The 56,023-nt window shown below is 62.9% G+C and carries 54 protein-coding genes and 2 pseudogenes (1 of these 56 cut by a window edge); 26 read left to right on the forward strand and 30 right to left on the reverse strand.

Annotation, left to right across the window (positions count from 1 at the left end; translation table 11 throughout):
• Positions 1-119 (forward strand): integrase core domain-containing protein (locus AC1DIP_RS19590; protein WP_477734928.1); only part of this gene is annotated, 119 nt, incomplete at its 5' end.
• Between the two features lie 213 nt (positions 120-332).
• Here the strand turns inward: AC1DIP_RS19590 and AC1DIP_RS19595 are convergent.
• Both AC1DIP_RS19595 and AC1DIP_RS19600 read right to left on the reverse strand, forming a co-directional pair.
• Positions 333-1,046 (reverse strand): 8-oxoguanine DNA glycosylase OGG fold protein, encoded by a 714-nt coding sequence (locus tag AC1DIP_RS19595; RefSeq protein ID WP_477734776.1) that lies wholly within the window; start codon positions 1,044-1,046, stop codon positions 333-335.
• 53 nt (positions 1,047-1,099) lie between these two features.
• A complete protein-coding gene (locus tag AC1DIP_RS19600) occupies positions 1,100-1,432 on the reverse strand; it encodes a hypothetical protein (RefSeq protein ID WP_477734777.1) in 333 nt (110 codons plus the stop codon).
• A gap of 454 nt (positions 1,433-1,886) precedes the next feature.
• On the opposite strand from AC1DIP_RS19600, the gene AC1DIP_RS19605 reads away from it, so the two are divergent.
• On the forward strand, positions 1,887-2,381 hold the full coding sequence (locus tag AC1DIP_RS19605) for an HNH endonuclease (protein ID WP_477734929.1): 495 nt from the start codon (positions 1,887-1,889) through the stop codon (positions 2,379-2,381).
• A 60-nt stretch (positions 2,382-2,441) separates the two neighbouring features.
• On the opposite strand, the gene AC1DIP_RS19610 is transcribed toward AC1DIP_RS19605, so the two are convergent.
• The 11 genes from AC1DIP_RS19610 to AC1DIP_RS19660 all read right to left on the reverse strand — a co-directional run bounded on the left by AC1DIP_RS19610 (position 2,442) and on the right by AC1DIP_RS19660 (position 14,422).
• A complete protein-coding gene (locus AC1DIP_RS19610; RefSeq protein WP_477734778.1) occupies positions 2,442-3,749 on the reverse strand; it encodes an SAVED domain-containing protein in 1,308 nt (435 codons plus the stop codon).
• 8 nt (positions 3,750-3,757) lie between these two features.
• Complete coding sequence (locus tag AC1DIP_RS19615; protein ID WP_477734779.1) at positions 3,758-4,270, reverse strand: Mov34/MPN/PAD-1 family protein; 513 nt, start codon at positions 4,268-4,270, stop codon at positions 3,758-3,760.
• The gene (locus tag AC1DIP_RS19620) at positions 4,267-5,565 is read right to left on the reverse strand and encodes a HesA/MoeB/ThiF family protein (protein ID WP_477734780.1); all 1,299 of its coding nucleotides are present in this window, start codon (positions 5,563-5,565) and stop codon (positions 4,267-4,269) included. The genes AC1DIP_RS19615 and AC1DIP_RS19620 overlap by 4 nt, the downstream gene beginning before the upstream one ends.
• Entirely contained in the window at positions 5,552-6,148 is a 597-nt protein-coding gene (locus AC1DIP_RS19625; protein ID WP_477734781.1) for a hypothetical protein, read from the reverse strand. Before AC1DIP_RS19625 ends, AC1DIP_RS19620 begins: the two co-directional genes overlap by 14 nt.
• On the reverse strand, positions 6,145-7,107 hold the full coding sequence (locus tag AC1DIP_RS19630; protein ID WP_477734782.1) for a hypothetical protein: 963 nt from the start codon (positions 7,105-7,107) through the stop codon (positions 6,145-6,147). Before AC1DIP_RS19630 ends, AC1DIP_RS19625 begins: the two co-directional genes overlap by 4 nt.
• A gap of 677 nt (positions 7,108-7,784) precedes the next feature.
• A complete protein-coding gene (locus AC1DIP_RS19635) occupies positions 7,785-8,351 on the reverse strand; it encodes a recombinase family protein (RefSeq protein ID WP_477734783.1) in 567 nt (188 codons plus the stop codon).
• A 180-nt stretch (positions 8,352-8,531) separates the two neighbouring features.
• Positions 8,532-9,731 (reverse strand): HIRAN domain-containing protein, encoded by a 1,200-nt coding sequence (locus AC1DIP_RS19640; protein WP_477734784.1) that lies wholly within the window; start codon positions 9,729-9,731, stop codon positions 8,532-8,534.
• Positions 9,732-10,143: 412 nt separating this feature from the next.
• Positions 10,144-10,785, reverse strand: a complete 642-nt coding sequence (locus AC1DIP_RS19645) for a plasmid pRiA4b ORF-3 family protein (protein WP_364399832.1) — start codon at positions 10,783-10,785, stop codon at positions 10,144-10,146.
• A 285-nt stretch (positions 10,786-11,070) separates the two neighbouring features.
• Complete coding sequence (locus tag AC1DIP_RS19650) at positions 11,071-12,207, reverse strand: MFS transporter (protein WP_364399835.1); 1,137 nt, start codon at positions 12,205-12,207, stop codon at positions 11,071-11,073.
• A gap of 664 nt (positions 12,208-12,871) precedes the next feature.
• Positions 12,872-13,936 carry a S1C family serine protease gene (locus tag AC1DIP_RS19655; protein ID WP_377204662.1) on the reverse strand — a complete coding sequence of 355 codons (1,065 nt, stop codon included), beginning with the start codon at positions 13,934-13,936 and terminating at the stop codon, positions 12,872-12,874.
• A 21-nt stretch (positions 13,937-13,957) separates the two neighbouring features.
• Positions 13,958-14,422 carry a hypothetical protein gene (locus AC1DIP_RS19660; RefSeq protein WP_377204661.1) on the reverse strand — a complete coding sequence of 155 codons (465 nt, stop codon included), beginning with the start codon at positions 14,420-14,422 and terminating at the stop codon, positions 13,958-13,960.
• Positions 14,423-14,739: 317 nt separating this feature from the next.
• On the opposite strand from AC1DIP_RS19660, the gene AC1DIP_RS19665 reads away from it, so the two are divergent.
• From AC1DIP_RS19665 to AC1DIP_RS19685, 5 genes and pseudogenes are all read left to right on the forward strand, one after another.
• Positions 14,740-16,845, forward strand: coding sequence for a transglycosylase domain-containing protein (locus tag AC1DIP_RS19665; protein ID WP_377204660.1), 2,106 nt, complete (start codon positions 14,740-14,742; stop codon positions 16,843-16,845).
• Between the two features lie 130 nt (positions 16,846-16,975).
• Positions 16,976-17,263: pseudogene (locus tag AC1DIP_RS19670) on the forward strand (DUF4193 domain-containing protein); the annotation flags it as partial.
• Positions 17,264-17,514: 251 nt separating this feature from the next.
• Positions 17,515-18,135, forward strand: a complete 621-nt coding sequence (locus AC1DIP_RS19675) for a phosphatase PAP2 family protein (protein WP_477734930.1) — start codon at positions 17,515-17,517, stop codon at positions 18,133-18,135.
• A gap of 90 nt (positions 18,136-18,225) precedes the next feature.
• Positions 18,226-19,299, forward strand: a complete 1,074-nt coding sequence (locus AC1DIP_RS19680; RefSeq protein ID WP_477734785.1) for a glucose 1-dehydrogenase — start codon at positions 18,226-18,228, stop codon at positions 19,297-19,299.
• A complete protein-coding gene (locus AC1DIP_RS19685; RefSeq protein ID WP_477734786.1) occupies positions 19,296-20,300 on the forward strand; it encodes an aldose 1-epimerase family protein in 1,005 nt (334 codons plus the stop codon). The genes AC1DIP_RS19680 and AC1DIP_RS19685 overlap by 4 nt, the downstream gene beginning before the upstream one ends.
• 121 nt (positions 20,301-20,421) lie before the next feature.
• Here AC1DIP_RS19685 and AC1DIP_RS19690 read toward each other — a convergent pair whose 3' ends face one another.
• A complete protein-coding gene (locus AC1DIP_RS19690; protein ID WP_285243598.1) occupies positions 20,422-20,859 on the reverse strand; it encodes a MarR family transcriptional regulator in 438 nt (145 codons plus the stop codon).
• A gap of 148 nt (positions 20,860-21,007) precedes the next feature.
• Between AC1DIP_RS19690 and AC1DIP_RS19695 the strand changes: the two genes are divergently transcribed.
• From AC1DIP_RS19695 to AC1DIP_RS19730, 8 genes are all read left to right on the forward strand, one after another.
• Positions 21,008-21,475 (forward strand): hypothetical protein, encoded by a 468-nt coding sequence (locus tag AC1DIP_RS19695; protein ID WP_285243599.1) that lies wholly within the window; start codon positions 21,008-21,010, stop codon positions 21,473-21,475.
• Positions 21,472-22,113, forward strand: coding sequence for a gluconate 2-dehydrogenase subunit 3 family protein (locus AC1DIP_RS19700; RefSeq protein ID WP_477734787.1), 642 nt, complete (start codon positions 21,472-21,474; stop codon positions 22,111-22,113). The genes AC1DIP_RS19695 and AC1DIP_RS19700 overlap by 4 nt, the downstream gene beginning before the upstream one ends.
• Complete coding sequence (locus tag AC1DIP_RS19705; RefSeq protein ID WP_477734788.1) at positions 22,110-23,765, forward strand: GMC family oxidoreductase; 1,656 nt, start codon at positions 22,110-22,112, stop codon at positions 23,763-23,765. The genes AC1DIP_RS19700 and AC1DIP_RS19705 overlap by 4 nt, the downstream gene beginning before the upstream one ends.
• A 2-nt stretch (positions 23,766-23,767) precedes the next feature.
• Complete coding sequence (locus AC1DIP_RS19710; protein WP_477734789.1) at positions 23,768-25,558, forward strand: thiamine pyrophosphate-requiring protein; 1,791 nt, start codon at positions 23,768-23,770, stop codon at positions 25,556-25,558.
• Positions 25,559-25,561: 3 nt separating this feature from the next.
• Positions 25,562-26,665 (forward strand): enolase C-terminal domain-like protein, encoded by a 1,104-nt coding sequence (locus AC1DIP_RS19715; protein ID WP_377204653.1) that lies wholly within the window; start codon positions 25,562-25,564, stop codon positions 26,663-26,665.
• A gap of 31 nt (positions 26,666-26,696) precedes the next feature.
• Positions 26,697-27,314 carry a hypothetical protein gene (locus tag AC1DIP_RS19720; protein ID WP_477734790.1) on the forward strand — a complete coding sequence of 206 codons (618 nt, stop codon included), beginning with the start codon at positions 26,697-26,699 and terminating at the stop codon, positions 27,312-27,314.
• Positions 27,314-28,069: a ZIP family metal transporter gene (locus tag AC1DIP_RS19725; RefSeq protein WP_377204651.1), complete on the forward strand. Its 756-nt coding sequence runs from the start codon at positions 27,314-27,316 to the stop codon at positions 28,067-28,069. The genes AC1DIP_RS19720 and AC1DIP_RS19725 overlap by 1 nt, the downstream gene beginning before the upstream one ends.
• 75 nt (positions 28,070-28,144) lie before the next feature.
• Positions 28,145-29,995, forward strand: coding sequence for a glycoside hydrolase family 15 protein (locus tag AC1DIP_RS19730; RefSeq protein ID WP_477734791.1), 1,851 nt, complete (start codon positions 28,145-28,147; stop codon positions 29,993-29,995).
• Positions 29,996-30,309: 314 nt separating this feature from the next.
• Here AC1DIP_RS19730 and AC1DIP_RS19735 read toward each other — a convergent pair whose 3' ends face one another.
• Entirely contained in the window at positions 30,310-31,656 is a 1,347-nt protein-coding gene (locus AC1DIP_RS19735) for an MFS transporter (protein WP_477734792.1), read from the reverse strand.
• Positions 31,657-32,105: 449 nt separating this feature from the next.
• Entirely contained in the window at positions 32,106-33,260 is a 1,155-nt protein-coding gene (locus AC1DIP_RS19740) for a sensor histidine kinase (RefSeq protein ID WP_477734793.1), read from the reverse strand.
• Positions 33,261-33,356: 96 nt separating this feature from the next.
• On the opposite strand from AC1DIP_RS19740, the gene AC1DIP_RS19745 reads away from it, so the two are divergent.
• The 4 genes from AC1DIP_RS19745 (at position 33,357) to AC1DIP_RS19760 (ending at position 35,923) form a co-directional block, all read left to right on the forward strand.
• Positions 33,357-34,037 carry a response regulator gene (locus tag AC1DIP_RS19745; RefSeq protein WP_477734794.1) on the forward strand — a complete coding sequence of 227 codons (681 nt, stop codon included), beginning with the start codon at positions 33,357-33,359 and terminating at the stop codon, positions 34,035-34,037.
• Positions 34,038-34,177: 140 nt separating this feature from the next.
• Positions 34,178-34,711, forward strand: coding sequence for a CcdC protein domain-containing protein (locus AC1DIP_RS19750; protein WP_477734795.1), 534 nt, complete (start codon positions 34,178-34,180; stop codon positions 34,709-34,711).
• A 15-nt stretch (positions 34,712-34,726) separates the two neighbouring features.
• Positions 34,727-35,461 (forward strand): CPBP family intramembrane glutamic endopeptidase, encoded by a 735-nt coding sequence (locus AC1DIP_RS19755; RefSeq protein WP_477734796.1) that lies wholly within the window; start codon positions 34,727-34,729, stop codon positions 35,459-35,461.
• Between the two features lie 297 nt (positions 35,462-35,758).
• Positions 35,759-35,923: a hypothetical protein gene (locus AC1DIP_RS19760; protein ID WP_477734797.1), complete on the forward strand. Its 165-nt coding sequence runs from the start codon at positions 35,759-35,761 to the stop codon at positions 35,921-35,923.
• A 56-nt stretch (positions 35,924-35,979) separates the two neighbouring features.
• On the opposite strand, the pseudogene AC1DIP_RS19765 reads toward AC1DIP_RS19760, so the two are convergent.
• Positions 35,980-37,081: pseudogene (locus AC1DIP_RS19765) on the reverse strand (IS256 family transposase).
• Between the two features lie 288 nt (positions 37,082-37,369).
• Between AC1DIP_RS19765 and AC1DIP_RS19770 the strand changes: the two are divergent.
• A complete protein-coding gene (locus tag AC1DIP_RS19770; protein WP_477734931.1) occupies positions 37,370-38,008 on the forward strand; it encodes a sensor histidine kinase in 639 nt (212 codons plus the stop codon).
• Here AC1DIP_RS19770 and AC1DIP_RS19775 read toward each other — a convergent pair.
• The 5 genes from AC1DIP_RS19775 to AC1DIP_RS19795 all read right to left on the reverse strand — a co-directional run bounded on the left by AC1DIP_RS19775 (position 37,974) and on the right by AC1DIP_RS19795 (position 42,451).
• Positions 37,974-38,312: a YciI family protein gene (locus AC1DIP_RS19775; RefSeq protein ID WP_477734798.1), complete on the reverse strand. Its 339-nt coding sequence runs from the start codon at positions 38,310-38,312 to the stop codon at positions 37,974-37,976. The genes AC1DIP_RS19770 and AC1DIP_RS19775 overlap by 35 nt on opposite strands.
• Positions 38,313-38,474: 162 nt before the next feature.
• Positions 38,475-39,104, reverse strand: a complete 630-nt coding sequence (locus AC1DIP_RS19780) for a DUF4865 family protein (protein ID WP_477734799.1) — start codon at positions 39,102-39,104, stop codon at positions 38,475-38,477.
• A gap of 246 nt (positions 39,105-39,350) precedes the next feature.
• On the reverse strand, positions 39,351-40,076 hold the full coding sequence (locus AC1DIP_RS19785; RefSeq protein WP_477734800.1) for a lysostaphin resistance A-like protein: 726 nt from the start codon (positions 40,074-40,076) through the stop codon (positions 39,351-39,353).
• Positions 40,076-40,639 carry a hypothetical protein gene (locus AC1DIP_RS19790; protein ID WP_477734801.1) on the reverse strand — a complete coding sequence of 188 codons (564 nt, stop codon included), beginning with the start codon at positions 40,637-40,639 and terminating at the stop codon, positions 40,076-40,078. Before AC1DIP_RS19790 ends, AC1DIP_RS19785 begins: the two co-directional genes overlap by 1 nt.
• A gap of 648 nt (positions 40,640-41,287) precedes the next feature.
• Positions 41,288-42,451, reverse strand: coding sequence for an acyl-CoA dehydrogenase family protein (locus tag AC1DIP_RS19795; protein ID WP_477734802.1), 1,164 nt, complete (start codon positions 42,449-42,451; stop codon positions 41,288-41,290).
• A gap of 152 nt (positions 42,452-42,603) precedes the next feature.
• On the opposite strand from AC1DIP_RS19795, the gene AC1DIP_RS19800 reads away from it, so the two are divergent.
• From AC1DIP_RS19800 to AC1DIP_RS19810, 3 genes are all read left to right on the forward strand, one after another.
• Positions 42,604-43,182 (forward strand): MaoC family dehydratase, encoded by a 579-nt coding sequence (locus AC1DIP_RS19800; protein ID WP_477734803.1) that lies wholly within the window; start codon positions 42,604-42,606, stop codon positions 43,180-43,182.
• Positions 43,179-44,015 (forward strand): HpcH/HpaI aldolase/citrate lyase family protein, encoded by an 837-nt coding sequence (locus AC1DIP_RS19805; protein WP_477734804.1) that lies wholly within the window; start codon positions 43,179-43,181, stop codon positions 44,013-44,015. The genes AC1DIP_RS19800 and AC1DIP_RS19805 overlap by 4 nt, the downstream gene beginning before the upstream one ends.
• Positions 44,016-44,118: 103 nt before the next feature.
• The gene (locus AC1DIP_RS19810; RefSeq protein WP_477734805.1) at positions 44,119-44,832 is read left to right on the forward strand and encodes a GntR family transcriptional regulator; all 714 of its coding nucleotides are present in this window, start codon (positions 44,119-44,121) and stop codon (positions 44,830-44,832) included.
• Between the two features lie 126 nt (positions 44,833-44,958).
• Here the strand turns inward: AC1DIP_RS19810 and AC1DIP_RS19815 are convergent, their stop codons facing one another.
• Positions 44,959-46,029: a quinone oxidoreductase family protein gene (locus tag AC1DIP_RS19815; protein ID WP_477734806.1), complete on the reverse strand. Its 1,071-nt coding sequence runs from the start codon at positions 46,027-46,029 to the stop codon at positions 44,959-44,961.
• A 461-nt stretch (positions 46,030-46,490) separates the two neighbouring features.
• Between AC1DIP_RS19815 and AC1DIP_RS19820 the strand changes: the two genes are divergently transcribed.
• Together AC1DIP_RS19820 and AC1DIP_RS19825 are read left to right on the forward strand one after the other, a co-directional pair.
• On the forward strand, positions 46,491-47,831 hold the full coding sequence (locus AC1DIP_RS19820; RefSeq protein WP_477734807.1) for an MFS transporter: 1,341 nt from the start codon (positions 46,491-46,493) through the stop codon (positions 47,829-47,831).
• A gap of 177 nt (positions 47,832-48,008) precedes the next feature.
• Positions 48,009-48,641 (forward strand): GntR family transcriptional regulator, encoded by a 633-nt coding sequence (locus AC1DIP_RS19825; protein WP_477734808.1) that lies wholly within the window; start codon positions 48,009-48,011, stop codon positions 48,639-48,641.
• 257 nt (positions 48,642-48,898) lie between these two features.
• On the opposite strand, the gene AC1DIP_RS19830 is transcribed toward AC1DIP_RS19825, so the two are convergent.
• The 7 genes from AC1DIP_RS19830 to AC1DIP_RS19860 are packed head-to-tail and all read right to left on the reverse strand — an operon-like array spanning position 48,899 to position 55,290.
• Complete coding sequence (locus AC1DIP_RS19830) at positions 48,899-49,738, reverse strand: carboxymuconolactone decarboxylase family protein (protein WP_477734809.1); 840 nt, start codon at positions 49,736-49,738, stop codon at positions 48,899-48,901.
• Positions 49,735-50,709: an SMP-30/gluconolactonase/LRE family protein gene (locus tag AC1DIP_RS19835; protein ID WP_477734810.1), complete on the reverse strand. Its 975-nt coding sequence runs from the start codon at positions 50,707-50,709 to the stop codon at positions 49,735-49,737. Before AC1DIP_RS19835 ends, AC1DIP_RS19830 begins: the two co-directional genes overlap by 4 nt.
• A complete protein-coding gene (locus AC1DIP_RS19840) occupies positions 50,706-52,337 on the reverse strand; it encodes a class I adenylate-forming enzyme family protein (RefSeq protein ID WP_477734811.1) in 1,632 nt (543 codons plus the stop codon). Before AC1DIP_RS19840 ends, AC1DIP_RS19835 begins: the two co-directional genes overlap by 4 nt.
• A 13-nt stretch (positions 52,338-52,350) precedes the next feature.
• Positions 52,351-53,115, reverse strand: coding sequence for an SDR family NAD(P)-dependent oxidoreductase (locus AC1DIP_RS19845; RefSeq protein WP_477734812.1), 765 nt, complete (start codon positions 53,113-53,115; stop codon positions 52,351-52,353).
• Positions 53,112-53,708 carry a Rossmann-fold NAD(P)-binding domain-containing protein gene (locus tag AC1DIP_RS19850; RefSeq protein WP_477734813.1) on the reverse strand — a complete coding sequence of 199 codons (597 nt, stop codon included), beginning with the start codon at positions 53,706-53,708 and terminating at the stop codon, positions 53,112-53,114. Before AC1DIP_RS19850 ends, AC1DIP_RS19845 begins: the two co-directional genes overlap by 4 nt.
• Entirely contained in the window at positions 53,705-54,862 is a 1,158-nt protein-coding gene (locus AC1DIP_RS19855; RefSeq protein WP_477734814.1) for a thiolase family protein, read from the reverse strand. Before AC1DIP_RS19855 ends, AC1DIP_RS19850 begins: the two co-directional genes overlap by 4 nt.
• Positions 54,859-55,290 (reverse strand): Zn-ribbon domain-containing OB-fold protein, encoded by a 432-nt coding sequence (locus tag AC1DIP_RS19860; protein ID WP_477734815.1) that lies wholly within the window; start codon positions 55,288-55,290, stop codon positions 54,859-54,861. The genes AC1DIP_RS19855 and AC1DIP_RS19860 overlap by 4 nt, the downstream gene beginning before the upstream one ends.
• Positions 55,291-55,403: 113 nt before the next feature.
• Between AC1DIP_RS19860 and AC1DIP_RS19865 the strand changes: the two genes are divergently transcribed.
• Positions 55,404-56,023, forward strand: partial view of a CaiB/BaiF CoA transferase family protein gene (locus AC1DIP_RS19865; RefSeq protein WP_477734816.1) — the 5' portion only. The gene runs 508 nt beyond the window's last position; only the first 620 of its 1,128 coding nucleotides appear in the window; it begins with the start codon at positions 55,404-55,406; the stop codon falls past the right edge of the window.

The following is a 56,023-nucleotide window of genomic DNA, read 5'->3' on the forward strand; positions in this document are numbered from 1 at the left end:
TGGCCGAGGAATGGAAAGCTATCTACAATCATGAACGGCCCCACGGATCCCTGGACGGCATGACGCCGAAACGCTACTGGGAAAACTGGACGCAAGAAAACACATTAGCTATCGCATAGACGCTGGACTGCTAACGGGGGCCCAGCCAGGGCCGCTTGTCGTGGTGTTGAGGCAATTACCTGGCGTCGTAAAAGACGCGCCTGCCACCAGCTTCCTACAAGCCTGCTGAAGAGCCCGCCCTTTTCGGGCTCTCCCCCGGCCATTTTCGAAGAGCCGATAGCTTATATTCCGTCAACCTGAGGGAGCGGCCCTCGACAGTTCTTCAAGGGCTGTTATTTGCGCTTTCGCCAGCCCTTGCCAGCATCAAACGCCCACCGTTCTACCTCATCTGCACTGACTACGCGCTCTGATGAGGAGAGCTGGATTGCCCAAGTTTGCATAAGCCTGCAAGCAGCCACATAGGTACCCACTGAGTAGTTGGTGTCTCGAGGACGAAATGCGAGGTCTCCTGTCATGGTGTGAAGTGTCGCCAGCACTCGCGCGTCCACTATGAGACTTGGATGATCAATGGCACCTCCTCCAGCGAAGTACAAGTACTTGGTAAAGAAGTTCGGACCCCATGATTTAAGTGCTGGACGGTACGGCTTGAGCTTTAGGAAGGCCATCTTCGGGTCCGTGACGGCCGCCCGCGCAGCATCTCGGAGTAACAATGCGGCTTGCTGTTCATTAGCGGCGACCGATGCTACGCGGCCGGGCGAATTTCTATGGCTATTCCCGGTTCCCCAAGCGAGTGACTGCCAGAATAGATGGAGAGCCGCAGTCCCAGATTTGTCTTCACGGGCGTCACGAGCAAGGCGGAAGAGACCACCGCGGCTAATCAGTCCGATTTCGGCCTCGCCATCTTCGCTAATCAAAGGTGTACCTTTTAGGTGGCCAACTTTGTCGTTCCACTTTGCGATCTTCACTTTGACGCCGTGGTCGTGGATTATCTTTTCTCTAGGGTGCGAAGTGATCCATGCGGCCAGAGCAATCGGAGGTGTCGTCATGGGCACAGCCTATGTCTATAGTTCGACTGGGATTCATTGCAATGCAATTTTTGTCACTGGCGCCCTTTATCCTTGCGTCCTGGAGCAAGAATCATGAGTCCGGCGAGGCTGCCGGCATCGGAAATGAGGAACGGGATGCCACGTACAAGGGTATTCGCCGGTAATAGCTGCGAAATTTGTGGACTGACGATTCCGGCAAATGGCACGAGCATCGCGCAGCAGCGCAAGGCGCGGTTTTGTTCCTTGGCATGCCGCCGGGCAGCATCCACCCGTCGCGATTCAACCTGCGAGTACTGCAGCAAAACCTTCAGCGTGACAGCCTCGGTCGCAAAACAACGTTTTTGTTCTGTTGCCTGCCGCAGTGCTTCCGGCCGGAGGGATGTCACGTGTGAACACTGCGGCAAGACGTCAAGTTTCAAGGCAAATCGGGCAAAAATTCAGCGGTTCTGTAACCGAACTTGCATGTTTGCCGCCTTGGGCTGCGCAGTGTGCTCGAAGATCCGGCCAAAAGCCAGGCAAGATGCCGGAGATAGGTTCTGCTCTGAAGACTGTTCGCTGACTGCGCGGCTTGAACAACTTACGGCTGAAACCGGGACCGTGGTTGTGAGATGTGTCAGATGCAATGAGATCCGTACAGCAGACCACTTCACGAAGGAACGAGGCACTCGAAACGGACTGTCGGGGACTTGCAAGAACTGCGCCCGTGGCTACTACGAGAAGAATAAGGACAGCTACCGCCTCCGACGCTACGGCTACCAAGCAGCTGCGGGTGGCATCGTCATCCGATTCACGGCAGCTGAAAAGGCATCACGTTTCGCGCTATGGGGTGGACGCTGCTGGATGTGTGGAATCGAAGCCGCAACTCAAGAAGATCATGTAAAGCCGATTTCTAAGGGTGGATCTCATTGTTTGGCCAATTTGAGGCCCATATGCCACTCCTGCAACTCTTCAAAGGGCGGTCGCTGGCCTCTTAGAAAGGAAGAGCTATCGGCGAATTTCCTGCACCCTAATCCACGAGACGGAGAAGACAAGACGGCCACCCGGAGGCCGCGCGTCACATGGACCTGCCCCCAGTGCGAGGTAACCTCACTCATCAGAGCGCACCGGATGGAGACCATCAAGTACTGCTCCAAGGCATGTAGCAACGACGCAAAACGGCAACAAGTAGTAGTAGTGAAGACGTGCCTGAACGCGCTATGCGCAAAAGAGTTTGAACTGCCGAAGCGAAAAGACACAAAAAGCCGAAAGTTTTGCTCTCTAGAGTGTGCCTGGATTGCCCGAGATCGACCGGCTCATTGGCGCCCAATCGCAGAGGGACAACTCCCACTGTTCTAGCATCACAGGGCTACCCACAGCACCAGGAACCGCCCCCGTTACTCGGCATTACATGTCCGGTTAGACAGCGTCTGCAGCCAGAAGTACGTCCTCGATGACTCCATCACGGGCACCGGCACGTACCCGCAGGGTAGCGCAGTAGCTGGGCCGATAATCATCGCCAGTTATGGGCTCGGAATCATCCCATTCATAGAGCACGCATCGGAGAGTGTTCGTCAGGCGTCCGATCAGGGCCGCAAGGGGGAACGGGCAGCGCAGAAGGAGGTGGATTTCGGCGTTTCCATTCTTGTTCGAGAGCTCCCTGATGTAAGCGGTGACTTCTGCTGCAATACGGCCGGCGGTTGCCGGATCTAGAAGTTCACCGTTCGTACTCGTGAGATGGATCCACGACTTTAGGGTTCCATCGTGGTCTTCAATGAATTTCTCGAACGCTGCGTTGCTTCTTTGGTTCAACAGGTCGACGTACGCTGCAACGGCTGGCCGTCCGGGTTTGCTTGCCGATGCATTTGTAGCTGAATCGATGATATTCACGAGCGGGGTGGTGCTGAATTGGGCTTCGCCATCACTGGCCCAAATATTCCCCTGCTGATCCAAGACCTCCATATGGCCGATGCGGGACGAAAGCAGCGCTGCACCGATGGCGAAAGCAACCGATAAATGGCTGCCACCCTGTACTTTTACACGGCGGGCGCCGGTTCGGGTGACGCCGTCTGGAAGGAAGGCGATCGTGTCTTTCAGGTCAATTAGACCTTCGCGGCTGGGAAGACGCTCATGATCAGATGGCCGGACGCGGATATCCAACTGGCTTCCTGTGCGGTCATACACCTGGGCCGCATTGCGGGTCTGGAGTGACAGGCTGAAGGTTCCGTCGTTCAAGGCAACAATTTCCCGGTGGTTGGCCAGGCGGTGCCACAGCATCTTTTGAACCACAGTCCGTAGCCCGTCGCGGTGCGTGGGGTGCTGGTCGACACCGCTCAGGGTCTCTTCGGCCATGCCGAGCAATCGCTCGGGTGCCGAGTAGTCGATTTTCCCGGGTTCTCGTTCCACGGCATTGGCAATGCCCAAGGCGAAGCTCGGATGTGCTTTATGTGAGTCGAACAGCAGGGGCGCTTCGACGCGTTTGACGACCTTGCTCTTTGCTACGTCGGGTGTTGTGACCAGCACACCTCCGGGGATACCGTCTCCGATTGCTTGCCGTAGGCGTTCTTCCGTGTCCCCAGGGGGGAGGTCATCTTTATCCCGCCAAACGGGTATCCCTCCAGCTCGCAATAGCCAAGCCAGTTGCGCGCAGATTTCCGTTCCATCTGATTGCCGGTATGAAATGAATATGGGGTCTGCCGGGTCATGAGTGGCAATGATGTCGGTCAAGTTATTTCCTATCGTTCGGCTATGGAATTCCGCGGGTGACCTACGTGATCATCAGCGACAGTTACAGGTACGGGAATGGCAGTTTCGTGGTCGACAACCCAAGCAGCTGCTGTGAATTCTCCCGTCGGAGTAGGCACTACGATGATGGTCAGGAATCGTTTGAAGCTCAGCTCGGGATCATGCAGGTGCCGGGAGTAGGCTTTCAGGTCATAGTTGCTCGGGGTGAGATCGCCTGATGGGTGCGTGTGCCATTCACCAATCCATTGGCTTTGGTCCTCTTTCCATGCCAGCTCGGCAAGCTGTTGGGCATGGGTCAAGTCGCGAAGGAAGCGGTTGGACTCACGACGGGCTTTCGGGCCCGGGCCACCAGCCTGACGGATGACAACCTCCTGACCACGGTCCGTGCCGAGCAGAATACCTCCGGTTTCCAACCCGTCGCGGGAACGGATGGCCTCCTCCCCGATCAAAGCCAGCGCCTCTATGAGGATCCGAATGTTGGGCCGTTGAACCGAGTTGTTCAAGCCGCACCACAGGATGGGCAGTTCTCCCTAGGCTTCGGGATGGTCGCCCAGCTGATCCTAGCCGCGGCTTTGGCGTCAAACGGCGGAGCAAGGTCGCCGCCAGGCCTTAGACCGATTACAGCGTGTTCGCCAGGGAGGGCTTGCGTGTGGTCTCCATACAGAGACTCAAGCAACGTTGCCACGGCCGCTTTGGCTGCAAGCGTGCCCATAAGGCGCAGATCGGGAGGCACAGCGGTCATAGGCTGGTGCACCCGCCCCGTGCCATAGTCCAGTTCTTGATCGGCTTCAGCGTCCATGGCACCAGAGGCACCGAGGTGCGCTCTGAAGCACAGAAGACATCCAAACCGGGGCGTAGGACGAAGTCGCAGTAGTTCGCCGACGGACCCGTTGTCGAGGACGCACGCCAGGATGGCCGGCTTCCCAGCCTGGCGGGCGAGGTGGCTGACTACCCGCCGGGGAGCTATCCCATCGGCAGCACATATCACTAGATTTACGTCCTCCATCAATGGGCGCACCAGGTGAGTTTGGCTGACGACGTCAAAGGGAAGTGCTTCTACCTTTTGCAACGGCGACTGGGACTTCAGATGGTCTCTTAGGGCGTGAACTTTGCGTCTACCGACGCTTTCGGGCCCCAGAGTGTGTCGGAGCATGTTGTGCCACAGGAATCGATCAGGATCGATGAGGAGGACACGGCCTACCCCGTAGCCTGCTAGGGCCTCCGCGGTTGCGCTACCAATGCTGCCGCACCCAACGACCATGACCGAGGTGGACGCCAGCTGCTCAATCGGCCATTGACCGGCAAGCTGCAGTAGACCCACAACCTTTGGCTCAACTTCTATGAGAATAGGACTGACACCGCCCCGTTCCACGTTCCACCCCGCGAATTCGTGAACCCCTGCCTGGACGGCCTCAGGGGAAAGATCCGGATCGTGGGTGATCAGCAGGCCGGAATGGTTGCCAGGATCGGAAAGGCCCGGAACCATGTCCCGAAACGCGGCGTAGTCCAGTGTCCGGCTGGTCCGACTGATGACGTACCGGTGGAGAACGTTGATTTCGCTCTGCGGTTTCCTCATCCACTGTCCTGTGTAGCGTTCACCATCCCAATTCAGCGCTCGATACTCCGACGGGATATCCACCGGAAGTGTTGTCCCTGCGGAAGAAGTAATTGCGTTAATGACGTACATGCCCTCGGCAGGAACAAAGCGCATCCGAATCCGACCGGATATGCCTTTTGCGTTGGCGATCTTGGCTGCTGCGTCCTGTGTGAGGACTATGAATGGGTCAGTTGGTGACAATGGAGCCTCCGATTCCCGGAGGTTCCGGAACCTCGCGGCCGCCGCGCATGGATTGAGCCACAAGGTGATCGAAGGACGGGTCCGTCACGATTCCCCGCACTGACATTTCTTGGATCGCTCCGCGTTTCATCAAGGCATATTCGATGTGCCAGCCGGCGGCTTTGGCAAGCAGCTCAGTGATGCTGGCTTCGGGATGCCAACCACCGTCGCTTTGGAGCAGGCATAGGGAGCCGCCCGGCGCCACATGCCATGCCGCTTGTGTCTCTTCGTGGGGCGTCGGTTCAACACTGACGGGGAATATGGTGGGTGGGACCATGGGGTGCGCAGCGGAGTACATGACCGCGACCGTTAGCCCGTTGGTTCCGACCAGCTCCTTCAAGCCCTCCGGCGCGGGCCTGTCGAACGGCCATACTGGCAGCTCCCCGATCCACCCGCCGTGAATATGCTCCCCACCGCCCGATGGATCCGGTTCCTGGTACAGCAAATGGGGTGCGAACTCGGAAACTTCCTTGCGGTCGCGTTGCAGCCTCGCGGGTTCGGCGTCTTGCCAAAAGATCGAGTCCGCGGATTGAGGCTTGGTCATCCTTGAGGGGTGTCCTTCACTGTCCGGGGCAGGACGGGAGCAACGGCCGGAAGTGGATTTCCGGTACCAGGAGGCTTGGCGAAGTCGTCTCCGAAAACTTCGCCCCAGTACTGAATGGCGGCGGCGGTGTTGTTGTTGTTTTGTGCCTGGAACGCGCGGATTGCTGCATCCCGTGCTGCACGCAGGGAGTCAGCGAGGCCCTCGTAGTCAAGATCGGACTGGATAGGACCGCAGATCCCAGCCGGGTCAACGACTTCGTTGCCGCCCTCAATGGCGTACAGGGCACTGACGAAGAACTGCTTGATGGCAACTGGTCGGATGTGGTTTGTAGGAAGGAAGTGAAGGGCTAGTACCTCCATGACCAGTGATTTGATCTTGATGTCCTGCTCGGATGCCCACCATTTGAGCATCCGGACAGTGCCGGCGTAGCTGCTCCACTCTGCGTGCTTGTCCGCTACGGCTTTGATGAGATATTCCGGGTCGCAGGGAACCCAGTTTTTTGAAGCTGCTTCCGGGATGAGCAGCATGCCATTACGACGGAGAGCAGGCATCGCGTCGACAGTGAATGCGTTTGGGTCATCGGGGTCGTCCAGGAAGCATTTGACTGCGTGGTTACGCCATTTGGCGAGGCGTACCGCCTTGTCGAAGGTTCCGTTGGTGGCGCCAAGAAGAGAGTTGACGCGGCTCCGAGTGTGATTGAGGGCGTCTTCGGCCGACGAACCTGGCCCGCCCCAGTCTGGATGCATTGCGCCGTCGTAGACAATTACCACATCCACGTCGTGGATTGGGTCCTTGTGAGTGCCTCGTGCCAGCGAACCTGACGAGATGACTTCGTCCACGTCGCTTTCCAGGATGAAAGCGTCCTTGAACAAGTCCCGCCGTGAGCGGGCCTCTTTTACTTGCTGGACGTCAGCGTTGACGATGCCCTGAAATTCGTTGAAGGCTTCCGTTACGCTCACTCTAGTCCCCGTTTCGTTCGCAACACTACATGTAGTACTCATTGAAGAGATTGCCGCCAGATATAGTATTACATGCGTGTCATTTAGTTGGGCCAATTAACCCAAAATCTTCATAGGTGTTGATGAATTGTGCCCAAGTTTGCGTTTAGGCCGATCGTCTAGTCGCGCCCGGACGTTCCAGAATCGGTTCGTGAACTTGCACGGCAAGCATGACAGCCGCCTGTGACATCAAAGGATGGTGGCGGTCTCTGCTGGGCCTATTGGCCCCGCCGGCAGGACGACCGGCTCGGACCTGACCCTGTCGAGCTCGCTCGACGCCGAAACCGAGATTCACCGCAACGCCTAGCCATGAAAAACTCCTCGTCCGGGGCAAAACGGGAGTCCTCGCAGCTACTTCCACTCCCGTTCTTTTAAACGCCGACAACCGACGTTCTGTAAGGCCGGGGAACGGGGGACGCTAGAGCTCATTTTGCGGTCGGGAAGGTTAACGACGTCACCATCCCGCCGTTCGCATGCTGACCCCGACACTGACACCAGGCAGGCGATGCCGACGCCGGGGGAAGTCCTAGAATTGGCGAAACTCCGGCCAAATAGCGGTTGGCCGAAGTTCCATAAACAACCCTGCCGGGTAAACCCTTGGGGCTGGCTGGGAACGAGGGGCGGGGGAGAGGACGTGGTTACTGCAAGGCCGCCTGGCGGAGGTACTGGTAGACCGTTTCCCTGCTGATTCCGTAATCGCGGGCGAGGACGACTTTCGGGATGCCGGTGCCGGCGCGCTGGACCAGTTCGGCTGCCCGTTCCGGCGTCAGCGTCTTTTTCCGCCCTTTATAGGCGCCGCGCTGTTTGGCCAGGGCGATGCCCTCGCGCTGGCGTTCCCTGATCAGGGAGCGTTCGAACTCGGCGAAGGCGCCCATGACGGAGAGCATGAGGTTGGCCATGGGGGAGTCCTCACCGGTGAAAACGAGCTGTTCCTTGCAGAACTCCACCCGCACCCCGCGCCGGGTGAGGCCCTGCACCAGGGCGCGCAGGTCATCGAGGTTGCGGGCGAGCCGGTCCATGCTGTGCACAACCACCGTGTCCCCGTCGCGGACGAACCGCAGCAGCTCCGTCAGCTCGGGCCGGGCGGTGTCCCGGCCCGAGGCCTTATCCGTGAAAACCCGGTCCAGGACCTGTCCCTCGAGCTGACGGAACTCGTTCTGATCCACGGTGCTCACCCGGACGTAGCCGATCCGCTGACCAACCATGGTCGCCTCCAACGCTTGACTGTGGACTGAGTGTCCAGGCTTCCGCCCGGAGCGTCAAGAGTCTTTTTCTCTCGCGAGGAGGCAGCGATCCCCCCTGCGCCTTTGCACGGCTCACCCCGGCGGTGATTCACCGCCAGGTGGGCCCGCGAGAATACGTGACTGCGCCGGGACGCTCGATGCCTATTTCGGGATAAACCCGGAGACAGGTAGTTCCTGTTCGAGCGCGGCTGCTATCTTCCGTGAGCGAATATTGCCCATAATTCCCAAGGCAAGGCAGCCGATAAAGAGCACCGGCCCAAGCAGCGGGATAGCGGCAAGAATAGCGCCAATGATGACGCCAATAACGATCATTGCTACGCCCGCGATCCGATGAATGAGTGGACTGTATCGCCTGTCCTTGTCTGTAAGCACCAGTTTTCCCTTAAGTGGCTGGCGGGCCGCTTTCCTCGAAGGTGGCACCGTCCGAAAGCTGCTTTCGCCTGCTGATGGTGTGGTGATGGTCCTGGGGCTGCGGGGCCTGGGGGCATCGCCGGTGTAGGCGGGCGGGACTGTATAAGCGGCGGTTTCCGGCGTCAGCGGGGGAAAGGAGGGCATCGTACTGAGCCACGCGTCATTCAACTCGGTGGCCCTGGCACCCTGGATGACCAGCTCGGCTGCAAGCCCCGAGCCTTTGATCCTGGCCCAGATCCCCAACTCCTTCCCTGCATCTGCTGCGTGAGAAATCGATGGCAGATAGTGGTTGGAGGTGGTTGCTGTCAGCTGCCCCACCCGTTCACCGTCAAGACGGACCTCAACGAGGTTCTTCTCGGTACCGTTCTTTAGGGTCTGCACGAGCTTGTGCATCGTGAGGATGACAAGCCCTTCACCGTTCTGCGGCAGGTAGTTGAACAGATGGGCGAAATGCTGGTCTTCACCAGTCACTTGAAGGGCGCCACTCCAAGGAAGAACTGCCACGTTGGCCGGGACATAGTTGTTGAGCGGAAGGATCTCGTGGGCCTCGGGCAGGTAAATACGAACATTTGAGAAAAACCTCGCCTGCCGCTCAGCTTCCCATGACTCCCGCACCACAGCCCAGATCCGCGCCGTGGTTGTGGCCACCATGCCGCTTGCAGCGATGCGGTGGATTATGGGGCGATAAACGGCAGCAGAGTCACGGTCCAGATAACCGACGACCTGTCCGTTGACCCGCACCGAGATAGCGTTCGCGTCATGGGGATTATCCGGTTCCGGCACGAGAAGCGCTTCGAAGACGTCCTCGATCTCTTCGTCGAGCCTTGGGCGGCGCCCCAGAGCTGAGAGGATCTGTTTCTCGCGATACGACTCGCCAACAACTTCAAAGTTGTGCCAGCTGTCTTTGCCCGGCAGATAGTACTTTTTCACTTTGCCCCCATCTCATTCTTGCGCGCCTAACAAAATGCACCCAAGATTTCCGCAGATCTCTGTGGTTTTGCAGTCACTGGGGGCGCCGGCATGACGTATATGCCGTCTATACGACGCCAAGACACCCTCGAGCAGCAAGACCCGGTCTGAGACTAACTGATGGAAATGGCGCCCCGACCCGGAATGGACACAAAACGCTACTGTCTTCATGAGACTTTCTGACTGGGCACGACCGGAGCCAGTTAATTACGGCTGGACAGCCTAACCTCGAAATGATGCATCTGATGCAATACACAAAGGCTCAGCTTTACATAACGTCGGTTATCGGCCTTTCAAAACAGGCCGGGGAGTGCCCCCCCGGAAGGGGCTGTTTTTGCCGTCGTTTGTGGCGTTTTTTCCGGACTCCGAGGGCTCAGAACTGCTTAGCCAGCGCCCGGTTTACGGCGGGGATGTCCAGGAAGGCTGGGTCGAATGGCTCGGCAGATCCGGTCATGTCGGCGACCCATGCGGAGTGTTCGTCGTGGTCAGGATGCGACGCGTCGGCCAGGGCATCCATGATGTCCTCGTAACCCGGCAAACCTCCGGAGTCTTCCAGCGGGCCGCGCCGGGCGCCGTCGATCATGCGGGCCGGCGGACTGTCGTCGTCTGCGGGGCGGCGGGAAACCAGTTCGAGCCGGTGAAGCCAGCTGTCACCGAAGTCGTATTCGTAGAACGCTTCGCCCGACCCCAGTGCGAGCAGTTGATCCAGAGTGCACTCCTCCTCAGGCCTGTCGCCCGGTTCTTCACCCTGCTGCCTTGGAAGCCACTGCGGGACTTCCGGAAATTCGCCGTCGACCGGCCGCAGCGGCGCGAACGGGTCGCTTGTTACAAACCTGTGCAGGTGCGCGTCCTCCCAGCCAAAGGCTGTCTGCAGCACCTGGTGTATCTGACCTAAAGTCAGCGAGCCCCGGAGCTCGAATCGACGCCAAATCTCAGGCATACTGTCGACGAGGGCCACGCGAACCTCCAGGACGGATTCCTGTCCCATACCCGTCCCGGCCGCAAATTTGTCCATGGCACCCATTTTTACAGGTCTCACGGCCCTACTAAGTGAGAGGCATGACCTCTCCCCCAGCCTCGGCCGATAGCTTGACGAAAGGTAAACTATCGGCTCTTTAGAACTGTCGGGGGAGTGGCTGCACAAGGCTGCTCAGCCAGCACTGCCCGTCCTCACCTCTGCGGATGGCTTCGGTTCCCCGTCGACCTATTGTTGGACGGCGGGGGTCTTCTTTCAATGCACCGACATAGGCGGCCTTCTTCGTAACGAGCATGTCCCGTAGGGCGCGGATCCAGTTCAGGATCAGGAAGCGTGATGGGATCCTGCTGGGCTGCTGATGACTCTGTCACGTCCGGCAAGAACACCCTTCCCGGCGAGGACTGCCATCGTGCCCGCGGTGAGGAGCAGCGGAGGTGCCCAGTCTCCGCTTAGGTCGCGAAGACCACCGAAAATGACTGGGCCCGCTGCACCTAGTCCGTAGCCCACGGATTGCGCCATGCCCGATAGTGACGCCGCCTGCGGGTAGTTCACGGTTCGCAGGCTGAAGAGAGACAGGGCGATGACGATGAGGCTCCCGCACCCGATTGCCCCCAGTAGGACCCATAGCAATATGAGGTCCGGCGCGAGTGCGAGCCCGAGGAACGTTACGAACGTGAGTAAGGCACTCGTGAAGGATACGAGCCGCTGGTCCGAACCCCGGTGAAGGATTCCCCCTGTGACAAGGCTGGCGAAGACGCTGATGAGCAGAAAAACGGAGAGGTGGATGCCAGCGGTGGTGGCGGGGATCCCGCGGCTTTGTTCGATGGTTGGAAGCCACGCCATCAGGACGTAGAAGGCGACCGATTGCAGTCCCATGAAGATCGTCACCTGCCAGCCCAAGGCGGAGGCCCAGGGCGACCGGTAGGGGGTGGCTTCGGTCGCGGTGTTATGCGTGGTGCTTGTCCTGTGCCGGCGCAGCCACGGCATGAGCACGGCCATGGCGATGAGGGCAAGACCCAGCCAGATTCCGAGGGCAAGCCGCCAACCTGCGGGGGACGTCTGTGCAACGGGAACGACGAGGGCGGCCCCCACTGCGGCAAGGGCCGCCTGCGTGGCCGTATAGCTTCCGGTGACACGGCTGACCCTCGTTGGAAAGTCACGCTTCACGAGCGAGGGGACCAGGACATTGAGAAACGCGATAGCTAGGCCGATCAGTGCTGTGCCCGCCCAAATGAAGCCGGGCACGGGCAGGGAGCGGACCGCGATGCCCAAGGCGAGGATCAACAGTGACATCCACAGCGCACGGTCCAGACCGAGGAGGGAAGCGAAACGGGGCGCCACGGGTGAAAAGACCGCGAAAGCAATGAGCGGAAGACCTGTGAGGAATCCTGCTGCCGCGCTGGACAGGCCCAGGTCACTACTGATGTTAGCGAGGACCGGTCCCACGCTGACAAAAGACACCCGAAGGTTAACTGCAATGAGCAGAACGCCAATGAAGGCAAAGCCTAGACTGGCGGCGCGGTCCGGCCTGTTCCCAGTAGCAGCGCGCATCGTACGTTCTTTCCTCCTTCTGGAGTCGAGGAGCCTTCTCACCCCCCCGGCTCCAAGTGACAAGAGAACAGGCTTTGACTAAGCATGTCACCCTGCCGAAAACTTCCCTTACGGAAATCCCGTCTGGGAGCTAAGTAACTGACCAACATGATGGTCCCGGCGAGGGCCACTTAAAGCGCAACACTTCCCAAGCTGCTTTAGAGCGACTGATACTAGGGGGAATCGGACGTCAACGTTACCCCTTTTGGGCCGTTTGCGGTTTGGGCCATTACGGGGATCGATGGTTAAACGGGTGCATGCTTTATCCCTGATCCGCCACCAGCGCCCGATTAGTCAACAGGGCGCCGCTTTGTCCCTTCAGCAGGGAGCGCCGCCCTGTTGTTGGTTCTACTGGCTTGAGGCTAATGCGGGGCATTGGGCCTGGCAGCGTCAACTGTTTCTCGCGCGAATGCCTAGGAAGGCAGGGTTGAAAGGTGCCTCTCTTTCAGTTTGTTCTTGGATGCCCCCATTTTTGGAAGCATGACGTCCACTGAAGCAGGTAGCGATGGGTAGCCTCTGATGCCCGGTCCGCTCCTCAGCGCTCTCCTGCCAGGTTTCCGAGGGTGATGTGCAGGTTCTGTGATGTTGAGCCGCGCTGCACCACGACGTCCACCTGCTGCCCTGGGTCCTGTTTCCTGAGGGCCACGAGCAGGTCGGTCACGTTGCCGATGTCCGTTTGGGCGAACTTGGTGATGATGTCCCCTGGCTTCATGCCGCCTTGTTCCGCCGGGCTTCCTTGGGAAACACTGACGATCAACGCCCCGGCCGTCGTGGGCAGGGAGAAGCGTTGGGCGAGCTGTGGCGTGATGTCGGTGGGGACCACGCCGAGGGCGGCGTGCTTGACCGACCCGCTTGCCAACAGTTGGTCGGCGACGTCGGTAACCGTGGAAGACGGCGTAACGAACCCGATGGCCACGGCTCCCGTGCTGGGTGGAAGGTACGCCTCGGAAAGACCGATCACCTGGCCGCTTGAATCCGCCACCGCACCGCCGGAATTACCGGGGGAAATCGGTGCGTCGGTCTGCAGCAGGTCGATGGCGCCGTGAGGTGATTCCTTCGACGGCGGCATGTTCCGGTGCAGGCTGGAGACGATGCCGGCAGTGACGGTTTCCTCCAACCCCAGCGGGCTTCCGATGACCACGGTCATCGAACCCACCTCGGGATCGGATGCAGCGAATTTTGCCGCCGGAAGGCCGGTGCGGTCGACCTTCAGGACAGCGAGGTCCGTGACGTCGTCAACGCCGATGATGGTGCCTTGGGACTGGGAGCCGTCAGCGAACTGGACCCCGACGTTCTTGAAGGGCTGTTTTTGCTGGTCCTCCACCACGTGCGCGTCCGTGACGATCGTTCCGTCGCTGTGATAGATAACCCCGCTGCCCAGGCCGATGGCTGTCCGGATGGTGACGACGGAAGGCTCGACTTCCCTGACAACGCCGGGAACCGCAGGCAACCCCGCACCGCCCGCCAACTGTACTTGCGAAGCTGTCGGGGAAGCGGCGGACGACGAGGAACCGGGCGCCGGCGCCGGGGTGCCGGTGCAGCCCGTCAATGTCAGTGCCGCCGCCGTCACTCCGGCCGCGGCGCAGAGTCCAAACCTCATGGGATACCTCCTCTTTAGGCGTCACGGGCTGGCAGAAGGGATATAGGGCTGGTACTGGTCAAAAGTCCCATTCTGGATGGGGACATTGATGATGGTTTCCTGCCCCTTCACACTCACTGTTAGGTCAGCCCGTGCCCCCGGAGCTTCCGGGGCGCTGTTGAGTATGACGGGGGTCTGGTCAAACTCCCTGTTCCCGTTGGCCGGGATCTTGACCGGCACCTGTTCGTCGGAGTCGGCCAGGACCAACTCGATATCGGTGGCCGTGGTGTTGATGATCGTCCCCAGGACGCGGGCGGGTTCATCCTGCCCTGATGTCACAAGCAGGACGCTTCGCAGCTCCAGCCCCGCAAAGTTCAGGTCGGAGCCGAGCGCAACAGGGTCGCGGTCCCCTTCGGCGGGGTCGGAGCAGCCGGCCATCAGGAGGGCTGCAACCATCAGGACCGGCAGCAAGCGGAAGAATTCGATGGTGCCGTGGGTGGGTTTCATGATGTTCCTTTCCTTGGCCTTGTGATCCCTTCCAATGCGCCCCGCCCGCTTTAGCGTCTCCCTCAGTGTGGCGCTGCAGTTGCGCCAACGCAACAGCTAACGACGCATCCAACCCGCTCTATCTGAATCGTTGCCCTCCCGTAACCGAAAACATGACGGTGGGCTTGGTTGGGAAGATAGCGTTGTTTGCACATTGCCAAATATTCCGTGGGAGTGGCACTGAGCCCGCTGGTCGAAGACGCGATTCGAGGCCCATGCGGGTGCGATGCCGGAAGGTTGCGCCCTGTGCCTGACGACACGACAAGGAAATCTTTTGCATGCTTCTTATGGACACCACGTGGAAAAGGGCCGCAGGCTTCGTTGCGGCCTGCGTCATCGGCGGCTTTCTGGTCGCCGGGCTCCTGGCCCCGGCCGCGGCACTGGGTTCCACCGTGACCGTGGCATCCGGCAGGTTCTTTGATCAACTGCCCTCTGATCTCCATCTCGACCCGCCGGCCAGGAACTCCCAGGTGCTGGCCAAAGATGGATCGGTCATCGCACGGTTCTATTCCCAGAATCGTGAGCCCGTACGCCTGGAACAGATATCGCCCTTCATGCGCCAAGGGATCGTGGCCATTGAGGACTCCCGCTTCTATGAGCACGGCGGCATCGACCCGGCCGGCATCCTCCGGGCCCTTTATGTCAACATCCAGGGCGGCCGGCAGGGCGCGTCCACCATTACCCAGCAGTACGTCAAGAACGTGCTCATCCAGTCGCTGATATCCAGCGGCAGGGCGGACGATGTCAAGCCCAGCGCCGCCAGGACCATCGGCGACAAACTTCGGGAGATGAAGCTCGCCGTCGCACTCGAGGACAAGTACTCCAAGGACCAGATCCTTCAGGGCTACCTGAACCTGGTCTATTTCGGCAACGGAGCCTACGGCGTCCAAACGGCAGCCGAAGAGTACTTCGGCGTGCCCGCAAGCGCCCTCAGCCTTACCCAGGCCGCCGCCCTGGCGGGAGTGGTCAACAGGCCCGGATACTACGACCCGCTCACTGAACCGGGCCATGTGGTGGCCCGGCGCAATGAAGTCCTGGACCAAATGCTCCAACAGGGTTACATTTCCACGGCCCAGCACCGGAAGGCTGTTGCCGCTCCCCTTGCCTTGAACGTACAGCCGTCGGCCCAGGGATGCGCCGTGGCCACTTCACCCTACTTCTGCGATTACGTTCAACGCCTGATCCTGAATGATCCCGCCTTTGGTCCCGACGAGGCCGCCCGGCGCAAACTGCTGTACCAGGGCGGGCTGACCGTCCGAACCACGCTGGACCCGGAGCTGCAAAAGGTCGCACAGGAACAGGTCAACGCCTCACTTTCCCCCACGGACCCACTGCAGCGCGGCGCCGCCCTTGTCAGCGTGCAGCCCGGGACCGGCAAGGTCCTGACCATGGCCCAAAACACCATCTACAGCCCGGCGCCGGGGCCCGGACACTACACCGGCAACCTCACCCTTGCGGAAACGGACAGCCGGGGCACGCCTCTCCATGGTGCCGGCGGCTTCCAGATCGGTTCCACCATGAAACCGTTCGTCTTCGCCCAGTGGCTTAATTCCGGGCGGTCCATGGCCACCCGGCTTGACGGCTCTGTCCGCATCTACAAAGCCGGGTTTCCGTGGAAAAACAGCTGCGGCACCACCACCGGGTCCTACGATCCTGCCCTCGGCCAGACGCCACTGCCCAACGACGACCCCTACCACTACTACCCGATGACCGTGCTGGAAGGCCTCTACCGCTCCATCAACACCATCACGTTCCAGTCAGCAACGCGGCTGGACTTCTGCAACATCCAAAAGATGGCCACGGCAGCAGGAGTCAAGAACGGGCACACCAACAAGCCCTACGACCTGTCCAGCATCGCCAGCCTGATCGGCACGCAGGATGTGGCGCCGCTGGACATGGCCACCGCTTATGCCACCTTCGCCGCCGGCGGAGTCCATTGCTCCCCGGTTGCCCTGAAAAGCGTCACCGGGCCCACGGGACACAACTATCCGGTGCCGTCCGCGGACTGCACCCAGACCATCGATCCCGACGTCGCCGCCGGCGTCACCTACGCCCTCCAACCCGTCCTGACGAAGGGATCGGGCTATAACATCCCCGTGAACAAGGATCACGAAATCTTCGCCAAAACCGGCACCACCGACGGACACACCCAGACCTGGACCGTCGGCGCCACCACGGACATCGCCACCGCCTCGTGGTTCGGAAGCTACAAGGGATTCGGGCCGCAATGGGCAAACGAGCACATCACCATCAACGGGAAGTACTACGCCGGACTGGACGGAGCCAACATCGCCGGCACCCAGTGGGCCCACCTCATGAACGCCGCGGCCGCAGAATACCCCGGCGGACCCTTCCCCGCACCACCCCCATCAATGCTCCGGTAGCTGGGGCACCCAGGCCCGCCTGCGCAATGGGCCATACCATTGCGCATGTATAACTGTTGCGCTAGCCTTGCGTATCACTTTCCACTCCCAGCCGAAGAGCAGCCGTTCCAACAGGAGAAATGAGTACGCCGTGGCAAGCGATTACGACGAAGTCCGGCCAGAGGTCAAAGAGTCGCAGGAACGGTCCCTAGAGGCCCTGCGCACCGAGAACACTCCCGATGCCCACAGCGTCGCCAGGGAACTCGATGAAGCCGACACGGTGGACGGGATAGAACTGCCAGGAGACTTCATCGCCGAGGAGCTCGTCGTCGAAGTCGTCCCGCAGAAGGAGGACGAATTCACCTGCTCGTCCTGCTTCCTGGTCCGCCACCGTTCCCAGCTGGCCAGGGAAAGGGACGGCCACGCCTACTGCATCGAATGGAGGGATGAGCAGTGGCCGGTCTGCCGCCTGCTCCGCGCAACGGACACGCGCAGCAGCCAAGCCACGCTGTGTCGGCGAACGCCGTGCCGCCGAACCCCGCGTCGGCGCCGCGGCCGGACAGGCCGTCCCCGGGAGTGGGCGCCGGCCGCAGGGGGACTTCGGGGACTGGCCGGGTAGGGCATTTCCGATTAGGCGAGGGATTCATCCTTTCCCCCGGCCGGTACCTCATCCTGTGGGCGGTGTCCCTGATGCTGGCCCTGGCCGGGGCAACCTCCTTCCTATTGACACTCGGGGAAGTGCTCCACGGACAAGGCGTGGCAGCGGCTGACGGGCCCATGACCGGCTGGTTCGTGGATCACCGGACCGCAGCAGCCACAGCCGTCCTGGCAGGACTCGCCTTCGTGTTCGGCCCGTTGGCCCTTCCGGTGATAACACTGCTCGCCACCACGGGGTGGGCCCTGCTGACCCGCCGTCTTTGGCGGCCCCTGCTGCTCGCCGGGGCCATGCTCACGGGGGTCATTGTCACGGAAGTCATTGCGCACGCCGTGGGACGCTCCCGGCCCCCAGCGGCGCTGATGATGCTGGGCGCCGACGCGACGTCGTCGTTTCCGTCCGGACACGTCGTCGGCGCCTCCAACTTCCTGCTGATCGGGGCATACCTGGTCTTCTCCCGGTCCTCCCGCACGCTGTCCGTCATACTGGCCTTCGCAGCTGCTGCCGGAGGCCTGGCGCTGGAAGCAGCAAGCCGCGTCTACCTTGGCTACCACTGGTTTACTGACACGCTGGCCTCCGCCTCAATCTCCGTGGTCCTCCTGGCGGTGGTGATCATGCTGGACATCAGCCGTGGCGGCCGGTCGGCAGAACCGTGAGGGCAAAAAGCTCCCGGGCACCCGTACCGTTGCGTACCCGCAAATAGAGCGGGACACTGACAAAGACGACCACGGCTAAAGGGAGGCATCATGCGTGCGCTGACAGTTACCCCTGGAGTCAAGGACTCCCTTCACCTTCGCGATATTCCCGAGCCGGCGGCGGGCGGGGGCCAGGTGCTGGTGGAGGCACTGGCCGTGGGCCTGTGCGGCACGGACAGTGAGATCATCGACGCCGACTACGGCGAAGCTCCGCCCGGCCAGGACTACTTGGTGCTGGGCCACGAAAACCTGGGCCGGGTGGTGGAGGCCCCGGAGGGCTCCGGGCTGGCGTCGGGTGACCTGGTGGTGGGCATTGTCCGCAGGCCCGATCCCGAGCCGTGCAAGGCCTGCGCCGCCGGCGAATGGGACATGTGCCTGAACGGCAAGTACACCGAGCACGGAATTAAAGGCCTGGACGGATTTGCCCGCGAACAGTGGCGTGCGGATCCGGAAGCCATGGTGAAACTGGACGCCGGGCTGGAAGATGTGGGAGTGCTGTTGGAGCCCACCACCATCGTGGCCAAGGCATGGGAGCAGATCAACAGGATCGGGCAACGGGCCTTCTTCGACCCCCACGTCGCGGTGGTGACCGGGGCCGGACCCGTTGGCCTGCTCGCCGCGCTCCTGGGCGTTCAGCAGGGCCTGGAGGTGCACGTGTTCGACATCGTCAAGGACGGGCCCAAGCCGGACTTGGTCCGCGAGCTTGGCGCCACCTACCACAGTGAGACCCTCCCGGACTCCGGCCTCAAACCCAACGTCCTGGTGGAATGCACGGGCGTGACCCCCGTGGTGCTGGACGCCCTCCGCTGCCGCGCCCAGGATGCCATCACCTGCCTGACGGGCGTCTCGGGCACCGGGAAGCAAACCGAGGTGGACGTCGGCGCGCTGAACCGCGAGGAAGTGCTGATGAACGGCGTGGTCTTCGGCAGCGTCAATGCCAACCGGCGCCACTACGACGCCGGCGCCAAGGCCCTGGCCGCTGCCGAGGCGGACTGGCTGCGGCGGCTGATCAGCCGCCGGGTTCCCCTGGGCAAATTCGCCGAGGCCTTTGACCGCCACCCCGATGACGTCAAGGTGGTACTGGACTTCCAGGCGAAGGGCGACGGCGGGAGCCGACAGCCATGAGCGCCGCAGCCATGAACCAGGCAGCCGTGAGCCCGGCAGCAAGGAGTGAGGGCCAAGCAGGACAGGAGGCCAACAGCGGCCACCGGCTCCCGTCAGGGCGCCAGTACAACATCCGGCACGGCCGGCAATCCGTGCACCTCACGGAGGTGGGCGGGGCGTTGCGGGATTACCTGCTGGACGGCCGCCCCCTGGTGGACGGCTACGGTCCGGAGGAGATGTGCACGGGGGCGCGGGGGCAGTCCCTCATCCCGTGGCCCAACCGGATCAAGGGCGGCAGCTACGAATGGGACGGCAGCACCCTGCAGCTTGATCTCAGTGAGCCGGACAAAGGCGGGGCCATCCATGGACTGACCCGCTGGCGGAACTGGGAAGCCGCGGAACTGTTGGAGGACAGGATTTCCTTCACGCACACCCTTCACGCCTGCCAGGGCTGGCCATGGGTACTCGACTGCCGGCTGGACTACAGGCTCGACAACCAGGGGTTGAGTGTGCGCACGACCGTAACCAACCGCAGCCCGGAGCCCTGCCCGTTTGGCACAGGCGCGCATCCGTACCTAAGCATGGGGCTCCCGGGCCAGGTCATCGACGCGGGCCTGGTCCAGGTGCCGGGGCGGACGTACCTGCCCGTGGATGAACGCGGCATCCCCACCGGGCACCAGCGCGTGGACAGCACCGGGTATGACAAGCGCGAGCTCCAGCAACTTCGGGCCCGGCACATCGATGTGGCCTACACCGACCTGGTCCGTGACGGGGACGGGCGCGCCAGCGTGACGCTGCTGCGTCCTGACCGCTCGAGTGGCGTTGAGTTGTGGGTGGACGGGACATACCCCTACCTGGAAATCTTCACCGGCGACACCCTCCCACACCCGGACCGCCGGCGGACCGGACTGGGCGTAGAGCCCATGACCTGCGCCCCCGACGCCTTCAACTCCGGCGAAGGGCTGATCACCCTGGAGCCAGGGCAATCCCACACCGGACAGTGGGGCATCAGACCGCTGTGAACGGCTCCCTCCGCCGTCTCGGACCTACGGAAAAGCTACCCGCAGCCCTGCCAACTATTGCGCATACGCAAACATAGGGGTTCAATGAAGGCATGGCTTGCCGCACCCGGATCCGGTTCCGTCAGGTACCGGATCCCAACGTAAAGCGACCGTCGGAGGTACCCTGGCCGCCGGCGGCGGCTGCGAAGGCCTCCAGGGCGGCCGCCAGTGCGGGCCGGCGGCCGGCAGGCATCCTGGAAATCACCTCGGCGATGGCCTGCCGCCGGTGCTGCAACACAGTATCGACCAGTTCCTTGCCCTCACGGGTCAACTCCAGCCGGATATACCGGCGGTCGGCGGGATCTTCACGGCGCTGCAGCAGGTCAGCGGCCACCAGCCGGTCGCAAATGCGGGTGGCATTGGAGGCGTGGACGCCAAGCTCCGCGGCCACGCCGCCCAGATTTTGGGGCCCGTGGGTATGGATCAGGACCAGCACCCGCAGTTGCGGGGTGTTAACGATGTCCTCAACCTCAGCAACAGAGCGCGCCACCACACGCATGAGGGTGTCGGCGGCAGCCATCACAGCTTCGACTTCCCGACTTAAGGTTTCAGGGACCGGCCCAGACCCGGCAGATGTATCCATGGGCACCAGTTTCCTCCAATAGTTGCTACCCCGCAAAGTTTGCCAGCTTCCCCCACCTGGTGGGCAGCCGGCATGAAGGAGAATCATGAAGACGCACCATCCGGCTGATCCGGTCAGCAGCACGGTCAACGGGATTGACCGGCTCATCCGGAACGTGCAGACCGGGCGGTTTGAACGCTCCCTGTCAGGGCTGACAGCTGCCGGGGCCCTGGTCACGGCGGCGGAGATCTACCTTGAACATGACAAGGCCAGCTTCGGCAACAAGTGGATGTGGGTTCCCGTGGCCCTGGGCCCGGTAGGGGCCGCCGCGGGAGTGGCCGGCGTCTTCAGCCGCCGCATGGCAAAGACCGCCCTCCCCCTGGCCAGTGCCGCCATCATTGCCAACGGACTGCAGGGAACCTGGCTGCACCTGCAGGGGATCCGGCAGAAACCCGGCGGGCTGTCCAACCTGCGCTACAACCTGGAGATGGGGCCGCCGCTGTTCGCGCCTCTGCTGGTCACCCTGGTGGGCGGCATGGGCGTCCTGGCCTCCGTCCTGAGGCGGGAACCATGAGCAGCCTTCCGCTGCCCGAGGCCGACGGCGGCGGACGCTACCCCGGCTTCCGCACCCTCGCCCAGGCGGACCATTGGGACCGGGCCACCGCCGCCGTCGTCGAATCCCGCCTGGGCATGCCCCAGGACGTCCGATTCTTCACGCCCCCGGAGGAGGCCGCGGCCCGCGCCCTCTTCGACCTGCTGCTGGGCCAGCAGGACGAACCCCGCGTGCCGGTGGTGAACATGGTGGACGCAAGGCTGGCCGAGGAGCAAGCCGACGGCTGGCACTACGACAACATGCCGCGGGACGGTGAAGCCTGGCGGGCAACCCTGGCAGCACTGGACAGCGAGGCGCGCTCCCGTGCCGGCTGCACCTTCGCCCGCCTGGATCCGGACCAGCAGGCCGGGCTCCTGCAGGACATCTGCAACCTTGACCGGGAGCCCTGGCACGGGCTGCCGGCGGACCGGGTGTGGAGCCTGTGGACCCGGTATGCCTGCACCGCCTTCTACTCCCATCCCCTGGCTTGGGACGAAATCGGCTTTGCCGGACCGGCGTACCCCCGCGGTTACAAGAACCTGGGGGTGGACCGGCTGGAGCCGTTCGAGGTGCGGGACATCCGCCCCGGTGCGGATCCGACGCATGGGGCAGACCGGTGAACAGGGTCCGTGAACGCAATGAATCCGCGTGGCTGCTGCCCGCCGGGCCGGGAAGCAACCTGCGGCTGCGGGAGGACATGCGGCGGTACGGCGAAACCGATGAGGTGGACATTGTGATCGTGGGCTGCGGAGCCGGTGGGTCTACCCTGTTGCAGCGCCTGGCCCGCGCCGGCTGGCACGCGGTGGCACTGGAGGCGGGGCCGTTCTGGGAGCCGGAGCGGGACTGGGTCAGCGATGAGGCCGGGTCCCATCACCTGTATTGGACCGAACCACGCGTCATCTCGGGGACAGATCCTGTTCCCCTGGGATCGAACAATTCGGGCCGCGGAGTGGGCGGATCGATGGTGCACTTTGCCGGCTACACGCCGCGCTTCCACCCCAGCGACTTCAGGACCTTCAGTACCGATGGTGTGGGCGCGGACTGGCCCCTGGACTACGCGGACCTGCGGCCGTACTACGAGGACATCGAAGCGGAGCTGCCCGTCGCCGGCGAACACTGGCCCTGGGGTGACCCCCACGGCTACCCCCACCGGCCGCATCCGGTGTCCGGCAACGGGGAACTGTTCCTCCGCGGCGCCAATGCCTGCGGCGTCACCGCGAAGGTGGGTCCGGTGGCCATTGCCAACGGCAGGTTCGGCAACCGGCCGCACTGCATTTACCGCGGCTTCTGCCTGCAGGGCTGCAAGGTGAATGCCAAAGCGTCCTCGCTGATCACGCACGTTCCGGACGCGCTGGCCCACGGCGCAGAAATCCGCGCCGACTCGATGGCCACCCGGATTTGTTTCGATGAACGGACCGGGCTGGCCACCGGCGTGGAATACGTCCAGGGCGGCGTAACCAAATTTCAACGGGCCCGGATGGTGGCGGTGGCCGGCTACTCGATCGAAACCCCGCGGCTGCTGCTGAACTCCACCTCGCCGCGCTTCCCGGACGGGATGTGCAACGACTTCGACCAGGTGGGCCGGTACCTGATGGTCCAGGGCGCACCCCAAACCGCCGGCAGGTTCCAGGCCGAGGTGCGGATGTGGAAGGCCCCTCCCCCGGAAGTCAGCACCGAGGACTTCTACGAGACGGACCCCTCCAAACCGTACAAGCGGGGGTTCTCCATCCAGTGTGTGTCCCCGTTGCCCATCACCTGGGCTGAACATGTTGCAGCCCAGGGGCACTGGGGGCCCACCCTTCGCCGTTACATGAGCGACTACCCGCACTGGGCCTGCCTGGGCGCGCTGTGCGAATTCCTCCCCCTGGAGGAGAACCGGGTGACCTTGGCGGAGGAAACGGACCGGAACGGGATCCCCGTGGCCCGCTTCAGCTACAGCCAGTGCGATAACGACCGGCAGCTGATGTCCGCCGCGCAGAAGGTGATGGAGGAAATCCTGACCGCCGCGGGGGCGGAGGAGGTCATCACCATCAACCGTTACGCGCACCTGGTGGGCGGGGCGCGGATGTCAGCCACCCAGGAGGACGGCGTGGTGGACCGGAACTGCCGCAGCTTCGCGGTACCCAATCTCCTGGTCACCGACGGCAGCGTGCTGCCCACCCAGGGCAGCGCCAACCCGGCCCTGACCATCATGGCGCTGGCGGCCCGGGCCGCCCGCGTCCTGGTCCAAGGCGCCCGCCGCGGCGCCCCGATGAGCGCAAAGGAAGACTGATCATGGCAACCACAGTGGCCGACTACCTGCTCTCCCGGCTGGGCGAGTGGGGCGTGGACAAGGTCTTCGGTTTCCCCGGAGACGGCATCAACGGCATCCTGGCCGCCTTTGGCAAGGCGGGCAACCAGCCGAAATTCATCCAGGCCAGGCACGAGGAGATGGCGGCCTTCGAGGCCGTTGGCTATGCCAAGTACGGCGGCCGGGTTGCCGTGTGCATGGCCACCTCCGGGCCGGGGGCCATCCACCTGCTCAACGGCCTCTATGACGCCAAGCTGGACCACGTTCCGGTGGTGGCCATCGTGGGGCAGACCGCCCGCAGCGCCATGGGCGGGTCCTACCAGCAGGAGGTTGACCTGCTGACCCTGTTCAAGGACGTCTCCTCGGACTACGTCCAGATGGTCACCGTTCCCCAACAGCTCCCCAACGTCATTGACAGGGCCATCCGGATCGCCGAAGCCCAGCAGGCACCCACCGCGGTGATCATCCCGGCCGACGTGCAGGAACTGGAGTACGCCGCTCCCACGCACGATTTCAAAATGGTGCCCTCCAGCGTCGGCGTCCAGTGGCCGGACATCCAGCCGGACACTCCGGCAATCCGGGGCGCCGCCCAGCTCCTGAACGAGGGATCCAAGGTGGCCATCCTGATCGGGCAGGGCGCCCGCGGTGCGGCCGCCGAGGTCCGGGAGGTGGCCGAACTGCTGGGGGCCGGGGTGGCCAAGGCGCTGCTGGGCAAGGACTCGCTGCCCGATGACCTGCCCTACGTCACCGGTTCCATCGGGCTGCTGGGCACGCGCCCCAGCTATGAAATGATGCGGGACTGCGACACCCTGCTCACGGTGGGGTCCAGCTTCCCGTACACGCAGTTCCTGCCCGAACCCGGCCAGGCCCGCGGCGTGCAGATCGACGTGGACCCGAAGATGATCGGGCTGCGCTACACCAACGAATTCAACATCGTGGCCGACGCCGCCACTGCCCTGCGCGCCCTGATCCCGTACCTGGCACGCAAGCAGGACCGGTCCTGGCGGGAAAACCTGGAGTCGAACATCAGCCGCTGGTGGGAGACCATGCATGACGAGGCCATGGTCGATGCCAATCCGGTCAACCCGATGCGGCTCTTCGCCGAGCTCTCCACCCGGCTGCCGGCGGATGCGATGCTCAGTGCGGATTCCGGCTCGTCAGCGAACTGGTACGCGCGGCAGCTGAAGTTCCGGGAGGGGGTCCGCGGTTCGCTGTCCGGGAACCTGGCCACCATGGGTCCGGGTGTCCCCTACGCCATTGGCGCCAAGTTCGCCTTCCCGGGCCGGCCCGCCATTGCGTTCGCCGGTGACGGCGCCATGCAGATGAACGGGCTGGCGGAGCTCATCACCGTGAAGCACTACTGGCGGGAATGGGATGATCCGCGGCTGGTGGTGGCCGTCTTGCACAACAACGACCTGAACCAGGTCACCTGGGAGATGCGGGCCATGGGCGGGGTGCCGGCCTTCCGCGAATCTCAGGTGCTGCCCGACGTCGACTACGCGGGTTTCGCCGAAAGCCTGGGGCTGCAGGGGCTCCACGTGGAGGATCCCGACGACGTGGGGCCGGCTTGGGAGAAGGCCCTCACCGCGGACCGGCCCACGGTCCTGGACGTCCGCACCGATCCCGATATTCCGCCGATTCCGCCGCACGCCACCTTTGAACAGGCGCGGAAGACGGCGGAGGCCATGGTCAAGGGTGATGACAGCGCCTGGGGTGTGGTGAAGGAAGGGGTCAAGACCAAGATCCAGGAATTCCTGCCGCACAAGGAGGGCTGAGGCATGCCCGCCGCCACACCCGTCACGGCAATCCGGGCAACCGCCTACACGGTTCCCGCCGACGCGCCCGAAGCGGACGGCACCTACACCTGGGACTCCACCACGCTGGTCCTGGTGGAAGCGGACGGCGGCGGGACGACGGGACTGGGCTGGACCTACGCCCCGGCAGCAGCGGCGGCCCTGGTGGAAGGCCTCCTGGCCCCGGCCGTCCAGGGCGTTGACGTCCTGGACGTGCCGGCGGCGGCCGCGGCGATGGCCCGGGCGGTGCGCAACCCGGGCCGGACGGGCCTTGGCTCCTACGCCGTGTCCGCCGTCGACTGTGCCCTCTGGGACCTGAAAGCCCGGCTGCTCGAGCTGCCGCTGCACAAGCTCCTCGGCGCTGTCCGGGACACCGTGGCGGTGTACGGCAGCGGCGGGTTCACCACCTACACCGAAGACCAGCTGCGGGACCAACTGCAGGGCTGGGCCCGGGAACAGCGCATCCCAAGGGTGAAGATCAAGATCGGCCAGGACAGCGGAACGAACGTCCCCCGGGACCTGGAACGCATCCGCCAGGCGCGTACCGCCGTCGGCCCCGGTACCGAACTGTTCGTCGACGCCAACGGCGGCTACACCGCCAAGCAGGCGGTACGGGTGATGCGGGACGCAGCAGAAGAGCACGTCACCTGGTTCGAAGAGCCGGTCTCCAGCGATGACCTCGCGGGGCTGCGGGCGGTGCGTGCAGCCGTCGACGCCGACGTGGCAGCCGGCGAATACGGCACCGGGCTCCCCTACTTCCAGCGCATGTGCAGCGCCGACGCCGTGGACTGCCTGCAGGCGGACGTCAGCAGGTGCGGCGGGATCAGCGAATGGCTGCGGATCGCCGCCGTCGCCGCCGCCCACGACCTGGAGGTCTCGGGACACTGCGCACCCCACCTCAGTGCCGCCGTCGCCGCCGCAACCCCCAACTTCCGGCACCTGGAATGGTTCCACGACCACGTCCGGATCGAAAACCTCTTCTTTGACGGAACGCTTGACCCCCGCGGTGGGTGTCTGCGGCCAGCAGATGCTCCCGGCAATGGGCTGGCCTTCCGCGCCACCGACGCAGAGCCCTACCGGATTCATTGAAAAGCAGGATGACAGGACGGAGAGGAAGCCCATGAGCACCAGCCCAGGCAGCGGAAACCCGCCAGACGCCACGCCGCTGAACCCGGACCCGACAGGCCAGGACCCCAGCGCCAAGGACCCTGCCGCCGGGGAGAAAGCCCAGCTCCAGGCGGCGATCTTCGAGGTGACGCGGGCGGCCGGCGGGAGGAGCCTGCACGAGATCCGGGAGATGCTCCAGGCGGAATTCTCGCGCCGGGGCGTGAAGGCGCCCACCACCATCTGGCTGGACTCGGTGGCTTCCGCGGCGTTCCATGGCGAGCCCTACATCATCGACCTTCCCGCAGCCCTGGCGGCCGAGGCCGCCGTGCCTGCCCCGAACGACGGGGTGCGGAAGCGCCTGGCCCGGCGCCGGGAGCTGCGGAAGGACAAGCTGCCCGCCGGGACATTCCCTCCCGCCTCCGCCTGGGAACTCGACAGCCGCGACGTCACCCTCAGCACGCCGGAGCCGCGCCCGGACCCCCGCACCGTCCTCGGAAACACCCGGGCCGTGCGGCAGCTGCCGGCAATGGCAGCATCAGCTTTGGTTGGCCTCCTGGCCGTTGTGGCCGTGTGGGCAGCCAGGAACGCCCGGCATCGGAGGACAGCGCATTCGACAGCGGGTGGTGCCTGATGCCGGAATGGTTGCAGGCGTGGATGTGGGGCACCATCGCCGGCGGGGCGCTGGTGGTGGGGTGCGCCCTGGCATGGAAGTGGCGGATCCCGCCGAAGGTGGTGTCCTCCGTGATGTCGTTCGGTGCGGGGGTCCTGATCTCTGCGTTGTCCTTTGAACTCGTGGAGGAGGCCGTCAACGGCGGCGGGCTCTGGCCCACCATCGGCGGGTTCGCCACCGGCGCCCTGGTGTACGTTGCTGCTAATTTCCTGCTGGCCAGGAAAGGCGCCAAGCACCGGAAACGCTCGGGCGGCAAACAGCCCTCCGAACAGGAGAAGCCGGGCAGCGGGACGGCCATTGCCATCGGGGCGCTGCTGGACGGTATACCGGAATCGGTGGTCCTGGGGGTCGGTTTGGTGACCGCCGGGGCCGTGAGCCCCGCGATGCTGGCCGCCGTCTTCATCTCCAACGTTCCGGAGGGGCTTTCCAGTACTGCGGGCATGAAGAAGGCCGGGCGCGGCGCCAAGTACGTTTTTGGCGTGTGGGGTGGGATCGCGGTGCTTTCCGGGCTGGCCGCCCTGATTGGGTTCGTGGTCCTGCAGGGGGCCCCGGGGGAAGTGGTGGCCTTCATTACCGCTGTGGCGGCCGGAGCCATCCTGGCCATGCTGGCGGACACGATGATTCCCGAAGCCTTCGAGGAGCACCATCTGCTCACCGGGCTGATCGCCGCCGCGGGTTTCCTGACGGCCTTCACGGTGGACCAGGTGGGCGGGTAGGTCCCGCGGGAAGGCTGCACCGCCGGCGCCAACCGACACGGAAGTTGCTTAAGACACGAGACCCGGGAGGGACGGATGGCAAGGATCGAAGACTACGCAATCATCGGTGACCTGCATACGGCGGCGCTGGTGGGCCGCAGCGGGTCCGTGGACTGGATGTGCCTGCCGAACTTCGATTCGCCGGCCTGCTTCGCGGCCCTGCTGGACACCCCGGATGCGGGACGGTGGCGGCTGGCCCCCGCCGGGGCTGGCGACTGCACCCGCCGGCGCTACCGGCCCGGAACGCTGATCCTGGAGACGGAATGGGACACGGCGCACGGAAGCGTCAGGGTCACCGACTTCATGCCGGTCCGGGATGATTCCGCGGACATGGTACGTATCGTGGAGGGCCTGAAAGGGAGCGTCGCCATGCAGGGGGACCTGTGCCTGCGCTTCGATTACGGCCGGATCGTTCCATGGGTCCGCCGCATGGACCATGGCATCAGCGCCATCGCCGGCCCGGACGCCGCCTACCTCAGCACCCCCGCGCCCCTGGAAGGCCGGGACATGCGGACCGTCAGCGAATTCACCGTCAAAGCCGGCGACCGCATCCCGTTCGTCCTGCGCTGGGCGCACAGCTACAAACCGGTCCCGGACCAAACCGATCCGGAGACCGCGCTGGCCTCCACCCAGGAGTATTGGGAGCAATGGATCGGCCGGAACACCATGGCCGGGGACTACAAGGACGCCGTGGAGCGGTCCCTGATCACGCTCAAGGCTCTCACCTACGCCCCCACCGGCGGCATCGTGGCCGCCGCCACCACCTCACTGCCCGAGGACCCAGGGGGCAGCCGCAACTGGGACTACCGCTTCTGCTGGCTGCGTGACGCCACCCTGACCCTGCAGTCCCTGCTGGCATGCGGGTATGTCGACGAAGCCGCGGCGTGGCGGGAGTGGCTGCTGCGCGCCGTGGCCGGCAACCCCGCGGACCTGCAGATCATGTACGGGCTGGACGGCACCCGAAGGCTGCCCGAAGCCGAACTGCCGTGGCTGGCGGGCTTCGAGAACTCCAAACCGGTCCGCACCGGCAACGCCGCCGCCCCGCAGCTGCAGCTGGACGTGTGGGGAGAGGTCCTGGACGGCCTGGCCCTCACCCGCGCCGCGGACCCCGGCACTACGGATGATTCCTGGGACATCCAGGTGGCGTTGATGGAATACCTGGAGGGCGCATGGGACCGGCCGGACAACGGGCTCTGGGAGATGCGCGGACCCCGGCGCCATTTCACCCATTCCAAGGTAATGGCCTGGGTCGCCGCGGACCGGATGGTCAAGGCAGTCCAGGAGTCCGGCCTGCCCGGACCCGGCGAACGCTGGGCCAGACTGCGCAAGGAGATCCACGACGATGTCATGGCCCACGGCTTCGACGAAAAACGAAACACTTTCGTCCAGTCCTACGGCAGCAAGGAACTCGACGCCAGCCTGCTGCTGATCCCCCGCGTCGGGTTCCTTCCCCACGACCATCCCCGCGTGGTGGGCACGGTCGACGCGATCCAGCGGAACCTGACGCAGGACGGGTTCGTCCTCCGATACCATCCGGAAGCCAGCAATGACGGGCTGCCCGGCACCGAGGGCGTCTTCCTGGCCTGCTCCTTCTGGCTGGCCGACGCACTCCTGGGCATCGGCCGCCGGGACGAGGCCGCGAACCTGTTCGAACGCCTGCTTACACTCCGCAATGACGTCGGCCTGCTCAGCGAAGAATGGGACCCGAAAGCCCACCGTCAACTAGGCAACACACCCCAGGCCTTCAGCCACTTCCCGCTGATCCACTGCGCCCTCCAACTCCACCATGGGCACTCAAGGCACAGCAACACCCCGCTACCCAGCCCTAAGGAACATGAACCAAGCCAGGGCGAGCCGGACCGCTCTTTGAACGGAAGGGCCACATGAAGCGCAAAGCTATCGGCGCTGCACTTAGCCCCTCCGGCAGGATCACGGCGACTGAAGGTACAGATGATAAAGAGAACTTAAATAAGGGATGGATCGGAAGCCCGCGTTGCCTGCATGGATGCGAGCGGCGCACGGAAGCGCACGGACTCTCAACCTCGACAGGAAGCGACATCGACAAGACGCAACGGTGGGCCATGCCGCACCTTGCGGCTGGCCCATCGTCGCCGGTGAGTCCGTGAGGAGTGGCTACCGCTGCCGGGCGGCGACAAGCATCTCGTGGCCGCCCGGTTGGCCTTTGGCGCAATGTCCGCCCGTCAGGATGTCTTCTGCCTGGTTGTTTGCGCCTCTGGCCCTCCGGAACGCGCCCCCTGCGACCGGTTGACTGACAGCGGCCTGTCACCGCTGCGCCGCAGTGTCAGCATCACCAGGCCGGCGGCCAGGAGGCAGCCTGCCAGGAAGATGGACGTGGCCAGGAAACTGCCGTGCGTCGCATCCTGCAGAAAACCACCAACGTACGGTCCCACGAATCCGCCGAGATTTCCTACCGCATTGATCAGCCCCATGGCTGTGCCGGCCACGGCGACCGGCATCGCACGGGACGCTGAAGCCCAGAAGGGGCCGTCATAGGCCAAGGCCCCGGCGACGGCGATGCTGATGAGGGTTACCGCGAGGAACGGCGCATTGTCACCGGTTGCTACCGAGACCACCAACGCAACAGCACCGACCGCCATCGACAGCAACACGTGGGTGGAGTAACGGCCCGAACGGTCAGCTGCTTTGGCGTTGTACCAGAGACCGACCATCGCCAGCACGTACGGAATTGCGGTGATCAGCCCCACCTCCACAGAGGACCCGGATGTGATCGTCTTGATCACATGCGGGAGCCATATGTTGATGCCATAGAAGCCAATCTGGATGAGGAAGTACACCAGCGTCAGCCGCCACACGACCGTGTTGGACATGACATGGCGCAGGCCCAGCTTCTCCTGCTGAGGATGTGCCTTTGCGTCAGCAGCAAGTCCCCTCTCGATGTACTCCCGCTCCTGGACGGAGCACCATGCCGCCGCGCGTGGATGGTCAGCGATCAGGGCCCACCACAGGGGTGCGGCGATAACGAACGGGAAAATGCCCTCAATGATAAACAGCCACCGCCAGTCCGAGAAGGAGAGTATCCATCCGGAAAGGGGCGCCGTAATGATCGAAGCGATGGCAATATTCATCATCCAGAACGCGTAGGCCCGCGCCCGCTCCGCAGCGGGGAACCAGTGGCTGATCAGAACAAGGATCGCCGGCCAGATTCCCGCCTCGGCCACGCCCAGGAAAAAGCGCACCACGAGCAGCTGTGTGAAGTCCTGGATGAAGCCGGAAAGGACGGCCAGTACGCCCCAGATGAGCACCATGATTCCGACGAACTTCTTCGCACTCCAATGCTCGGCGAGGTAGCCGCCCGGAATTTGCAGGACGAGATAGCCGATGAAGAAGATGCCAGCAGCCAGGCCCTGCTGGGCGGCGTCTATACCCAGGTCCTGATGAAGTCCGTTTAGCGCGAACCCAATATTCGTCCTGTCCATGAACGAGATGATGTAGACAACGATGGCGACGGGAATCAACCGCTTCCACCGCGCATTGCCCACCGCCGTAGTTTTAACGTTCTGTGCCATTGGAAATGCTCCTTCGCGATATGGCAGATCAGACCGCGTCCCCCAGCAAAGCGATTGCTCTCCCGCAGGCCCCATCGGACCCGCTTTCCGCCACCGGGCGGAACGAGCAGGACTTGCTCGGGTAGAGCCGACATGACAGTGCAAAATTTTTCGCTCGACCTGGCGATCCTCACCCGAGCATCGTTCTTTTATTTTTGCGCAACTATTGCGCTACCGCAAGATGTCACTTCCCGAGTTAGTTTGTGACCCGCAGCTGCGCTCATATCGACGAATCTTCCGTCCCCATCCAAGAGGCCTGGAACAAGGAGGTTGGCGAAGCGCAAGTAACCGTGCAGGGCGATGCCTCATCTGCCGCTCGCTAGGTTGACGGAATCTCCATTATCGGCGTTGATTCTAGGCTCGGGAGAGGCTTGAAAACAGCTCGTACACGTTCTTGGACGTTTTTGAAACTAATACCGCGGTGACGGCACTTCTTTCTTGCAGGGCAAAGACAGGTGTATCTTGTACCCCTCGAGGGTGAACCCGCTGGTAACGTGCCCGCGGGCCAGTTCTGCCCGTTCTCTCATTCCGGCCAGGCCGTAACCTGGCGTTGCTGAACGAGGGGCGGCACCCTTGACCACGGTGTTGATGATTTGAAGGTCCACCCGGCCCATTCCCCAGGCGAGTTCTACATCGACGTTTGCCCCGGGCGCGTGTTTCCGGACGTTCGACAGGGCCTCCTGGGCTGTTCTGTACAGCGCCAGGGCAGCCTCAGGCGGCAGGGCAACGGGCGTTCCCGTGGTGCGGTATCGGGCCTCCCCCGACGCTGTAAGTCTGTGTTGGTCGATAAGCGATTCGATCAGCTCCGGGCCTGGCAGGTCGTCGCCCCGGAGGGTCTTCACGGCCTGTCGGGCTTCTGTCAGCCCGGAGCGGGAAAGCTTGTGGGCCTGGGTGACGGCTTTGAGCAGCCTTTCGTCGGCGCCTGTGCTTGACGCGAGCATGCGTGCACCTTCGAGCTGGAGGACTAGGCCGGAGAGGGTGTGGGCCAGGACGTCGTGAACGTCACGGGCCATCCGGCCGCGTTCAGCGGCCAGCGACGCGGCCTGCTCCGCTTCCCTGCTGGCTTTGAGCTCTTCCATGAGGACCGTGATGCGCAGCCGCTGTTCCTTTTCCCGCCTCAGCAGGGTGCCGACCAGAAAGAAGAATCCTGCCCCGGCGTCCGTGGCCAAGATCAGCGTCAGGGCCGAGTGCCCAGAGCTGAGCTGCAGGACGTTGAAGGCCAGAACCGACAGCAGGGTCACCACGGCCAGGGCCGGGCGCGGCGGACGCAGAGGGGTGAAGGCCGCCAGCAGGAACAAGGCCAGGACTTCGCCTGCGGGATCTGCAAGACGCATGCCCAGGACTCCCAGCCCCATCAGGACCGTCAATAGCAGGAACCCTGCCCCGGGCAGGTTCTCCCGGACGAGGAACAGCACGGCCGCGGCGGCGAAGGCCAGCGCCGAGACCAGGTTCAGCAGCCCGTCCCCTTGCCCGGAGAACCCTGGACCGGAGAAGCCGGCGATGATGACCACGAGGGCGGCGGTAGCTACGCCGAGGGGAGTCAGCCATTGGCGGGTTGAAATCATGGTGGAATACTTCCACACGCCAGGTCCATCCGGGACACGGCGTCAACACGCTTCAGCGAACCTCCCCCAGTGTGGCCGCTGTACAAAGGGGGAACGATGGACACAGCCGAAGTCCGGGTGCTCATCGCCGACGACCAGAAAATCGTCCGGGACGGGCTGTCCATGATCATGAACCTCCTGGAGGGCATTACCGTCATCGGCACAGCTGTCGACGGCGCCGACGCCGTCCGCCAGGCCCGGGAGCTCAACCCGGACGTTGTCGTGATGGACCTGAACATGCCCGTGATGAACGGAGCCGAAGCCACCGAGGCCCTCACCCGGGAGATGCCGGAAGTCAAGGTTCTCGTCCTGACCACCTACGCCGATGACCAATGGGTCTTCGCCGCCCTAAAAGCCGGTGCCCGCGGGTTCCTGACCAAGGACGCTGGTGCCGAGGAAATCCGCCAGGCCCTCGTCAGCGTCGCCGCCGGCGAAGCGCAACTGGACCCCACCGTCCAACGTCGGCTCCTTGAAGCCCTGCGCCGCGGGGACCACACCGCCCTCGTCCCCGACACCGGGCAGGACCTACCGGACGCGCCCACGGCCCTGACACCCAGGGAGACCGACGTCCTGATCCTGGTCGCCGAAGGCCTGTCCAACGGCGAGATCGCCGACCGCCTGTTCGTCTCAGACTCCACGGTCAAAACCCACATCAACCACCTGCTCGCCAAGACAGGCATGCGCGACCGGGCCCAGCTGGTCGCCTACGCGTTCCGCCACCGGCTCATCACCGGCTAGGCTCCTCCACCCCAGGGTGGAGAACACCTGAATCACGAATCCACCGACGGGCCGAATCGGTCCCGGATTCTCCTGCGTAGCTTGGAAACAAGCACCCCGACGAGCTCCCCACGAGCCCTCAAACGCACCGGAGAAACCCCATGACCACAACCCAATGGCTGCTCAACGCTGGCCTTCTGATCTTCATCCTCGCCACCAACCTCGGCACCCGTTCGGTCACCCGCCGCCGCCTCACCTTGCCGATCATCCTCGCCGCCGTGGCAGGGATTCTGCTGCTCACCAACGTCCCGACCCGCGGCAACGACCTCGCCCTGGATTACATCGGAGCCGGCGCCGGCATCGGCCTGGGTATCCTCGCCGCCCTCCTGATGCGGGTCGAACGCGGCCCCCGCGGCCAGATCATCAGCCGCGCCGGATTCCCGTACGCGCTGCTGTGGCTGATGGTCATCGGCGGACGGGTCGCCTTCGCCGAATCGGCCAGCGGGTGGGCGGCCCCTGCCGTCCGTGACTTCTCCATCAGCAACTCCATCACCGGCTCCGACGCCTGGACGGCGGCGTTCATCATCATGGCCCTGACCATGGTGGCCGCCCGGGTCCTCACCACCTACATCCGCTGCCGGACCCTGCCGATCCAGGCCGACGCCACCACGCCCCAGCCCGTCCGCGGCTACTGATCCCGGGAGCCCACCATGACCACCACCGATACCTCCGCACCCGCACGACCGCTGACCACTGCCCTGTCCCTGACCGGCCTCACCGCCGGCCTCACCATCGCCGCGGCCCTTATCATCCAATGGCTGGCACCCGCCATGGAACCCATGCAGCAACGCCTCATCGCTGTGCTTGTTCTTGCTGCGTTCGCCACGATCACCATCGCCGTGACCCGCAGGGACCTCCTGACCTCGGGTCGGATTCACCCCGTCCTGCTCATCGTGCCCCTGCTGGTGGCCCTCGCCCCTTTCCTTCCCGGTATCAAGGACGTCGGTCTGGAGGCGGCCGGCACTCTCGTCCTCGGGTACGTGGCCACCGGGGTCTACGAGGAGTTCTGGTTCCGGGGGCTGATCCTGAACAGCCTGGGAGCCTGGACCCCCGTGAAGGCGGCACTGCTCTCATCTGCCCTGTTCGGGGTCATACACCTGGTCAACATCGCCTTCGGCGCCAACCCGGCCGTGACCGCTGCACAAGTGGTCGGTGCTACCTGCTTCGGGATCGGTATGGCCGCCCTGAGGCTCAGGGGCGTATCACTGTGGCCACTCATCATCATCCACGCCCTGACGGACATTGCGCTGCAGATCGGAGAGGTGACCAGCACCTGGCGGTGGATCCTCATGATCGGCGGCGACATCATCCTGCTCACTTACGGGTTACGGATCCTCCGCAAAGCCCACCCCAACGGCGAAGACCATCTCTGGCCAATGCTCTAACCACTCACACCAACACTCACGATCTGGCTCGCTGTATTCCCGACCCTGACAGCCACCAACCTCGCATTCGGTGAATGCAGCTTGCCACTCACCACCTGATCCTGCGTACTTTCGTGCTGGCAACGATCGCCGTTCCGATCGTCATCCAAGGAATCATGCCGAAACTCCACCGATTGCGCGCCCGACTACTAAACCGCTCCAACTAGCACCCGATCCGAGCGACCTGATCACCCCGCGTGAGAGTGCCGGCGCAGGCCGGCTGCTCAGACAGACTACGAGACCTAGGAAACCCCACAAATGGATTTTGCCTGGACCGTGCCGGTAGCCCTCATCCTCTCCGGTACCACCTACGCCACCTTCAGCCAGTACTTCAAATACAAAGAACGGCTCGCTCTCGCCGACGCCCGATGCTCTGCCGATCCCGCTATCCAGGGGGACAACGAGGACAGGACGACGAAATAGTCGAGGTGGCGTAAGTCCAGGGACTATCTCATTAACGGTGTATCCGGCGGTTTCTTTTAGTAGCTTTCGGCTGCCGGGAATCGGTCGCTGAAAGTGATGGCGAAGGCGTTCAAAGCGGGCTTCCAGCGCATTGTCCATCGGGTCCTGCCGGCACCGGTCGGATCGAGGGATCGCCCCGTACTTCCTGCCCCAGCGCTCCGTGAGCTCCTCAAACGCCGCCCTTGCCGCCGTGGCATTGACCGCGGTGTAGATCGGCTTCACATCGCGTTTGAGGGCGTCCCAGTCCTGCCTCGAGGCCAGACGGAACGTGTTCCGGATCAGGTGGATAATGCACGTCTGCACCGTCGTCAGCGGCCAGACGTTGGTGACAACCTCGGGCAGGCCCTTGAGCCCGTCACAGACGAGGAAGAAGGTGTCCTTCACGCCGCGGTTCTTGATGTCGGTCAGCACGCTCATCCAGAACTTGGCGCCTTCCCCACCGGTCCCGGCCCAGAGGCCCAGAATGTCCTTCTCGCCCGCGAGCGTGACCCCGATGGCGGCGTAGACGGGCCGGTTGGCCACCTGCCCGTCCCTGACCTTGACGACAATAGCGTCAATGAAGATCGCGGCGTACACCTCGTCCAGCGGCCGGTTCTGCCACGCCGCCATCTCCTCAAGCACCCGGTCGGTAATCCGCGAGACCGTCTCCTTCGAGACCGAGGCGCCGTAGATTTCGGCGAAATGGGCGCTGATCTCCCCGGTGGTCAGGCCCTTGGCATACAGCGAAAGGACCATCTCATCAACACCGGTCAGCCGGCGCTGGCGCTTGGCGACGATCTTGGGCTCGAACGTGCCGTCCCGGTCCCGCGGAACGTCAATGTCCACCGGGCCTGTCGTCTCTGTCAGCACGGTCTTGGGCCGGGTGCCGTTGCGCGAGTTGGCAGTGACCTTTGCAGCCGTGTCGTGCCGTTCATAACCGAGGTGCTCGGTCAGTTCCTCGTCCAAGGCGGTCTCGATGACGGTCTTGGTCAGCTGCTTGAGCAGACCGTCCGGTCCGGTCAGGGACAGGCCCTGTTCCTTGGCCATCCTCACCAGCTCCCGCGCGGCCTCGGCCTCGGACTTCTCTGTCAGTTTCTCAACGGTTTTCGTACTCGGCACAGCCTCAAGTGTTGCGGCCATATCGGGCTCCTCCCCGCCAGGCTCACCGCCCGGCGTGTCGAGCCGGATACACCGTTAATTCCACAGTCCCCCTCAGGGAAGAACTCGGCGTGGCTTTGTTCGAACACACGGCCCGAGGAATGACGTGGCGGATGCTGATGTCTTGTTGCGTCAGCGCGCTAGGTCAGTGTTGCGTCCCTGGCGTGAAGAGCGTACCCGTTCGGCCCTTGACTAGGCGATCACGGGAGGCGTGACCGACCAGCTGGGCCCGGTCCCGCATTGCCGTTTTTGGAAAGCAAGTGGTTGGAGGTGTGTTTTCACCGTCTGGCCCACACTCTCTCGGGTCTTGTTCTTCAGGTTGAAAGGAGCACGCTGCTGGCTCAAAGCACCCGGACCGATCCAAGAGTCCTCGAAACGATGCAGCAGGCCCAGCAACTTTCCCGAGCGGGTCTTGCCGAGGCCCGGCATGCCGTCCGGACCCTGCGGGGAAAGGAGCTGCCGGGGCCTGAACGGATTGAGTCTCTGGTTGATGAGCATCGCCGCGCCTCACCGGGTCATGTCTCCTACAGCAACCGGGGAATCCCTGCGCCGCTGACTCCGGACGCTGAGCTGGCACTGTACCGTGCCGCCCAGGAATCTCTCTCCCATGTCCGGAAGCATGCCCCTGGGTCCGACGTCGAGGTTGAGCTTGTCTGGGGGCCTTGCACGGTGGACGTGTATGTCACCAACACTTCTGGGCCGCGGGAACTGCCGTCGGCGGCACCGGGGTATGGCCGAACGGGCATGACCGAACGTGCTGATCTTGCCGGCGGCACGGTAACCGCTGGCCCTTTCCGGGCAGGTTTCCGTGTGCATGTGAGCCTTCCGTACGTGACCGCCGCGCCAGGGGGTGCAGAGGAATCTAGCAGCTGCGCTAGTTGGCCGGGGTTGTCGCAGGAGCCTCCATAAGCTGGGCAGCGTACGGCCCCCGCGTCGGGCTGAACGCAACGATGTCATAGCGGGCAACGCCTGCGCGGACAAACGGGTCCTGGTTGACCGCTTCCGTGATCGACAATTCGTTGTTGGCCCTGGCGAGAATCACCCCGCCCCGCCGGGGAACCTGCGGCCCGGAAACCATGAACAGTCCCGACGCGAAGTTCTTATCCAGCCACTCCCGGTGCGCGTCAAGGTGCCGGTCCACTTCTGTTAGGTCGACCAGGTAAGTTACGGACAGAACGAACAGCTGTTTGTGGTGTTCCTGTAGGGCGGACATTTCTCTTTCTCCCAAACTTTCATTGCTGAGTCGCTGGCTTCCGGCTTTTGCGGTACCGGGTCATATCAGGGACGAGCCGGGTTTCCGGGTGGTCTTGTTGCGTCTCTTGACGGGTCCGCCTGTTTCGCCGCGTGCTACCGAAGGCGTGGTACCGGCGAGAGGTCAGCTTGGTGCGCTGACGTGCAGAACCTGCCAGCGGTCCCCGTGTGCGTCCATAGTCTCGTCGCCCAGGGCGAAAAGGACCGATTGCCATGTTTCGGGATTGATCCCTGCCGCTGCCCATGCAACACCCGGTTGCAGTGAGAGCTGACGCACGAGTGCCGCCTGCTCGTCGGCTCCGGCGAGCAGGTCAGGACCGACCATTGAGGACAGGGTGGTCGCATGCCGGGCCTGTCCGTGGGGAAGCGCGCCTGATGCGGTGGCCACGGGCAGCCATGTATGGACCCGTGGCCGTCCGAAATCCCTGACAATTCCTTCGAATCCACCGCCTTGCCAGTGGAATTCTGCCATGGCGGCGGCATCTGACCAGAGGTAAAAGGGCGCATACATGTTCACACTTGAACCATCGACGCCGGCTTCGCTGATGAGGTACGCCTTGACCCTCAACCCGGCACGCTGGTCCAACGCGGTCCCGCGGGTAGCAACTCTTTCCCTGATGATGCCCATGTCGTAGTCACGCGGAAGAGCGATGGGGTAAGTCGCCAGCCAACTGACAGGGGCACCAGTCGTGGGCTTGGACACTCCCGACATGAAATCCCTTGCTGCCCCGTCCTGGGATGGTCGTTGATGCATCCTGTCTCTCCTTTCCGGGCTTCAGGTGTGCCCTGTCTCGGTGCTGCCATACAGGCAATGGCACCACTGTCGCTTTGTTTTCGAGGGGTTTTCGCGGCCCCGCCCTGTTCCCTCACCTAAACCACGGGAGCTGGGGAACTTGCCGGGGGTTGGTGTTCTCATTAGGCGGAGCGGGTCGATCGTGGCGGCAGTGACGCGCACGATGACGGTTTCCCTCCGATATACCGTCCCTGCGCGATCACCGTGCTAGGTGATGCTTGGGTCATTTCTTCGGCCGGTGGAGGCACGAAGGATGATCAGCCCGAAAATTAGCATGCAAATGTCGCTTACGATCATGTTTGTCCAGCGCCACGCACTCGTGATGTTCCCGAATTGGAGGGCGATGTCTCCAACCGCGTGCAGGATGATCAGGGGCCAGAGTGTGGTTCCGCGCAGTCGCAGGGCGGCCAGTCCGAAGCCGAAGCATGCGGCGCCGATGACTTGGGCAGCTGTGACTAGAGGATCTGCTCCGAATGCGAGGTTGGACAGATGCGCGGAGCCGAACAAGGCTGAGGACAGACACGCTGACCGCAGGGGCGTCCACGTGTGGAGGCTTTTCAATATTATTCCTCGAAACCAGAGTTCTTCGTACACACCCGTTGCGAGGTATCCGGCCACGAGAAGGCTTCCGGTTTCAAACCCGACATCCTTCACGCCGCCTGCGAAAGGCGACAGGACGATAAGGCCCGGGATGATGAGCAACCGGGGCTCAATGCCTCCAGAGCTTAGTATCGTTCGGTCTTTGGCAACGACTACTACCGTGGCGAAGACGGCGAGGACCAGCACGGCAATAAGCCGACGCTGCAAGAGATCAAGTCCTGGCGTCAACCAGCCGAGAACGTACGCGACGGTGATGGTCAGCACCATGACTCCCGCCGCCAGCCCCAGGGCCTCGTAAAGGGGGCGGAACCGCGAAGCAACTGCTGTACGCATCACGGCCTTCTTTCGAAAGAGGCGCCGGCAGTCAGCTCCTGCGAGACATCGTGGTCGTGACCGGCGGGGGAAGAGGCTACGACGCGGCACCGGATGATTGTGGTGAGCACACGGGCGGCGACCATAGTGAGCGCCATGACGATGAAGGCCGCTGTCCACGCGTCCGAGCCGGTGATGCGGTTGCTTATGGAGAAGTCGGTGATGGCAGCCTTAGCCCATCCGTTGGCCGATTCAGCGAAGGCAACCCTGCCGCCGATGACGATGAACCATAGCACTGCATAAGCGCTACCGGCGGTGCTGACAAGCCTTCGGCCCACACCGCGTCTGACACGCATGAGCATCCCTGCCACGATCCCCAGCGCCACGCCTGCCGCTGCCCCTACAAAATCCAGGGCAACGTCATTGCCAAGGACCGGGGCGTTGGAGAGGAACACGACGGCCGCAAAAACGGAGAGGACCACCGGCATGGCCAGGCGGCCGGCCGTGAGAGGCCGCGTTCCGAGATTGGATGCCAGGATAAATACCAGGAGACCTGCATTGAGTAGCCACTGGGTGAGTGTCATGCCATCCTCCCCCGACTCCTGGGGTGTCCTTGACTCTGAGGCTCGGGCTGCCCGGTTGCTTCTTCCCATTCCGTCAGGCAGGAGGAACCTTTACCGCTGACCCATATGTCGGGCTCATCGGCATTGTCTCCGGGGGGACCGGGCATCCTAGTGCTCACACGGTCGCGTTCCGCATTGTGGAGCATCAGGAATTGTTCGGGGTGTAAGGGGTACATGGGTGTCTCTTTCTGCAAGCTTCCGGCCTGAGCTGTGAACGTGGGGTAAACCACTCCTTGCAGCCCCCTCTCCCCCATCGGGTGCTGCCTGCTATTTGTGCGTGGCAAGGTAGGGAACGCCCCTCTGTAACGCATTACCGACGCGGCGTCCCGAAGGGGACCTGCTGGCCGGGGACTACCGGCAGTACCCGGCGGACTTCGTGGCCTACCGTTGGGTGTCCCACTTGTAGGAAACCCAGACCTGAAAGCCCAGCGCGCGCTCAATCATCATGCGAGGGTGAACACCGTGCGCGGCGATCCAGAGAATGGAGCCATCGTCGGTGACCGAGTCAACGAATCCGGTGCGCACCGGGGTATGGCCTCTCCGTATCTCAACGCACTGACCGATTACGGCCAGCCAGTCATGCTGCAGATGCAGTCTCACGAATGCCATTTAGTAGGAGCGCGGCAGGCCGAGGACCTTCGTCGCAATGAAGGATTTGATCAGGTTGTTGTTGATCGGGGCGACCTGGAACATTCGCGTTTCCCGGAACTTGCGTTCCACGTCGTATTCATCGACAAACCCGTAGCCGCCGTGGGTATCGAGACATACGTTGGCCGCCTCCCAGCTCGCCTCTGATGCCAGATGTTTAGCCATGTTCGCCTCGGCACCGCAAGGCTTGCCCTCATCAAACAGCCGGGCCGCCTCATAGCGCATCATGTCTGCGGCGCGGATTTTCATGTAGGCGTCGGCGATCGGGAACTGCACACCTTGGTTTGCACCGATGGAGCGGCCGAACACTTGACGACGGTTTGCATAATCAGTTGCCCGCTGCGTAAACCAGTAGCCGTCGCCGATGGCTTCGGCGGCCAAAAGAATTCTCTCGGCGTTCCAGCCGTCAATGACATATCGGAAGCCCTTGCCTACCTCGCCGATGACGGAGGTGGCGGGAACCCGCAGGCCCTGGTAGAAGATCTGGTTGGTCGCGTAGTTGAACATGGTCCGGACCTTGACAACCTTCAGAGCCTCCGGCTGCTCTGCCCGGACTTGTCGGAGATCAACGAGGAACAACGTCAGTCCGTGGGTCCGGTCCTCTCCCCTGGGTGACGTTCGCGCAAGGACCAGGGCGAGATCCGATTCGTCGATGCGACTGGTCCAGCTCTTGTGTCCGCTGATAATGAACCCGTCACCGTCCGGCACAGCCGCCGTTTCAATGCTGGTCGTATCGGAACCCGCCACATCCTCCGTTACGGAGAACGCCTGGAGGCGGAGCTCGCCTGCGGCGATTTGGGGTAGAAATTCCCGTTTCTGAGCCTCAGAGCCATGTCGAAGAAGCGCCCCCATCGTATACATCTGTGCATGGCATGCCGCAGAGTGTCCCCCCGACTTGTTGATCTCTTCCATCACGACGCTCGCTTCAGTCAGCCCCAGGCCAAGGCCGCCGTACTCGGACGGTATGAGTACTGAAAGAAGTCCGCTTGCAGTCAGGTGATCTACGAACTCCTGCGGGTACCGGCGGTGAAGGTCCGTCTCACGCCAGTACTCATCCGGGAAGTCGGCGCATAGATCACGGGTTTGGGCTCGCAGCCCGTCTGTCTTGATGGTGTCGGTCAGCATGGTCACTCCTTTGTAATATCGATGCCTGCCGCCTAGAATACATAATATATTGCGCGCCTACAAGGGAGCTAAGGGCCGGGTGAGACCGTTCCGTCGTGACACATCAGCAGGTGACAATATTATATATTTGCAATTCCAAGCAAGGAGATACGATGACGTCAGAAGAGGCGGATAAGGTGCTGGGCAGTGAAGGGTTGGAACCGGTGCGAGTGGTTGCTGGATGGACCGGGCGGCTGTTCGAGGATTTTTCGGTGGGTGACATCTACTACCACCCGTTTGGGAAGACCGTTACCCAGGCAGACAACCAGTGGTTCACCCTCCTGACCCAGAATGTTGCCAAGACCCACGTCGATACCAACTTCGCTGCCGGAACCGAGTTCGGTCGTCCGTTGGTGAACTCGACGTTTACGCTGGCCTTGGTCACCGGCCAGTCCACCATTGATTTGTCCATGAACGTCTTCGCGAACCTTGGATGGGACGCGGTACGCATGCCGCACCCCGTCTATGAGGGGGACACCATTTACTCGCGCTCCAAGGTGTTGGAGTGCCGGCCCTCCCAGTCCCGGCCGGGGCTTGGACTGGTCACGGTTGCGACGGAAGGCTTCAACCAGAAGCAGGAGATTGTTATCAGCTATCGTCGAACATTCCTCGTGTACCGGCAGGGACATCTTCCTGACGTGAGCGCAGCCCGGCCGGATGAGTCTTCATTCCCAGACCTGGGAACGCTGTGAAAGGCCGGGTCACTCAAGCCATCACAGCTCTTTTTGTTCCCGGTGACCGGCCGGAGCGCTTCCTAAAGGCGGCTCAATCCGGTGCCGGCGTGGTCATCGTCGATCTTGAGGATTCAGTAGCGGCATCCTCAAAAAGATCTGCCCTGGAAACAGTGCTGGCGGAGCTCGCCCCGCAAAGCAGCAGTGGTTTAAGCGCGGTGGTTAGGGTGAACCACTCCGAATCCGAGAGCTACAGGGAGGAGACCGCTGCACTGCTGCAACTGTCCAGAGAGCCCGGAAACGGTCTCCTGGGGATTATGGTGCCCAAGGCGGAGAATCCGCGAACACTCGGGAAGCTGGGCGCCCGCATTCCGGAAGGGCTGTCATTGGTGCCTCTCGTTGAATCAGCCTTGGGACTGTCCAACGCCCTGTCTCTGGCGCAGGTGCCGAAGGTCAGCCGGTTGGCGTTCGGCGCGATTGACTACTTGCTCGACATGAATGCGACAGAGGGCCGGTTCCTCGACTACGCACGATCCCACCTGGTGGTTTCCTCACGGGTTGCTGGAATCGCTGCCCCGTGGGATTCGCCGTCCACCGACATCGTGTCAACGGCGCCTGTATCCCGGTCCGCACGACAGGCCCGCAGATTCGGATTCGGCGGCAAGCTGTGCATTCATCCCGCACAAGTGGCGGTAGTCCATGATGCCTTCAGGCCGTCCAGGGAGGATGTCTCCTGGGCCCGGGAGGTAGTCCAAGCTTCGGGCGGCGCCGCCCAGGTAAATGGACAGATGGTTGACAGGCCAGTCGTGGAACGGGCCCGAAAGATACTCATGGAAGCAGGACAGCATCCCTAGCGTTGGAAGGGGTGACCTGTTTCCGGGGCGTGCACAAAGAGGGGCGCCCGCCCGCTGCCGTATGTTGTAGTGGAGCATTACATCAGAAAGAGGCCTTCCCACCATGACGAACCACAGCTCCCGCAGCCGTGCCCGCCCGCAGTTGAGCGATGAGGCCGCCTCGTATGTGCGCGGGCTCATCATGTCCGGCGAACTGCGGCCCGGGACATCGGTTCGCCCCGAGTCGATCGGCGAGGCCCTGGAAATTTCCACGACGCCGGCCCGGGAAGCCCTTCAGGCTCTGCGGGTGGAGGGCTTTCTTGAGCTCGTTCCCCGTAGGGGTTTTCTGGTAGCGCCCTTGACCGGACAGGACATCCGGGACCTTTTCAAGGTTCAGGCCCTCATTGGGGGTGAGTTGGCATGCCGGGCCGTGACGAAAGCCGGGCCGGCTGGCGTCGCTGAACTCGAGGCCCTTCACCACGAACTCATCGCGGCGGCGGCACGGGGCGATCTGGAGCTCCTCGAAGAGAAGAACCACGCCTTTCACCGCGAAATAAACCTCCTCGCCGACTCCCGCAAGATCGTCTGGGTCTTGGGCTTGATGACACGCTACGTCCCGCGCAGGTTCTACTCATCAATCCCAGGCTGGCCTCAAGCCACCCTGGACGACCATGCAAGAGTCCTCGACGGCATACGGGCGAAAGATCCTGATGCGGCTCGGTCAGCCATGGAAAGCCACATTGTGCACTCAGGCGAACTGCTCGCCCTGCACTTCGACGAACGCATCGCGGCCGCTGAACAGCTGCCCCCGGCTGAATCCGCCCGGGCCGGAGGCTGACCCAGCCGCCCCCGCCCTGCAGCCTCTCCGACCGCGTACCTGATGAAACAAAATCCGCTCATGCAGGGCCGCGGGAAGCCACGGCCCCGCACTCCTAACGATCCAGGGATCAGCGGCGAGCTGCGTTTACGGCGCTGACGGCAGCTGGTCTTGAGTCTTCATATTGGGCAAGACCACAATTCGCCCAAAGCTGCGCCCTGATTCAACAAGTTCGTGGGCTTCCGCGATCCGCTCCAGCGGCAGCTGATGACTAATGATCGGCTTGACCAAGCCCCGCTCGACCAGAGACAACGAGGTTTTCAGCTGCTGCCTGGACGTGCTTAGAGCAGACATCAAATGGATTCCCCGCAGGAAGAGCTGTGCCGGATTGAAGGGAATGAAGTCTCCCGTCAGTTGACCGACGAGAACCCATCGCCCTCCTCTGGCCATGCTCCGCCGTACCTCGGTGAACACGGGGCTGCCAACGTTGTCGATGGCCACATCAACACCCTCGCCTCCGGTTGCGGCAAGTACCAGCGGCGAAAAGTCCTTACCGCGCTCGGCAAGAATCACCTCGGCACCCAACTGGCGCAACACCTCGGCCTTTTCCTCAGATGTCGTGACGGCAAGCGTCCGGGCCCCGCAGGCCAGCGCTACCTGGATTCCGTGAATTCCAAGGCCTCCCCCCGCTCCGGTGACCAACACAGACTCTCCTGCCTGGACCCTTGCCACATCACAGAGAGCGTTGAGCTCGGTGCCAATTGCACTGGCCACCACGCATGCGTGGGCGTGCGAAAGGTTGCCGGGCTTTGTGACCAGGTTGTCCTCCTGGATGAGGACCATTTCGGCATATCCGCCATTGAGCCCAACGTCCCCCAGGAACTCATGGTCGGGGCAAAGCGTCTCACGGCCGCTCCGGCACCATTTGCAGCGCCCGCAGACACGTCGGCGTTGAGTACTGACGACCTGATCGCCCGGTCGCCATTCGGTAACATCTGGACCCACGGCAACAACCTCACCGGAGATCTCGTGCCCGCAAATGACCGGCATGACGATTCCCCGGCGCAGCGTCCCGTTGCGCGTCGCGACGTCGTGGGACGACACGCCACACGCCATGACCCGGACCAAGCAGTCCCTGCCCGTGGCAACCGGGTCCGGAACGGATGTCAGACGCAGGACCTCCGGCGAACCCGGCTCTTCTACAACAATGGCTTTCATGCAGTTCTCGTTTCAAAACTCGCAACATCCGCACTTCGGATTTCTGATACATTATCAATTTTTGAGTCCATTTGGCCACCTTTTTCAGCAGTAGCCGTCAGCGAATGGCGTGATATCGGCACGCATACGGGCCGGAGGGCGGGCATGCTTGACTCGGCCAAGATCTGGATCTTATATTTGATACATGATGCAGTGTGAGGTGAGCCACAGCTCGCTCCTCATGTTTATCCCGCTAATGGACGATGGCGCCCCTTAGCGGGCCGCTGATGCCCAGACAGCCGCGGGGACCGGGTTGTCGGGGTTACGAGTTGCAGATGTAAATCGCACAGGGTGACCGAGGCTATCCCATCCCGAATTACCTTCCGGCGCATGACGGCTGCCCGCGACCTCCCCGACGCGGGACGCCACCGCAACAGCAACCGGGCTGTATCCCTTTCCTTAGCTTCGACAGGAAGTAACCAATGTCATCTTCACCAGAAGTAAAGCGTGCCAGTATCGGACGGCTCGGCAGTGCAGCCGTCGCCGGCACGACACTCGAATACTATGACTTCTTCATTTACGGCACGTCGGCAGCGCTCGTGTTCGGAAAGCTCTTTTTCCCCAGCTACAGCGCTCTGGCCGGAACGTTGGCGGCGTTCGCCACCTTGGCTGTGGGCTTCTTCGCCAGGCCGGTCGGGGCGCTCATTTTCGGTCACTTGGGGGACCGGATGGGCAGACGCGCCACACTGATAACGTCGCTGTCAATGATGGGCGCCGCTACCGTCCTTATCGGGTGCCTTCCGACGGAGGCCCAAATTGGATGGCTGGCACCGGCTCTGTTGGTGGTCCTTCGCTTCGCCCAAGGCATCTCAATCGGCGGGGAATGGGGCGGCGCGGCACTGATGCTCGTTGAGCATGCACCGGAACGTCGCCGCGGCTTCTACGGCAGCCTGGTCTACGTGGGCGCGCCTGGCGGCCTGCTTCTGGCAACCCTGGCCGTGAACGTGAGCACTGCCATCTCAGGGACTGGCTTTATTGAATGGGGCTGGCGACTGCCCTTCCTTTTCAGTTCGGTCCTGTTCATCATTTCGCTGTTCATTCGTCTTGGCCTTGAGGAGAGCCCTGTCTTCGCTGCTCTGGAACAAAACCAGGCAAAGGTCCGCGCCCCCATTGGCCACCTGTTCAAGAGCCAGTGGCGAGACATCCTGCTCGCTGCCGGCGTTGTTGCCCCGGGATCGGTTCTCTTCTACGTCGTCAGCACTTACGCGGTTTCCTACGGAACATCGGTGGCTGGAATGCCCAGTAGTTCCCTGCTAAATCCGCTCCTTTCCGCGGCCGCCGTCTACTTCTTCGCCATTCCACTCTGTGGCTGGCTCTGTGATGTTTTTTCACAGAAGGCCGTCTTACTGTCGGGGTGTCTGCTGTCCATCCCTTCGTGCTTCCTGTTGTTTTTCCTCGTCGACTCCAAGTCGCCGGGACTGATTTTCGCCGGCATGGCTTTCGCGCTGGCCGCTGCGCACGCCGCCCTGGTGTCTCCCCAGGCAGCGATGCTCGCCAGCCGCTTCGATCCGCGCGTCAGGTTCAGCGGCGTCGCAATTTGCCAGGCCATCTCAGTCAGCGTTCTGGGAGGCGCAACACCCTTCCTGGCGACACTGTTGTTTGGTTGGACCGGATCGACACTTTTGATCAGCACTTGGATGGCAGTCTGTGGAGTTATCGGGGCTGTATCCGTTGTCGCTTTGTCCAAGCGTGCGATCTACTCGGATGAAGATGTCATTGAGGAGGTGGGAGGAACACCCAGCGCCGCAGTGCAAACGGTCTAACCCTTGCCCGAACCGAGGACTGGATTTGATGTATTATCAAATCCAGTCCTTTTGGTCTGATAGGAAAGGGGTTCCTCAATGACCAACATTCCACAGGTGGAAAGCCCGGCGACTTCCTCGCAACAGCTGCAGGGGGTCCGCGGCCGGGGAGGGGAGGTCAAAGCCCCGCGGCGGACCATGAGCCACCACGTGGCGGACCGTATCAGAGCTTTGATTTTTGACGGAACTCTTCGCAGCGGTCAGCGGGTGCCTCAGGACGCCTTGGCCGAGGAGCTCGGCGTCAGCCGACTGCCTGTCCGGGAGGCTTTGATCACGCTGGAGACAGAAGGGTTGGTGTCTTCCGAGCCTCACAGGGGAACGTTCGTCGTCCCTATCCTGCAGGAGGACATCGAAGACCATTACCGTATGTACGGGATGATCCAGGGCCTGGCAGCGAACCGGGCAGCCCGGCGGCTGAATGAAGTCACGCTGGCCCGCTTGCGGGCCCTGCATGAGCAGATGTGCGGGACGGAAACCTGGGGCTCCTATCATGACCTTGACTGGGAGTTTCACGCTCTGGTCACTCAGACCGGGGGCAGCCGGCGGCTGACCTCGGTACTGCGGCAACTGGGGCACAATCTTCCGCGGGCAGTTTACGAAAACCCTTCCGGATCCATCGAGGATTCGAACGCCGGGCACGCCCTAATCCTGGCTGCACTCGAAAGAGGTGATGGTGCAGGTGCCGACCGCGCGTGTGTGGACCACACGGTCGCCGAAGGACGGCACGTGGTCGATAAGCTGCGACGTGCCCATGTCTTGGAGGATGTCTAGCCGGAGGTCCCCGCTGTGAGGACCCCTGTCCGCCCCATCACCCCGCCCACCGGGTCCTGGCGTTGTCCTCCCGCGTCTTCCTTGGTTTGACGGGACGCACCGTCGCCAGGCACGCAAGGTGGCTGGTTGGCCGGGCATGAAAAGAATTTGTGCAACCGGTCCGCCTCGCAGGTCGACTGTTCAAAAGCCCGCGGAAGGTCTCCGCTGCCGCCGGTTTCTCGATCCGGCGGCAGCCGATGCTGTCCCGGAACCGTCGCCTATTCGTGGCCGGTGCAGGGAGCCGCCACAGGCCTACGAACCTCTACGCCGCCCGCGGGGCCGACATTATCTAAGGAACGATTAGCCTGGCTGCCGGCTTTGATTTCCTGCTCAAACAGCGCGGTGGCCTCGGCGACTGCGTTCAGACCCACTTCGAGGCTGCGGACGATGCTCGGGACGGTAAGGAATACAGCGTCCAGTACCTGCTGGTGCGTGGCTCCGTAGTGCAGTGCGTTCCGAATGTGAAAGGCCGCGCCCTCGGTGAAGAGATGGGTGTTGGCCAGGTCGATGACAACAAAGACCAGCTCGGCCCAGGCAGGGTCCAGGCTGCCCGTCTTCCAGATGTGCTCCCCCATCGCCCGGTAGGCGGCAAACGCATCAGGGTTCGCCGCCTTCATCCTTCGGTGAAATGCGGGGAAGGCGGTCTCGAAGGCAGCCCAATAACCGCCGGTAGGAGCGTCAGTGTCCGGAGTTTGGTCCTCAAGCGGGCACAGTAGCGGAAATCCTCTGGTCAGGCCGTGCAGGGAAACCATTGTCACCAGCTCAATGACCGTGGTGACATCACGCTCGGTGGCGCCTGCCTTCAGCGCCAGGAGAACACGGTTTCGGGCGCCTGTTCCATCCAGGTTCGTGATAGAGACGTCGTGGGCGAGCAACAGGAGCTGTCGCAGGCGGGGATCGAGTGATGCGCCGCGGTACGCTGCCTCAGCATAGGCGGTAAATGAGGCTGTAAAGCCCGGGTCGATTTGGGTCAATAGGGCAAGACCTGGTCCGGCGCCGCCGTAGATGGCAGCAAGCCGGGCCATGACCTCGCTCGGGCAGGCGCCGTCGCCGTTCAACAGCCGCCGGGGCTGCCGGTGTTCCCGGCGCGCTGCCGGTGGACAGGCAGGGGAAGGCCTGGGTGCAGGGCCGGGATTTCAAGTACGGTCCCGCCTTTGGGAGTCGTAACGTACAACCTCGACAGACCAGGGCCGCCGAAGCAGAGGCTTGTGACCAGAACGCCTGGTCCGAAGTCGATTTCATGGCACATTCGGCCGGTCGGGTCGAAGGCCATGAGGTTGTGGCCGGTGCTGCCTGCAACCCACAGCCAGCCGGCCGCATCGAGAGCGATTCCATCGGGATGTCCGTGAGGGATGGTGGCCATCCATCCGTCGGCTTCGGGTCCCGTATCCGTCATTTGATAGCGGGTCACAGTCCGAAGCGAGGTTTCGGCCAGATACAGTTCCGTGCCGTTGGGACCAAAAGCGATGCCGTTGGGAAATGCCAACTCAGTGAGCCAGGTGTGCAGTTCCCCGGTCGCGGGGTTCCAGGAGCGAAGGTGTCCTGGTGCCCCTCGTTGGAATATTTCGTGGTCTGCGGGGTCGGTGAACCACAGGCACCCGTCAGGGCCAATTACACAGTCGCTGGGTGCCGAAACTCCGGTGTCCAGGGCAACGGTGAGGTTGCCGTTCTGCCACTGCTGAATGGACGGCTTGGCTGGCAGCTGGGACTTGGAAGCCATTGCCGTGCCGCCGTTCTGGGCCACGAAAATCGTTCCGTTAGGTCCCACAGCCAGCCCGTTGGGCCCGCCGCCGCACTCGAAGGCCAGCACCGGTTGTTTACCGGATTCCACAGGAATCCGGTAAACCGAACCACGATTGATGCTGGTCACCAAGAGGTGGCCGGAGGCGTCTGTGCATGGACCTTCGGTGAAGCCCAGTCCTGTAGAAAGGATCCTGCCACCTTGGGGCAGGCGGATGTCAGGGCCGGATGACGTCCCGCCCGGCGTGCCGGAAGCGGGAGTCCGTGGAAGTGATGTGGCCGTGTTCATCGTGCCTCGACCGCGCTGCTGACGAGTTCGGCAGCTTCCTTCTTCAAAGCCGGCAGGGAGATTTTGCCGCTGGCCAGTCGCGGAAGTGAATCATCGCTTCGATAAAAGAAGTACTTCGGAATCTTGTAGCTGGCTGCCACTGCCTTGAGCTGCTGCCGGATCATGTCGGGGCTCAGATCGGCGTCCGCGTCAATAAAGGCCGCGACCGCTTGTCCTTTTTCCTCGTCATGGACGGCGCACACGTGTGCCTGCCTGATGCCGGGCACACGGTCCAGCAGCATTTCGACCTCTTGTGGTGAGACGTTGACGCCGCCGGTCTTGATCATCTCCCCGCTTCGGTCTTGAAACTGGAGCCGCCCGTCCCTGTCGTAGCGGCCGAGGTCGCCCGTCAGGAAGTAGCCGTCAGCGGTGAAAGCCTCCATGGAGCGAACGGGGTCCTTGTAATAGCCGGACGTCGTTCGTCCCCGGACGGTGATTGCCCCTACAACGCCAGCCTCGACGGGCTGGCCGGTCTCGGGATTTACGATGCGGATGTCGACACCGGGCAGCGGTTTTCCTTGGGTGGTCATGACGACTTCCTTTGGGTCCCTGTAGTCGGTAAGGGCTGCCAGGCCATAGGTTTCGGTGAGCCCGTATACGCTCACACCGTGTTCGACGCCCAATTCTTCGATGGCGAGCCGCCGGTCTTCGACCGAGAATCCGATCATCCCTTTTCGCAGGAAGACTTTGCCTTTGTCGAACCCAGGTGCCGCCAACAACTTGCGTGTGAGGTTGCCGAAGCCGAAGTACACCGTGCACCGATGACGCTCGAGGATTTCCAGGGCGGCGGAAGGTTCGAACGCCTCCTGGAGGACAATCGTGCCGAAGTGCGTCCACGTGGCAAAGAGTGCTTGGAGTGCGGCGACCCCGTAGAACAGCGGAGTGACAAGCCATGCTCTGTCGGTTTCATCGATCCCCTGTCGCACGCCTATCTGGTAGCCGTTCTCTATGGCATCGCCCTGGTGCAGCATGACAGCCTTGGGCTTGGACGTGCTGCCCGAGGTGTAGAGCAGGTACATCAGATCCGATGGTGCATTCAGTTGCTCGCGCTCGTGCAGTTGGTCATCGGAAATGTGTTGCGCACCCTCAAGGAAGCTTTCCACGTTCATCATGCCGGGGAGACCTTGCCCCAGGGACACCACATCCCTTAGTTCAGGTGCCGCGGCAAAGGTCCTCCCGGCATGGGACTCGTTAAGCTCGGGCAAAAACGAGGAGACGGCGGTGTTGAAGTTCCTTGCCCTGAGGATGTCAACGGCGAACAGTGCCACGGCGTCCGAGTGGTTGAGGGTGTACTGCAGCTCATCAGGTGTGTGCCAGGTGTTAAGGGGGGCTAGATGGGCGCCGATCCGTGCCGCGGCGAAGGCAAGATGTAGAAAATGCGGGTGGTTTCCGGCGAGCACCGAGATGGCCTCCCCGCGTTGAACACCCAGGTGCAGCAGGCCCTTGGCCCAAAGGCTGACGGTTGCGTCGAATTCGGCGAAGGTGGTGTGTCGATCATCGAAGATGTAGGCAGTGCGTTCAGGGTGCAGCGAGGCCGCTTCCCGAAGCAGCCCGCTGCAGGTGGTGGCTTGGGGTTTGGTGGTGTTCACTGTGGTTTTCCTTTTACTTCGTTGCCGTCGGCGAGGAAATGGTGGGGGTGCCGATGCTGCGCCCGCCGCAGAGGGGCAGCACTTGGCCCGTGCAGTACGGGGCCTGGGCGAGAAATGCCACGGCGGCTGCAACGTCGGACGGCTGGCCGGCGCGGCGGACCGCCAGCGAAGCCAAGGTCGCCTCCCTGACTTTGGGGGGCAGGGATGCAGACATGTCGGTCTCGATGAATCCCGGTGCGATGCAGTTGACGGTGATTCCATCGCGCCCAAGTTCCAGGGCCAAGGCGCGGCTGGCGCCCACGAGACCGCCCTTGGAGGTGCCGTATGCGGTGGAGCCGAAGATGCCCAGCCAGGCACGGGAAGCGATGTTGATGATGGCTCCGCCGCTGCTGCGCCGCATGAGGTCTACAGTTTCTGCGATCAAAGCCAGCGGGCTGATGAGGTTGATCTCCAACACCCGGGAAAACATCGCGAGGGGCATTTTTTCGATTAGGGAGTCCTGCAGCACCCCTGCACAGTTGACGAGTGTGTTCAAGCCGCCAAGGTCCTCGTCGCAGAGCCTGATGACCTTGGCTCTGGATTCCTGACTGGTGACATCCAGTTGTACCGCTGTAGCAGATCCTCCGGCCGTGCGGATTGCCTGCTCAATCACCGATACGGCTTCCAGATCCAAATCACCGAGGACTACGTGATGCTTCTGGGCGGCCAGTTCCATGGCGATTGCGCGTCCGATGCCGCCGGCGGCCCCGGTCACCAGGGCCACTCCACGTCCGATCATGGCCGCACCCTCCCCGCTTCGGTTCCGTCCGTTACCCAGATTTCCTGGCCGGTAATCCACGAATCTCTCCGGAGAAGAAGCTCCAGTTGACCACGGAGAGCCTGGGCAATTGCCGGCTTTTCGTAGCATGATCCGGTGTCGACGCAGACAACATTCACTGTGATGGCCTTTCGCTTCAGCTCCAGTGACAATGTGCGGGCCATCGACAGGATGCCGCCGCAAACTGCTCCTGCCGCGGCGTCCCCTGCTCTGCCCAGAGCCTCCTCGGCAGGAAGAATAATAACGATCCGTCCGGGCTTCCCGGCTTCGATCAAGGGAACAATGACTGACTGGACTTCATGGACCACCCAGACAAGGGGGTCGCCGACGGCAGCGGCCAAATGTGCCGCTGTCCACTCCGGGGCGGGCAGGGCTGCGGCCAGTGACGGGACGATACAGACGGCCGAGGTATTTTCGTTGCGCTCCGGTTCCGAGAACAGCTCAGGCGCCAAGGCCGCTATGGCCTTGGCCGTGGGGCCATCGCCAATGATTGCTGCCGCATCGGTGGTCTGGCGGGCGTAGTCCTGCAGCGTGGTGCTGTGAGTGGCGGTCATTGGGACATCACCAGCGTCGTGACTGATCCGCCGTCGGTGCCGCTGACGGTGCCGCCCTTGCAGTAGGCCAATCCGATGCGTGCCGATTCAATTTGGCGGCCTCCTGCTGTCCCTCTTAGTTGCCACGTCAGTTCACACGCCTGCGCGACTCCGGTTGCCCCCACTGGGTGCCCGCGGGAGAGGAGTCCTCCGCTGGGGTTGACCGGAAGCCGGCCTCCGATTCCAGTCAACCCATCTTGGGTCCATTGCCCGCCTTGGCCGACGGGGATGAGCCCGAGGCCCTCGAGGCGGACGATCTCGGCGATGGTGAAACAGTCGTGCATCTCGACGAAGTCGATGTCTTCCGGCCCGATCCCGGACATCTCCCACGCCGCCAGTGCCGCCCGCCGCGATACGTCTTCGGCGTTCAAGTCATCTGTTCCGACCTGGAGGCTGCCGCTGACGAGGCCGCAGCCAATAATGCGGGGGGCTGATGAGGCGGCAAGCCCAAGCTTGCGCAGGCCGTTGGCGTTGCAGAGTACCATCGCCGCAGCGCCGTCGGAGATCGGACTGCAGTCAAGCAGGCCGAGCGGATCGGCGATGGGACGCGCTGACAGGACGTCCTCCAATGTGATGGCGTGCTGATACTGCGCGTACGGATTATGCACCGAGTGGGCGTGGTTCTTGACTGCCACGGCGGCGATCTGTTCACGGGTGGCCCCGTGGTCCGCCATGTAGCGGCGGGCGCTCATCGCGTGGCCGGCGGCCATCACCAGGCCAACGGCTGCGTCCAGGTCGCCTGGATCAGGTTTGACCCCGCCGAAGACGCGGTCCGTCATCTTTTCGACGCCGATCACCAGGACGATGTCGTGTAGGCCAGCGGCCAATGCTATCCATGCTTCCCGAATTGCAGTGGCCCCGCTGGCGCAGTAGTTCTCGACGTTGGTCACGGGTCGTCCGTCGAGGCCAAGGTGCACTGCTATCCGCTGCCCGGCGACGGGACCTCCGAAAACATGCCCTGTGTAGATCGCTTCGATATCGCGCACGTCGGCGCCTGCGTCACTTAGGGCTTGCCTGGAAGCTGCTGCGGCCATTCCCTCCAGTGTGGTGGAGGCTGGAAACTTGCCGAACCTGATCATTCCTGCGCCGGCGACGTGGGCGGGGTTGATAGTCATGCGGACTCCTCACGCACCGTGCGGAACTTGTATCCGAGCACGGCTTCATTGGAACGGGAACGAAACTCGGCGGGAACGAGTTCGACGGGATCGTTGATGTGCAGCTGCCCGCCCTCGGCCGGGACGCACTGGGCCAGGACTCTGCACCCGTCTTCAAGGTCGACTTGCGCCAGCACGTACGGCACCGGGGTACCCTCCGGGGCCTGCCGGACCACGGCAAAAGAATGCACCCGGCCTGCTGGAGACAGCACCACCTGCGTAATGTCCACCCCCGCCTGGCGGCACTTCGGGCAGAACGACCGGGACGGGTAGGTGACGTACCCGCATCCGCCGCATTTAGTGCCCACCAGACCGAAGGGCCGGGCCACGACGTTGTCCGCGTTGAAGGGCTCAAGGTCAAGCAAATCAGCTGACAGCTGTGGACTCATTTCAAATCTCCCTTGATATGACTGCGTGTCCAGTATTGCTGATATTTGATACATTATCAATATGGAGATAGCCCGGAACTCTCTCCGGGGCCCTGCTTATGAAAGGAACGTAGATGGGTGCACTGACTGGCCTGCGGGTTGTGGAAATGGCAGGGCTCGGCCCGGTTCCGTTCGCGGCCATGATGCTCGCTGACATGGGGGCAGAGGTCCTAAGGATCGATTCCCCGCCACGGAATCCTGAAGATCCCCACGACCGATCCGGGCCCATCTGGAGGGGCCGGTCGGGCATAACGGTTGACCTGAAGGACCCGGAAGGGGTGGACCAGGTGAAGGAAATCATCGCGGTGGCAGACGTCATCATCGAAGGTTTCCGTCCGGGCGTCATGGAGCGCCTCGGTCTTTCGCCTGCGGTGCTCTTGGACCTGAATCCTAGGCTCGTTTATGGTCGGATGACCGGCTGGGGGCAGTCCGGCCCACTCGCCACAGAGGCAGGGCACGACGTCAATTACCTCGCGATTTCCGGAATACTGCGCCAGATCGGCAGGGAGGGGGAACGCCCAATACCTCCCCTGAACCTTGTAGGCGACTACGGCGGCGGCGGGATGCTGCTGACTGTGGGGGTCCTGGGCGCGCTGGTCGAACGCGCCACCTCCGGACTCGGCCAAGTAATCGACGCTGCCATGATCGACGGCGCCGCGCTGCTGATGGTCTCTATCGCCGGCGCCCTTGCCCG

It is taken from the genome of Pseudarthrobacter sp. 05T312 (assembly GCF_056396685.1).

Excerpts from the sequence above, each read along its gene's own strand:
- AC1DIP_RS19645 (WP_364399832.1), bottom strand. The coding sequence starts at position 10,785 with ATGGACAAATTTGCGGCCGGGACGGGTATGGGACAGGAATCCGTCCTG.
- AC1DIP_RS19680 (WP_477734785.1), top strand. The coding sequence starts at position 18,226 with ATGCGTGCGCTGACAGTTACCCCTGGAGTCAAGGACTCCCTTCACCTT.
- AC1DIP_RS19655 (WP_377204662.1), bottom strand. The coding sequence starts at position 13,936 with ATGAGGTTTGGACTCTGCGCCGCGGCCGGAGTGACGGCGGCGGCACTG.
- AC1DIP_RS19625 (WP_477734781.1), bottom strand. The coding sequence starts at position 6,148 with ATGACCAAGCCTCAATCCGCGGACTCGATCTTTTGGCAAGACGCCGAA.
- AC1DIP_RS19730 (WP_477734791.1), top strand. The coding sequence starts at position 28,145 with ATGGCAAGGATCGAAGACTACGCAATCATCGGTGACCTGCATACGGCG.
- AC1DIP_RS19690 (WP_285243598.1), bottom strand. The coding sequence starts at position 20,859 with ATGGCTGCCGCCGACACCCTCATGCGTGTGGTGGCGCGCTCTGTTGCT.
- AC1DIP_RS19695 (WP_285243599.1), top strand. The coding sequence starts at position 21,008 with ATGAAGACGCACCATCCGGCTGATCCGGTCAGCAGCACGGTCAACGGG.
- AC1DIP_RS19780 (WP_477734799.1), bottom strand. The coding sequence starts at position 39,104 with ATGCATCAACGACCATCCCAGGACGGGGCAGCAAGGGATTTCATGTCG.
- AC1DIP_RS19855 (WP_477734814.1), bottom strand. The coding sequence starts at position 54,862 with ATGACTATCAACCCCGCCCACGTCGCCGGCGCAGGAATGATCAGGTTC.
- AC1DIP_RS19795 (WP_477734802.1), bottom strand. The coding sequence starts at position 42,451 with ATGCTGACCGACACCATCAAGACAGACGGGCTGCGAGCCCAAACCCGT.
- AC1DIP_RS19820 (WP_477734807.1), top strand. The coding sequence starts at position 46,491 with ATGTCATCTTCACCAGAAGTAAAGCGTGCCAGTATCGGACGGCTCGGC.
- AC1DIP_RS19735 (WP_477734792.1), bottom strand. The coding sequence starts at position 31,656 with ATGGCACAGAACGTTAAAACTACGGCGGTGGGCAATGCGCGGTGGAAG.
- AC1DIP_RS19635 (WP_477734783.1), bottom strand. The coding sequence starts at position 8,351 with ATGGTTGGTCAGCGGATCGGCTACGTCCGGGTGAGCACCGTGGATCAG.
- AC1DIP_RS19860 (WP_477734815.1), bottom strand. The coding sequence starts at position 55,290 with ATGAGTCCACAGCTGTCAGCTGATTTGCTTGACCTTGAGCCCTTCAAC.
- AC1DIP_RS19790 (WP_477734801.1), bottom strand. The coding sequence starts at position 40,639 with ATGACACTCACCCAGTGGCTACTCAATGCAGGTCTCCTGGTATTTATC.
- AC1DIP_RS19605 (WP_477734929.1), top strand. The coding sequence starts at position 1,887 with ATGTGTGGAATCGAAGCCGCAACTCAAGAAGATCATGTAAAGCCGATT.
- AC1DIP_RS19685 (WP_477734786.1), top strand. The coding sequence starts at position 19,296 with ATGAGCGCCGCAGCCATGAACCAGGCAGCCGTGAGCCCGGCAGCAAGG.
- AC1DIP_RS19675 (WP_477734930.1), top strand. The coding sequence starts at position 17,515 with ATGCTGGCCCTGGCCGGGGCAACCTCCTTCCTATTGACACTCGGGGAA.
- AC1DIP_RS19775 (WP_477734798.1), bottom strand. The coding sequence starts at position 38,312 with ATGTCCGCCCTACAGGAACACCACAAACAGCTGTTCGTTCTGTCCGTA.
- AC1DIP_RS19750 (WP_477734795.1), top strand. The coding sequence starts at position 34,178 with ATGACCACAACCCAATGGCTGCTCAACGCTGGCCTTCTGATCTTCATC.
- AC1DIP_RS19700 (WP_477734787.1), top strand. The coding sequence starts at position 21,472 with ATGAGCAGCCTTCCGCTGCCCGAGGCCGACGGCGGCGGACGCTACCCC.
- AC1DIP_RS19800 (WP_477734803.1), top strand. The coding sequence starts at position 42,604 with ATGACGTCAGAAGAGGCGGATAAGGTGCTGGGCAGTGAAGGGTTGGAA.
- AC1DIP_RS19850 (WP_477734813.1), bottom strand. The coding sequence starts at position 53,708 with ATGACCGCCACTCACAGCACCACGCTGCAGGACTACGCCCGCCAGACC.
- AC1DIP_RS19785 (WP_477734800.1), bottom strand. The coding sequence starts at position 40,076 with ATGCGTACAGCAGTTGCTTCGCGGTTCCGCCCCCTTTACGAGGCCCTG.
- AC1DIP_RS19755 (WP_477734796.1), top strand. The coding sequence starts at position 34,727 with ATGACCACCACCGATACCTCCGCACCCGCACGACCGCTGACCACTGCC.
- AC1DIP_RS19720 (WP_477734790.1), top strand. The coding sequence starts at position 26,697 with ATGAGCACCAGCCCAGGCAGCGGAAACCCGCCAGACGCCACGCCGCTG.
- AC1DIP_RS19660 (WP_377204661.1), bottom strand. The coding sequence starts at position 14,422 with ATGAAACCCACCCACGGCACCATCGAATTCTTCCGCTTGCTGCCGGTC.
- AC1DIP_RS19595 (WP_477734776.1), bottom strand. The coding sequence starts at position 1,046 with ATGACGACACCTCCGATTGCTCTGGCCGCATGGATCACTTCGCACCCT.
- AC1DIP_RS19715 (WP_377204653.1), top strand. The coding sequence starts at position 25,562 with ATGCCCGCCGCCACACCCGTCACGGCAATCCGGGCAACCGCCTACACG.
- AC1DIP_RS19835 (WP_477734810.1), bottom strand. The coding sequence starts at position 50,709 with ATGAACACGGCCACATCACTTCCACGGACTCCCGCTTCCGGCACGCCG.
- AC1DIP_RS19825 (WP_477734808.1), top strand. The coding sequence starts at position 48,009 with ATGAGCCACCACGTGGCGGACCGTATCAGAGCTTTGATTTTTGACGGA.
- AC1DIP_RS19710 (WP_477734789.1), top strand. The coding sequence starts at position 23,768 with ATGGCAACCACAGTGGCCGACTACCTGCTCTCCCGGCTGGGCGAGTGG.
- AC1DIP_RS19745 (WP_477734794.1), top strand. The coding sequence starts at position 33,357 with ATGGACACAGCCGAAGTCCGGGTGCTCATCGCCGACGACCAGAAAATC.
- AC1DIP_RS19725 (WP_377204651.1), top strand. The coding sequence starts at position 27,314 with ATGCCGGAATGGTTGCAGGCGTGGATGTGGGGCACCATCGCCGGCGGG.
- AC1DIP_RS19810 (WP_477734805.1), top strand. The coding sequence starts at position 44,119 with ATGACGAACCACAGCTCCCGCAGCCGTGCCCGCCCGCAGTTGAGCGAT.
- AC1DIP_RS19740 (WP_477734793.1), bottom strand. The coding sequence starts at position 33,260 with ATGATTTCAACCCGCCAATGGCTGACTCCCCTCGGCGTAGCTACCGCC.
- AC1DIP_RS19760 (WP_477734797.1), top strand. The coding sequence starts at position 35,759 with ATGGATTTTGCCTGGACCGTGCCGGTAGCCCTCATCCTCTCCGGTACC.
- AC1DIP_RS19845 (WP_477734812.1), bottom strand. The coding sequence starts at position 53,115 with ATGATCGGACGTGGAGTGGCCCTGGTGACCGGGGCCGCCGGCGGCATC.
- AC1DIP_RS19665 (WP_377204660.1), top strand. The coding sequence starts at position 14,740 with ATGCTTCTTATGGACACCACGTGGAAAAGGGCCGCAGGCTTCGTTGCG.
- AC1DIP_RS19815 (WP_477734806.1), bottom strand. The coding sequence starts at position 46,029 with ATGAAAGCCATTGTTGTAGAAGAGCCGGGTTCGCCGGAGGTCCTGCGT.